This window comes from Ruminococcus flavefaciens ATCC 19208, assembly GCF_000518765.1.
Lineage (GTDB): Bacteria > Bacillota > Clostridia > Oscillospirales > Ruminococcaceae > Ruminococcus > Ruminococcus flavefaciens.
This window is the reverse complement of the sequence record NZ_JAEF01000006.1, coordinates 1-57,671: the sequence shown is the minus strand read 5'-3', so window position 1 is coordinate 57,671 and position 57,671 is coordinate 1. Positions and strand designations below refer to the sequence as shown.

Sequence of the window (57,671 nt, the reverse complement as noted above, 5' to 3'; positions counted from 1 at the left end):
ATGGATACACTCTCAGTGAGAATACCATCACCATTGAATTTACAAAGGTAATGGATATTGCAACTTTAAACAAAGACTCTGTTGCCGTAAGCGGTATCAGCGGCGATATAACAATCGAACCGCAGTTATATTCTGACGGAGACAAGTTTACTGACAAGTTCATTATCAGCGGTGATTTCAGCAAGGCAACTAAGCTGAAGCTTTCCGTAAACAGCAAGGCTTCTGATTATACAGGTGCTGCAGTTGCTGAATATTCAGCGGATATTGATAATATCTATGCAGACCTTATACTTGAGAAGGAAAATATAAAGCTTGTTGCTGAGGATACATATCAGATCAAAGCAAACAAGGAGATCGCATCATTTACTTCTTCCGATCCAAAGATCGCAGCAGTTGACAATAAGGGCATTGTTACAGCCGGTTCCGCAGGTTCCACAAAAATAACAGCTGTTGACAGTAATGGAAAGGAAGCTGTACTGACAGTTGCTGTGGAGAAAAAGGTAGTTGTGGATGAGGCAACATCTGAAAAGCTGAAACAGCGCTCACTGAAGGACTACAGCAGCAAAACAGGTATAACTGCTGACAGTGCTGAGTGCAAGGTAGTGGATAATAAGTGCGTAGTTGAACTCAAAGATAAGGACGGCAATGTAATTGAAGTCTACACGATTGATCCGGAAACAGGCATCGGTACTGATTCCAACGGTAAGGTAGTTAATCTTCCTCAGACAGGAAATAACTCTATGATTAACTGGCTGTGGGTAATTACAGCTATAGCTTTGATCTGCAACGGTCTTTTCTTTGTAAGAAGATCCGGCGCGATCTCACGCAAGAGAAGCTGATTTAGTATGACTTCTGAACTACAACAGTTAAACAATAGTCCGACTCTGCTGTGGTTGCAGAAGACGAACAGTGAAGGACAATGCAGTAGTGTTGACGAATGATCATCATAATCTGTAAAGCGAACGGCAGGTTGCTTCAGCTAACCTGCCGTTTTTTTATACTGATTAGTGTTCTGTTTTGTTTATAAGCTTAGAAATCAGCAGCACCAGAAGTTGTACATTTCAAAGAATATCATTGCTGATACGGTTATAAGGTTTCCAGTAAAGCATGACAAACTGCGTATTTTCCCGTAGGGGAGTTTCTTTTTGGCTATGAAGGAGTAAGCAGAGGCAAGTAGTGCAAGTACGCATAGTACCATACATACGATCTGCGTAATGCCTATGACCATACCTTCGGTCTTGGTGAGACCGTCGTTGTCTCCTTTTATGCGAATGACCACAATGGATATTATTGCGGCAAGTGATACTATCTTTGCAAACTGTCCTGCGGTGATTATATGTGCAAAGGAAAGGGGAGTCGCCTTGCCTGCTTTATTGAGCTTTCGCTTTGCAAGGAGTATGAACAGCGAAGCAATTCCGCAGATCATGAAGCCTGCAAGGAGACAGAGCTTAGGTATGTAATACTTTATTTCAAGGTATTCCGAGCAGCTGTTTACAATACCTCGTCTGCCGTCCGAGTGTTCAACTATGCCAAATATAGTATCATCGTAATAATCTTCTGAATGATATTCAAGAAATACTTTATCAGCGACCTTTACAGCGTTTATATTATCAATTGAGAATGCGTCCATATATAGAATGAATTTTCCCAGACCTGCTGCATGGGTACGAGTGTCAGAATAGTATCCACTGTAGGGTGTCAGATCAAATTTTTCATAGTTTTTACCGATATATTTTTTTGCCTTCAATCTGCCGAAAACATAAGAGCATAATGAGCTTGGAAAATCATCGCGGCAGTTTGAAAGACCTACGACTCCGAACTTTGATACAGGATCAAATTCCATATTAGCAACACAGCCAAAGGTAGCACCTGTATGTCCGAATGTACGGGTATAGTTGTATTCCTTGACGTCAAAACCGTAGCTGAAGCTGGGGATATCAGTGTTTCCGTAGAATGATGAGCCTGAAAGGAGTTTCTCTTGTGTTTCGGCATTCTTGAACAGTGGGTGATCGTCGTTGACGAAAGCCTGTGCGTAGGTGGCAAGGTCACCGAGAGTACCTGTTATGGAGCCGCAGGGGTAGATCTGATCGTTGAAGAGACAGTTGCCCTTGGACTTGTATTCTTCAATTATCTCCTCCGTTATCAATCCGTCGTCACTTTCTACATATTTGTTATTCAGTTCTATTTCGTAGCAGATCGTTTTTATGCGCTGCTCTCTTACCCACGGATTATCAGTGAAGTCGGGACCTGCTGAGGTATGCTCCATACCGAGGGGCTCAAAGATATTCTTGTGTACGTAGTCAACGTAGTCCATGCCGCTGACGCGCTGAACGATAAGTCCTGCAAGAGCAGCTGCCCAGTTTGAGTAGGAAGACACCTCTCCCGGACGGTAGGTCTGAGCGGGCTCCACATTTTTGAGAGCTTCTTCAAGAGACAGCATTTCAGCCATATCCTCTGATGTGGAGTCATAGAACTTCTCGCACCAGCCGCCCTTGTGGTTCATTATATCCATAAGGGTAATAGGATCATCGTATTTAAGGTGCTCGAAAAAGTTATCGTGGAGATATGTGCGGATATCTGTTTCAAGGTCGACCTTTCCCTGTTCCCAGAGCTGCATGATGCTTACCCATACAAAGGTCTTTGATATGCTGCCCCACTCGAATACGCTGTTCTCGTCAGCGAGGGTGTGCTCCTCTATATTTGTGCAGCCGTAGTAACGTGTGTAAAGTATTTCGTCCCCGTGGAAGATAAGTTGCACATTAGCGCTGGATTTGTTGCTTCTTTCGATATTGTCGGGATATGCGTCAAATTTTTTCAGAAGGCTTATAACAGAGCTGACTGTAGCACTTGACGGACATTTAAGATCATCTTCATCGTCTGCAAAGGCTGTAAATGGCTGAGTGCAGACTGTAAGCACTGCCGCAGCAAAAAAAGCGGCGGTTTTTCGCAGTATTCTTTTCATGTATATCCACCTCCTCAAAGCTCACGGGCTTCATAGTCCACTACCGAGCATACAAGCTGATAGAGGGTGAAGCCGAAGCCGATAAATATAAGTGTGATACTTAGCAGCAGACCGTTCATGGGAGCTGCCAGTGCAAATATCATATTTACAAGTACGATAAGTGCAGGCTTCAGTATATCTATATTGAATATAAAAATAATGACAGCTGCTACGGCGTAGACCAGTGCGATTCCACCTAAGATTTTAAGAAAACTCCTAAGCAGGGAGTTTTTCTTGCTTGAAATACCGTTTTTGAAGTATCTCCTGTGCTGACCTGCCATGATCATGAGGGTAACAGCAAAAATAAACCAGAATATGGAGTTCTCCAGAGCCTTGATCTGTATACCTGTACCGAAACCATTTTTTGTTTCATAGAGATTTCTTACGTCCTTTGAGATAGCATTATTGTGGAAATCACTGAATTTTTCCATAATATGGAAAATGATAAAAATAATCACAGAAAAAACTGTATATATTACCGTAGTCAGAGTAAAGCGAGAGATGACAATGCTTTTTCTGTCAGTTGGGATAACTGTGAATATTTTTCCTGCATTATGAGTCTTTTCTGCCATTGTGATAAATGGCACGAGCAAAACTCCAAGTACAACGATGCTTAATGCCATGAAAAGTGCTTCCGAAAGCATTCCAATGACTACAAATATAGCAGTAAACGCGAGTATAAGGAAGAATATGCCTTTATTTCCGCCCTTTACCGATATGAGGTCCACTCGCATAAGGTCGATTATCTTTTTCATGTTTACCTCCTTATAGCTCTTTGTTTGATGCCTTTTTAACGGTGACTGTGCAGAAAATGTAAGCTGCTGCTAAAGTGACTGCATTTAGTATGGCAATGGACAGCCATTTTCCTGCCGTAGTAGGCGGCAGCAGTATATCCTTTAAAGCGCGAAGTTTTTCGTTGTATATCATAACAGATATGAATGTAGTTACTGCAGCAAATACAGTCACAATTATAAGGAATTCACGTATGGCAGCCTCCATATTTATTATCTCTGAGCGCATCTGCGCAAAACAGAGGACAATAGTTAAGAAAGCAAATGCCGCTGCGGCAAACAGATACATTTTCATATATTTGCTCTCAGGCAGCTCGGAATAATTGCTTGCTATACGCGAAAGGTTTTCCGGGAGCATCTTGTAAAGCGAAGAACTCCTGCCTATGAACAGGCACAGAAAAGAGAGCAGTTCACCTATAAACATAGTAACGAATATTTCCGTGAAAAGCGCTTTTATGACAGCGCTCCTGCGGACCGGCAGCATACCGTAGAGCCTTTTGCAGCTTGAATTGTTGATTCCCTGTATTGGCGCTATGATCATTACAAAGTTTACTACACAAAGAATACCAAAGGTGAGGCCGAACAGTGAGGCTATAATGCTCACTGCGACAAATATAGCTACATAAGGTACAGTGAGCCTGCTGACGGTGATAAGGTCAAACCTTATCATTTTCATCATTTCGTTCATGTCTGTCCTCCTTTGCAACATAGACCAGTATCTCGTCGATATTAGCCTTTTCGGTCTCAAGCTTGTCGGTGACTTCGCTGAGATACTCAGTGCTGAGAAGTGCGTCAAAGCCGTTTCTGTAGCCGTGGAAGCCTATGCACTTTTCACGGAGAGCAGAGGAGATGTCCTCCTCAGCACCTCTGAGGATAACGTATTTTTCATTGAGCTCGTCCTTAGTTCCCGTGAACCAAACTCTGCCATTGTGAAGTATGGTAACGTAGTCGGCGATACGCTCCACATCAGATGTGATATGTGTGGAGAAGAGGACACTTCTGTTTTCGTTCTCTATGTACTCCGCGAGTATATCAAGAAGCTCATCACGGGCAACGGGGTCAAGTCCGCTTGTAGGCTCATCGAGTATCATAAAGTCAGCTTTGTGTGACAGTGCAATTGCTATCATAAGCTTCATTTTCATGCCCTTTGAAAATTCGCCGACACGTTTGTTGTCGGGAAGCCCGAAGGATTTGAGACGGCCTGAGAATTCCTTGCTGTCCCAGTCTTTATAAAATGGCTTCAGCTGTTTTTCTATCTGTTTTGCGGTGAGATGGTCTGCAAGATACAGACTGTCAAAGACCACGCCGAGCCTTTCTTTTATGGCGATAGTGTCTGTAACGCTGTCAAGCCCGAAAACGCTGATCTTTCCGCTGTCTATATTAGCCATATTGAGTATGGAGCGGATAGTAGTGGTCTTACCAGAGCCGTTTTCACCAACAAATCCCATTATATAGCCCTTGGGCAGGGAAAAGCTGACGTCCTTGAGGGCAAAGCTGTCGTATGCCTTGTTGAGTTCTTTTATTTCCAGAATGTTCTCCATAAATCATTCCTCCATGAATTTTTTTAGTGCGGCGATGATCTCGTCATCAGAAAGTCCCGCATTTCTGCCGTTCAGGACGGCTTTCTCGAAGCCTTCTTCCATTTCGCAGAGCATACGCTCGCGGAGAAGCTCATTATTGCTTGGTGCAACGAAATATCCCTTGCCTGTGACAGAGATTATAAAGCCCTCCTCGGCAAGATCGTTGTATACTCTTGTGGTGGTGATAACGCTTATCTTCAGATCTCTTGCAAGTTGGCGGATAGACGGCAGCTGCTCGTCCTCTGCGACCTTGCCCTCGAGTATCTGAGCCTTTATCTGCTGCTCTATCTGTTCGTAGATAGGCAGTTCAGATTTGTTTTTTATAACTATCTTCATGGTGCACTCCTGTGTTATACTGTATATATCATTGTATATACAGTATAACACAACTTTATTCGATTGTCAATACTTCTGATAAAAAAATCGGAAATTTTAATGTCTTTTATTGCATTTGTATTATTGGGAAACGTGATCAGCTCTTGACACGGTAATTTTTTTATGCTATACTAATCTCAATAAATGATATTAGTGGAGGAGTTATGGAGAAACTGATAAAAATACTTACAGATCCCATATCAAACAGGATCATTCAGCTTATTCGTATAAACAAGCGTTTGACTGTCTCTGAAATACTGATCCGTATGCCTGATATACCGAGAGCAACGGTTTACCGTAAGACAGAGCGAATGTTAAAAGCCGATGTTATTGAAGTGATCGACACACATAGAATACGCGGTCAGATAGAAAATGTATACGCATTGAAGAATTATTTCATATCACCGTCACAGAACGGAACTGACGGCATGAAGATAATGACATCCACTCTTATACAGATATTTGAGCTTTGCAGCAGCTATTTCAAGCGTGATGATGCAGATGTAAACAGAGACAAGTTGTTTGTATTGAACTATGCACTTTCACTTTCAGACATTGATTTCGCTTCAATGCTCAACGAAATGTACGCTGTGGTAGATAAATATCAGGGCAGACAAATAACGGAAAAATCTCATATCCGCAATCTTTACCTTATGTCCATGCCCTCAGGAGGAGAACAAAATGAGCAGGAAAAATGAGATTCTGAATTGTTATCGTGAAAACGGAATATGCTTGTATGAGTATCCAATGATAAACGGTTTGAAGCAATATATACAGATCAGAGGTGCTGATCGTACCGCCCCTCTGATGTTGTTTATACACGGCGGTCCCGGAGGTTCTATGGCAGGACTTTGTCATGTTATGCAGACAGAATGGGAAAAGCATTTTACAGTAGTAAACTGGGATCAGCGAAACACCTGCAAAACACTTTTGGCAAACAAGGATAAAGCCGCTGAAATTGCTGAAACGGGAAGCATTTCAGACTATGTTTCAGATATTGATGCTGTGATAAAGTATCTTCATACGGTATATGAATTTGAAAAAATAATAATCACAGGTTTTTCGTGGGGAAGTATTATAGGTGCAGAATACGTTAAGCTTCGTTCTGAGAATGTTTCATGCTATATTGGTATCGGTCAACTGGTAAACTATATCGACGGATTAAAGTATTCATGTAATTGGATAAAGGAACTTGCAAAAGATGTGCCATCTGATATTTCTAAAACGGACGCCTTAATGAAGCGTATCGAAAGCGGATTTGAATTTAACAGTGATACTATGAAAGCTTTGCGAGCATTTTCAGTGCTGGGTTCAAAGTACATAGCCAAAGACAGTAAGGCATTTCCGATAAAAGCATTGCTTTGTTCGCCTTTCCTGAGTTTTCGAGAGAAATTATCTATGCTTAATTCGGATTTCAGGAATTTCAAGGGAACATACAAAACTCTTATGACATATGATTTCAGACATGATCTGAAATTTGACGTGCCTGTGCTTTTTGTAAGCGGTGATGAGGATTTTATATGCCCGAATCAGCTGTTTATGCAGTGTTTTGAGAATATTGAAGCACCTGTCAAGAAAAATGCAGTGATACAAAAAGCGTCACACACTTGCTTCTATGATCAGCCTGATAATTTTGTCAGAGCGATAACTGATTTTATTCGTAATTGAATCACATAAAAATTCTCAGGAAAGAAATTGTTTTTTTAGCTTATGAGTTTTCCGCTCATATCCACTATAAATAATTATTTTGAATTACGCCAAATTTCTTACAGCCTGATTTAAACAAAAAATATGCACCACTAAAAGCGTTAGCTTGGGTGGTGCATATTAATTTTATGATCGGATTATTTTTTAGGTATGTTTAAGGCTTGATTTTCAATTAAGAAAATTTTATATTCAGGCTCTTACTTATATTATAAATAATATTGGACATATCCGCAGAGGTTTGTTTCTCAGAACCGTTTTCATAATTTAAAACAGTGTTATAAATAAATCCATCCATTACAACTTCATGCTGACTGCTATTGTATTTTTTAATAATTGTGTCATAGTCCTGAGACATTATTTCCCGATAATCATGTTCTGATATCTCAATGACTGATGGTTCTGTATCACTATTTTCATTTTTATAATATACAAAGAATTTATCATTTTCCTGATAAACCTTCCAGATTCTGTGCACACCTGCATATCCGCCTGTTTCTGTAATACTGATTGATATAGGTATGTCTATTGAGTTGATAAGTGCCTTTCTCATATGGCAAAGATCAAATACATCTACCTTGTTATCCTCGTTGAAATCAGCCAATGACCAATCAGTGATCTTAATATCAGATGCACCTAAAAGCCACCTTTGCAGTAAAACAAGATCAGATATGCTGAATATCTTGTCATTGTTCAGATCTCCGAGAGGCGGTTTTGAGGTTTTGAAGATCATGTCCATTGCGTCGTTGTCGTAATATATTATCTCTGGCGGTTCTTCCGTAGTGATCTTAAAAAGGTCTGCCTTTTTATATGCCGCAGCAAGTGATGAAAGGTTGGGACAAAGATAGCCTTCCTGTAAAATGTTCTTATTCTTTGTCACAGTATAATTTGCAACATCTCCACTTAGACTCGAAAACAGTTCAGCCTTATAGATAATATCCGCATGGAACTTAAACGGATACGATTCAAGATATTTATCCGACATCAATTCACCTGTATCTTCATCAGTTACAGCAACTCTTGTCTGACCGTTAAGAAGGACAGCCTGTGCATCATCAAGTATAACGCAGTCTGCTGTCAGCGTATCTTTCAGGTCATCTTCAGAGAAAGGTGGTTCTAACTCCCATGTTTGATTTGGAATATACCCCCACTCTATCTTTGCATAACCGTCCTTGACAGCCTGATATACAGCAACACGATGAAGCTTGCCACCCTCAACAGGTTCTGCTGTTTCGTTGTTGCAGAATAATGATGCTTTTAGTTTGAAATTATCGGAATAGTTGTTTGACTTTTCCTGCCATGTAAAAGGAGTACCTGCATTTGAATCCATGCAGAACACAACAAAGTTATCTCTGACAGAGACCACCCCGTATTTTTCAACGTAGTCCTTGTACTCGGGCTCACAGTCGGGAAGCCAGCCGTAAATATCTGTTTCTATGGTAGTATATTTAGCTATTCCTTTGAAAGAATAATGTCCGACAGAATGTGGATGAGCGGTATCTATGCTTGAGTTTATTGCTTTGTCGATAAATTCCACTTCAAATTCAGCTGCGGGTATTGATGTAATTGCCGCAACGACATACACTGTATTATCTTCAAGATCATTCTCATTAAAGTAGTAATTTAATTTCGCTGATCCTCTGACTCCATTTGTTGCATTGAATAAAAATCTGTTTTCAAAATAATTGACATCAGGGTCAGGTGCGTCATACTCAATTTCAAAAACGACACATACAGCTCCGTCCACAATATGTGTAGCTCCGTAGTTGTTACGGAATTCACGTGCAGACTCAAAATCACTCGGTATCCAAGCCGTTTGAGACGGCTGTACACTTTGAACTTCCGCATATGCGACCGAAGTATTAAAAAAAAGTCATTCCATTCAAGGATACGGGAAAAATTGTCGTTGAAGCTGCCATAACAGCAGCTGCGAGTTTCTTTAACATTATAATATCACCTGCCATTTCTGAAATTTGCAGCATATAACTGCTTGCTTTAATTATACAACAATATATCTATAAAATCAATAGAAATATATATTATTTTGTCAAATGTGCTTTTCTCTTTAACATATACTACTTCTGAAATCAGAAAAAATGAACGTGTATTAGAATTGATTTCTGATATGTAAATCAAAAACCACCCTCTAACGGGTGGTTTTTATCAGTTTAATTGTAACATGCATAGCCGATGGTAAAGAATTAGAACAAAGCGCTTGCAATGATAACGATTTAAAAGCTTGGAGCTTACTTTAGTAGTGTTTTGATTTATGAACCTGTCCCGTTATATTTAAGTGCACCGTGCATCCATATCTTATAACTTACCCAGAAGAAGAAAGCTCCGATAAAAGGCGAGAGCCATGACAGCAGAGGGACTTCATCAGGCCGCAGTATCACAAGGCTTGGGTAGTAGGCTATAAAAGCTATCGGCATCAGGAATGTGAATATAAACTTGAAAACAGGACTGAATATCGTCACAGGATATTTAGCATAATCCTTGAAACGTGTCACAAGGTCGAGGACATAGAATGAATTCATTATCCAGAAGCAGGTAGCTGCTGCAGCGTTCTGCATCGCTATCATAACAAGTGAAGCTGTCAGCAGGAATACTGTCATTTTCAGAAGTATTAGCGGAGTAAAGCCGAGACCTATCTTTACCCATGAATATATAAGAGTACCTATTCCGAAAGCAAGCTGTCCCAGTCCCTTGATGTCAAATACTTCCGACTGATAATAGAAGAATATGTTTATTGGACGGAAGCAGTATTTTATGAAATCGCCTGAATATACAGCCATTCTGAGACTCCAGTTGTTATCAAACAGACACTGTACAGGTGTTATTGCCACAAGGGAGAAGCCGTAAAGGAACAGCATCTCATAGTAGCCCCAGCCGTTTATTGACGGAAAGCTGCGGAACAGTATCCAGAAGCTTACAAAGCCTGCGATATTTGTGAATATCATTCCGATGGTTGAAATGATGAAATCGGCACGGTAGCTCATTTTACTTTTCAGATCCTGAGCCAGTATCTTGAAGTATATTCTGAGATAAAATTTTAAACCTCTTTTTTCCATATGGTCAGCCTCCGTTCACCGTGATCTGCCGCAGTGATACCTTCCAGAACAGCTTGCTGATGATCAGCATTGCAATACACCATATCAGCTGAGTGCCAATGGTAGTTATGATCTCCTTCGGTTCGGGAGAAGCGTTCAGCAGTATGGAAAGAGGAGCGTTATATATCGACTGGAACGGCAGATAGTATGTTATCCTGCGTAGTGTTTCGGGGAAGAACGCAAGGGGGATAGTTGCTCCCGAAAGAAGCAGGACTATGACCTGTTTCATTATGTTTATTCCCCATATTGACTCTGTATAGACACAAATTGTGCCGACAATGAAGTTAATGCTATAGTTGAGTGATATGGCTATTATTACGGATATTACGAAAAACAGCAGGTTAAGTCCGAGGTGTATAGCTCCGTGAGTAACAACTGCAACAACTATGAATGTGGGCAGGAACGTAAAGAAGAAATTGGTAACAAATTGTCCTGAATACGTCCAGAACAGGTAGTTCCTGTACTCCATAGGCTTGAGAAGCTCAAGAACTATTTTTCCTGACTGTATGCCGCGTCCCATTTCCCATACTGTGTACATCTCCATAAAGTTAAAAAGCGCAGTTGCAAGCACAAGATATATGAGTGTATCCGAAAAAGTCATACCGTTGACGGTCTCGCTTCCCGAAGAAGCGTATATTGCTTTCCATAGGTAGTACACGACTATAAGATACAGAAGATTGCCGACAGCCATAACGAATGTGCCAAGTCTGAATTGCAGGGACTCCATTATTCCTGCCTTTGTAAGGGTGAGATATTTTTTCAGCTTCATACAACACCCTCCTCGTATATCTTTTTTATGACCTCCTCCGTGGATATTTCTTCCAGCTGCATATCCTTTATCTTATACGACCTCTGAAGCTGTCCGAGAACGTCTATGACCTTGGACTTTTCCTCGTCCACAAGAACTGATATCCACTCTTCATCGGCAGTTACGGAAAAGTAGGGAAGCTCCTCTTTAATGCTGTCAGCTTGAGCCGAAAGATCTCCGTCTGTACGTATTTTCAGTGTACGGTATGAGCCGAAGAAGCTTTTCAGATGCTCAATATCATTATCGTACAGCATCTTGCCCTTGTCGATAATGACTATACGCTGACACAGCGCGTCAACGTCACCCATATCGTGAGTGGTAAGTATTACGGTAGTATTTTTTTCCTTATTGAGAGCGTGGATAAGCTTTCGTATCTTTGATTTCATGGATACATCAAGACCGATTGTCGGCTCGTCGAGAAATACTATTTTAGGGTCGTGCAGGAATGCGGCAAGTATATCGCTGAGGGTTCGCTGTCCGAGAGACATCTGACGGACTGGCTTGTGCAGCAGAGGCTCTATATCCACAAGAGACTTGTAAAGCTTGATCATTCCGTTATATTTTTCGTTGCTTATCTGGTATATATCTTTCAGTATCTTGAATGACTCCACAAGAGGCAGTGCCCACCAAAGCTGAGAACGCTGTCCGAATACAACGCCTATTTCCTGTGCGTTTTTTGCACGGTTTGTATACGGGACTATCCCATTTGTAAGAATTTCGCCAGAAGTAGGCTCAAGAACTCCTGTCATCATTTTTATAGTTGTTGATTTCCCCGCACCGTTAGGACCGAGATATCCGACTATCTCTCCCTGTCCGATCGCCATTGTTATATTGTCTACAGCACGGACGGTCTTGTAATTCCTTGAAAACAGATCCTTTATACTGCCTTTAAGACCTTCGCGGCGGTTAAGTACCTTGAATTCCTTTGTTACATTTTTGATCTCTATTATATTTCCCATCTTGTTTCACCTCTGTAATGTTGACGTATGTTCTTTTGTGTGATATTATTATATTACGGTCAGTAATACCGTGTCAATCGTAATCTTGCAGATTAGTATAACAAAAAGGAAAAACAGCAGTATGAGAATAAGAAACTGGTATGATTTGGAAGTTAACAGCGACAGAAGCGAAAAGGTAAGGTACAGCTGTGCTGATGTGCCATATGGATTCTTTAAAGGACGGCACAGTGCGTATGCAAACAATTCTATGCCTGCTCACTGGCATGAGGATATAGAAATACTTGTCCCTGCTATGGGGGAAATAGTCTATAACATAAACGGAAGGCTTGTGAAGGTGGGCACAGGTGAGGGGATAATCATAAATTCACGCAGGATACATTCTTCACAGACTGAAGATTTGCGCGAATGTTATTATTACGTGCTTATATTTCACCCGATGCTGCTGTGTATTTCAAAAGAAGTGGAGCATCAGCTGGTACAGCCCTTTCTGACTTCGTCATTTGATTATATACTTTTGCAGAAGGGGATACAATGGCACGAGAATATACTTAACTGGTTCTCGATGATCGAGAGAAAACGTAATGATAGATCATCTAAATCGGCTATAGCAGGGCTTATCAATCTGATCTGGAGCGAGGTCGCGGAGAATGTTACTCCCGACGAAAAAGCACAGACCGAACGTTCTCAGCTGACAGCTATGAAAGCCATGATAGCCTATATCGACTCACACTATGCTGAAAAAATAACTCTTGAGGATATAGCAGCGGCAGGCTTTGTATCAAAACGAACCTGCGGAAATATGTTTGAGCGATTCCTGTTTACACCGCCCATGAAGTATCTCAATGAATACCGCCTGAAAAGAAGCATAGAGCTTCTTCGCGGCACAAATATGACTATCACTGATATCGGTCTTGTATGCGGCTTTTCGGGAGCAAGTTATTATGCGGAATCCTTCCGCAGAGAGCTTGGTATAAGTCCAAGCGAGTACCGCAGGAGTCTCGGCGATAAGTGCTGCGAGCAGGCTGTGCTGAAGCTTTCGGATACGCTTACTCTTCCATAAGATAAAGTAAATACGGCAGAAAAAAGAAAATTACTGCAATTAGGAATTTATGATAGTGATTCAATTAATTTTGCCGTTTTTTTGCAATATAAATAGTTGTCTTAACATACAAATAAAAGGTTTATGCTTTGTATGAAATGCCAATTATTTACCGAAATTTGTAAATTTTTATAGTTTTTTATTGAAGAAATTGTGTAAAAGTGGTAAAATTTATATAAGTTTAATGAAGTTTATTCTGAATGCGTAGTTTTTACAAACAAGGGGGGGAAGCTATGGATTTCCAGACAATTGTTGATGGCATATGCAAAGCTGCCTGTATTGTATCTGTTGAAAAGATTGATGATGACAGTTACGGAAAAATACGTATAGTAACGGGAAACCGCGCTTATATAGATACTATTGAAAAGCCTGTGGGTATGGAAATGATGACGAATAAATTCATACCTGACCGTGAATATACCAACTACGTACCGAAAGATCTGAATTTTGAGGAAGCCTGTTATGAGGCTGCTGTAAAAAAGAAGTGCGTTAATTCTTATGCGCGACCTGCAAGGTATGAAGTTTGGTTCAATATGTCGTTTATACCGTTGTCACAGGATAAAGGCAATATATGTTATTGTCTCTATATCGTTGAGGTAAACCTGAAACCCGATGCCAAAAGGATGTCCACAGTTTCGGCGGATATAGCGTCTTATGTCCTTGAGACCTGTATCAAGCTTCAGAATCCCGACGACTTCAAGGAAGTCATGAAAGAAATTTGTGCAGACGTTCGTGATCTTTGCGATTCCGAGCACTGCTGTATCCTGCTTATGGATACCGAAAAACGTAAATGCTCTGTGCTTTGTGAAGCTTTTTCAAAGGATACGGATCTTCTTCCTATGGATAAATATGTAGATGACGCCTTTTATGATATTGCTTATTCATGGCTGGACACTATCGGCGGAAGCAACTGCCTTATCGTAAAAAACGATCATGATATGGATCTGATAAAGGAACGCAATCCTATATGGCATAATTCTATTACAAGTGCAGGCGGCAGAACTATCGTATTATTTCCGCTGATGTTCAAAGATGAATTGTTAGGCTTTATGTGGGCGATTAATTTCAGCGATGATAAGGCACTTATGATAAAAGAGACCCTTGAGCTTACATCGTTTATCCTTGCGTCTGAGCTATACAGCTACAGAATGGTCGAACATCTCAAATATATGAGCTATACTGATGCATTGACCAAGCTGCCTAACCGTTTCGCAAGTTCGGATTACGTTGCAGACCTTATCAAACGTAATGAAAAGTTTACTGTAGTATCTATCGACCTTAATAATTTTAAAAGCGTAAATGATACTTTGGGTTTTAAGGCTGGAAATAAGGTGCTGATCGAAATTTCCAAGCGCTGGAAATCGGTTTCGGAAAGAGAATGTTCTGAGTGCAGGGAATATATCACCCGTATTAACGGTGACGAGTTTTTGCTTATTATTTCCGGATACAGCAATGATAACGAGCAGCGAAGTGCTGTTTCACGGTACGCAGATGTGCTCACTGATCATCTTACTGTAGACGGATGTGACCTGTACATAACTGCAAGCTTTGGATATGCAGAGTATCCCACAGATGCAGATACAGCCGACTCACTTATATCTCACGCTAATCTGGCTATGAATGAGATAAAAAAAGCAAAAAGCAGCGATCATATCATGAAGTATACTCATGATATCCGCAAGAATGAACGTACACTTGAATTAGAGAATATAATAAGAAAAGCTCTGAAAAAGGAGACGATATACTACAATTTACAGCCGCAGTATGATATGGAGCATAAACTCCGCGGCTTTGAAGCTCTTGCCCGTATGAAGGATTCAGATGGGAATTTTGTTTCTCCGGGCGAGTTTATTCCCGTAGCCGAAAAGGTGGGGCTTATTGACAAGGTTGACAGCATGGTCTTTAAAAAAGCAACAGTTTTCTTCAGCGGTCTTATCAAAAAAACTGGACTTGATCTGACTCTTAGCCTTAATGCTTCGGCAAGACATCTGATGAAAAACGGCTTTGTCGAAGAGATACATGATCTTATCGAAAACAGCGATATAACTCCTGATCAGCTGGAGATCGAAATAACAGAGTCAATACTGATCGACTCTGCGGACAAGGCGCTGCAGTGTATAAATGCGCTCAGAGATATGGGCGTAAAACTTGCTATAGATGATTTCGGTACAGGGTATTCATCACTCAGCTATCTTAATAAGATACCTGCCAATCTTCTGAAAATAGACAAGTCGTTTATAGACAAGATCAATGCGAACGAATCATCAAAGCAGTATGTTGCCGCTATTATTTCAATGGGACATATCATGGGACTTGATGTTATTTCAGAAGGTGTTGAGGAAGAGGAGCAGCTTGAAGCTCTGCGAAGTATAGGCTGCGACTATGTTCAGGGTTATATCTGGGGACGTCCGATGTCGTCAGAGGACGCAGAGAAATTGGTTACTGGAATTATATAATATGAAAAATCTTTAATGATACAAATATCTTAATAAAATTATCCCCCTTACCAGTTAATTATACTTGGTGAGGGGGACTTGTTATTCAAAGCGTGAATCAGTGATCGGCAGATTCTGCTAAACAGTTGAATTTTCACTGATATTGTGATAAAATTAATATAAATGCAGTATACAAAAAATGTCGGAATAAACGAAATACTAAGATATATTACAGCACGTTGTACAAAAATCAATGTTTTGAAATTTTTTTCAGAAAAAAGCGCGTAGTTTTTCTTTCTGATAACGTCTAATAAATGAAGGCACAGGAAATGCTTTCAGAAAGGAGTTTGTCAATGGATAACGGTGCAAGTAGCTACCGCCGTTTTCGTGACAATGGTGATGTACAAGGATTAGATGAGATAATAATAGAATACAGCGATGGTCTGATACTTTACCTGACAAGCATAGTCGGGAATGTTCAGAAAGCCGAAGAGATCACCGAAGATACTTTTGTTCTGCTTGGTACAAAAAAGCCGAAATTCAAGGGGAAAAGTTCGTTCAAGACATGGCTCTATGCTATCGGCAGAAATCTTGCGGTAGATCATATTCGCAAGGATTCAAGGAAGAACTGTATTTCTATTGAAGATACACCTGAAATGATAGATGATGAAACTGCTGTTGAAGAGGCTTATATCAAGAAAGAACAGCAGATAATGATTCATAAGGCAATGCGAAAACTCCAACCGAAATATCAGCAGGTGTTATGGCTCATTTATTTTGAGGGATTTAGTAATAAAGAAGCGGCAAAGATAATGAAAAAGAGTCTTCGCAGCTTGGAATCCATGCTATATCGTGCTCGAAAGTCACTCAGATCACAGCTTGAAACGGAGGGTTTTGAATATGTTGAAACATGAAGAGATGATCGAGAATGTACACCGCCGCATAGCTCAATATGAGGAGGAGAAAAAAATGAAACATTCTAAATTTAAAAATATTTTTTCTGCTAAAGAATCAACAGATAAAAATAATGAAGAATATACAGAGGTCGTAAGCGGTATAGAAACTGTAAACTCCTCAAATCGAATGGTTCGCATTGTAAGTACTATGGCAGCAAGTGCCATACTTATTACAGGCTTGGGTGCTACAGGCTATCTTATACACAAGAATAAGTCAAATACTTCAGGACTTCCCGAAGATATGGTTGCCGTAACTCAATCTAATGAAGCATCAGAGATAGCTGATTCCGGTGCAGTATCACCATTTGTAGATTTCAAGCAGGTATATTTCTATATATACGTTATAAACGACTATGATTTTGTTGAGTATTCAGATGCGACCTTTGACAAGCTTGCAGTATTTCTGAATAACTTTAACTGGGGCGAGGGCAGAGAAATTGCTGAGGAAGATATTCCTGATTTCGATAATTATGAAGGCAATGGTTATGATATCGTTTGGCGAAAAGGTGATCTATGGTTTTATGTTTATGTTACAGAGGAAGGAAAAGCATATTATTTAACGGAAAAATGCACTCCTGACGGAAACTGTTATGAATATCCTATCATCGCAAGTTCAGTCTTTAATATTGATTATGCGACCTTTGATAAGGGCATACAGGATATCTGGAGCAGTGATGTACCCGATACAGGTGAATATCTCTCTAAAAGAGATAAAATGTATCTCTCTCAGGGAGATTTCGAGAATGGTATGGTTGAATACCATGAGGGCTTCGATTCCGAAGAGGTAATTCCTGTGGACCACAAGTCATTCAAGGCGCTTCAGGGCTTCCTCAGAGATGATTTCCTTGATATGCTGCAAAATGAAAAGGCTATGGACTATGACAGTGATAATCTTCTCTATACTGTTGCCTGCTATTATAAGACAAGCAGCACAACTACCCGAAGACTAACATACTATATCAGCAGCAACGGTGTTGCAAACCTCTGTGAATATGAATTGACCGACTATGATGATATTCCTACAGGCTGTGAAAACTACTATATCGACATAGAAGAATTTGAGTCTGTTCTCAGCGACATTTTAAGCGGTAAGTACGATGATAAGTATTCATTCGAGGTCAAGACAACGACAACAGCTGTAACTACATCTTCAACTACGACTGAAACTCCTACAGTTACCACGACTGAACAGGAGAACGCTCCTGAGGAAGAACCGGAAGATGAACCTGTAGAAAAAGAGCCGACTGAAGAAGATATCTTCAGAGAGTATTATTATGCAGGTGTTGACGGTTGGGAAGACACCGATCGTTCTTGGAGCGCATTGGATGAAAATGGAAATATGGTCGATTACAAGGACGTAGTCAGCTTTATGTTCCATAGAGCTGATGTGTATTTTCCATCTGACAGGGTACTTGGTCCGATTGCCGACGAAGAGGATGCCATCGCAAAAGGCAGAGAGATACTTCTCAGGCTCAATGGACAGGAATACGTCGATAGCCATGATAAAGAATATACTGTATGGCATGATGGCACAAAGATAATCAGAGACAACCCTTGTTATTTAGCAACCTATAATGAGGAATATGACATTTGGGATTTCCGTCCTACGTTATTCTCAGGCACATCAGAAGATGGAAAATATCATACAGCAACGCCCGGCAGTGTCCCGCACTTCTATTTTCGCGGCAGTGACGGTAAGGTATTAGCTTGTTATCACTGAGTTACTTTGAATGATTATGTGTATGCAGAAAGTTAAGAAATAAATAATCCCCCTCATCATCAGAAGTAATACTTCGTTTGGTGAGGGGGATATTTTTGCATATGAAAGGATTTGAAAACAGATCAGATTTGTTTTAATGCTATCTTGTACCTGTATTAATGTTTTTCCTGAAATTTATATAGACAGCAAAACACAAAATGATTTGCAAGATCGTTGAACACGGAGTTGCAAGTCCAATCTTGAATAATGAACCTCCGCCGAAATGCTGCATAAGGAATGCAACAGGAATTCTGACAAGAAAAGCTCCGCATATACCCTGTATCATTACGAACTTGGTTTTCTCTATACCGTTATAGAAGCCAACGAAGCAGAAAAGGAAGCAGGTGAAAAGGCAGTCTATAGCATAGGCTTTCAGGTAATCCCACGCAGCTGCAACTGTATCAGGCTTATTAGAGAATATTCCCGAAAGCATATCTCCGTGGAAGAAAGCAATAATGAACATAACAATGCCGAATAAGAGCGATACTCCAATACCGCTTTTAAGTGCTTTTACGGCGCGGTCTTTATGACCTGCACCATAGTTCTGAGCTACAAAGGCAGCCATTGACTGCATGAATGCCGCAGGCACAAGCATGATGAAAGCGCATACCTTATTGGCAACGCCAACTCCTGCTGAGGCAGTAACACCGATCTGATTTACAATTGCAAGTATTACAAGGAATGATATGCCCACAAGAAAATCCTGCAATGCGATAGGTGTTCCGATCCTGAGGATATTTTTAGCGTAACTTTTTTCAAGTTTCAGATTGGACTTGTGAAGCTCAAATGGAAGCTTTGTTTTTCTGATAATGAATAAAGATATGATAACACTTACAAGCTGTGCTATTACAGTGGCAAGAGCAGCACCGGTTGCTCCGAGGTGAAATACTGCAACAAAAAGAAGATCACCGACAATATTAAGTATGCAGGCAATGCCGACTGCAATCAGCGGTGTTTTTGAATCGCCTAGTCCTCGGAAAATACTTCCAAGCAGATTGTAGGCGGTAATAACAAGAAAACCTCCTCCGCAGACGCGGATATAGTTTTGCGTAAGGTTAAAGGCTTCTTCCGGAGCGTGCATAATTGCTGCCAGTACGCCCGAGCCGAAAAAACATATCACAGTAAATATTATACCTGTAATGGCAAATATAATAAGACCTGTTCCTATTGTCTGAGCTGCTTCTTCGGGACGTTTCTGTCCGATACGCTGCGCAACTGCTACGGTTATGCCCATTGAAAAGCTGACTATAAGGTTAGTGAGCGTATGTAGTATCTGTGAGCCTGTAGAAACGGCAGATACATCAGCATCTTTTCCGAACTGACCTACCACAAGCAGATCAACAGCGCCGTACATAGCCTGCAAGAACATAGCAAACAGTACGGGGAGCATAAATTTAAGAAGCTTTGGAAGAATAGCTCCTTCGGTAAAGTTGTTGTTTTTCATCTGTATACCTCCACAAAAAAGCCGGATAAAACAACAGGCATTTCAGCTTGCGGTCTTATCCGGCATTACATTTCTATAAAATGTTTTGCCTTGCTTAACAGTTTCGAATTATATCATAATTCAGAAAAAATGTCAAGTTATATATGGTGAAATTCTCAAATGTGCAGGTATTGAATGTATGTATTGTATAGAGAGCGGCGTTAAATACATTGTATTTCCTCTATTATGAATTGCAGATACTAACAATTTGTAATATTATGCAAAAAAATTCACATGAAATTACAATCGTTACGGATTATGATGTAAAGCACATACATATTTAAAGAATATTATGTGCAATTAAAGTATTTTATTATTGTTATAATATTTTATTATGTTAAATGTATCGTTTTGTCCACCTTTTATTAATTTTTTGCGTTGACGAATTATTAAAAAAGCAATAAAATATAAATAGCTCCAAAATTTGGGATATTAAAATGGAGCAATTCGATTTTCAGGAGGATGTTTAATGAATCTGACAAAAAAAATCAAGACTGTTCTATCAACAGTTCTGGCGGGAGCGGTACTGGCAAGTACTTCATCAGTATTCCCGTCTTCAGCACCACTTGTAGCAGACGCAGCAAGTGCGTGTAACATCAACACCAACAAGGAATACCAGACTATCCGCGGTTTTGGTGGCATGAACCACCCGGAGTGGCAGAGCTACAACGCTCAGAACGGCGCTCCCGGAGACATGACAGAAGCACAGGTGCAGACAGCTTTCGGCAACGGTGAAAATGAGCTTGGACTTACTATCCTGCGTATCTTTGTAAGTGACGATAAGAACGCATGGAAGAATGCCATTCCGACAGCTCAGAGAGCTCAGAAGCTTGGCGCAACTGTATTTGCTACACCGTGGAATCCGCCTTCCTCAATGAGACAAAACGGAAGCGGCGGTCCGACAGGCGGACAGTACGTTCTTAAACAGGGCATGGAAGCACAGTATGCTCAGCATCTTAATGACTTCATCAAATACTGTGACAGCCAGGGCGTACACCTTAACTCTATCTCAGTTCAGAACGAGCCTGACTACTCATCAGAGTGGACATACTGGTCACCAGATCGCTGTGCTACTTTCCTTGCTAACTATGGTAAGGCAGTAACAGCAGGTACAACCACAAAGATGATGTCACCTGAAACATTCCAGTACGGAAAGAGCTATTATAATGCTATCCTTAACAATGCAAAGGCAATGGCTAACTGTGATATGTTCGGTACACATTTCTACGGTACTCAGCGCAGCCAGATGGATTTCCCCGCACTTGAAACCTGCGGAAAAGAGATCTGGATGACAGAGGTATACGTTCCGAACAGCGATAACAATTCCGCTGACCGCTGGCCTGAGGGCGTAAAGGTCGCAGAGAATATCCATAACGCTCTTGTTGTCGGAAACATGAACGCTTACGTATGGTGGTATATCCGCCGTCAGTACAGCCCTATGTGGGATACAGGCAAGATCTCAAAGAGAGGTTATGCTATGGCTCAGTTCTCAAAGTGGGTACGTCCGGGCGATGTCCGTATCGATGCTACAGAGCAGCCTGACAGCAATATCCTCGTATCAGCTTACAAGCACAGTGATACACAGATTTCTATCGTTGCTATAAATAAGGGCAGTAACGAGATCAACCAGTCTTTCAATATCAGCGGCAGAACTATCACAAATGTTGACCGCTACAGAACATCTGGAAGTGAAAATATTGCAAAGACACTTAATATGAATGCAAGCGGCTCTTCATTCAATGCTCAGCTCCCTGCAAACAGCGTTTCAACATTCGTTGTAAGCCTTGTAAGCGACGGCAAGGGCTTTGAGGGCGGCAAGGATCCTGTACCTCCTGAGCCAATTGAGCCTGATGCAAACGGTTACTACTATCATGATACATTCGAGGACGACAGCAACGGCTGGGAAGGCAGAGGCGGTGCAGCTGTTACTACAGGCGGTACAGCTTATGCAGGCAGCAAGGCTCTCACAGTATCAGGCAGAACCAGTGCATGGCACGGTGCTATGAAGTCTCTTGATTCATTGACATTCAAGGGCGGTCAGGAGTACAGCTTCAGCGTAGCAGCTTCAGGTTCGGGAAAGCTTATGCTGTCACTCCAGTATACAGACTCTTCAAACGAGACAAAGTATGATCATATCGCTGACGGTGAGTCCTCAGGCGGATATGTACAGCTCTCAAATACAAACTACAAGCTCCCTGAGGGTTCAGGATATATCCTCTATGTTGAAACAGAGGAAGGCACAGACGATTTCAGCATCGACGAAGCTATCGTTGCAAAAGCAGGCGTTCAGATAGACGGTCCTAAGCCTGTTGTTACAACTACGACTACAACTACTGTAACAACAACCACTACTACGACTACAACAGCTGCTCCTGTTGTTACACAGGATCCTAAGGCAGCACTTGAAGCAAAGGTTTCAAAGTGGGGCGACGCAAACTGTGACGGAACAATTGATATGAGCGACGTAGTTCTTATCATGCAGTCACTTGCAAATCCGGATAAATATGCACTTTCAGAAAAGGCAGCTGCAAACGCTGACGTAAACCAGGCAGGCGGCGGTATTACAACAAACGACGCTCTGACACTCCAGAAATATCTCTTAGGTCTTGTTAATACATTGCCTGAGAGCTGGGCCAGTAGTGTGACGAATTCTTCTGTAGTAACAACTACAACAAAACAGCAGACAGCAGCTGCTACCACAACGACTAACGCTCCTGCTGCAGAAAAGGTATACTTCAAGAGCGCATTCGATTCAAGCACAGACAGCTGGACTGCAAGAGGAAACGCTTCAATTGCTGCAAGCAGTGACAGCTATTACTCAGGTAAGGCACTTTACATTTCAGGCAGAACAGCTGCATGGAACGGTGCAGCTTATACTCTCGGTTCTGACTTCAAGGTCGGCGAGAAATACAGCTTCAGTGCTGCTGTACTCCAGCAGTCGGGCAAGGACGTAAAGTTCCAGCTCTCACTCCAGCAGGGTGAAGGCGACTCTGCAACTTATACTGCAATCGCATCGGAAACCTGTAAGAACGGCGAGTGGACAAAGCTCGAAAATACTGAATTTACTATCCCGAATAATTCAGGCGATATGATCCTCTATGTAGAAACTATGGATGGCTCAGGCGATACTATGGACTTCTATCTTGACGAGGTACTTGCTGCAACAGCTGGAACAAAGTCTACAGTTGTAACAGGTCAGGGGCATGTCGGTGAAGTAAAGACTCCCGAACCGGGTAAAGTAGATACTTCAAAGAAGCTCTGCGCTATCTCATTCGATGACGGTGCAGTCGGCAATGCATCAACAGATACCTCAATGAGGATACTTAACGCACTCATTAAGAACAATATGACAGCTACATTCTTCTATGTTGGCGACTGGACAACAACAAACGGCGACAACGAAGAAGTCAAGTACGCTTACAAGAACGGCATGGAAGTGGCTAATCACTCCAAGTCGCATCCTTCACTGGGCTCCCTCAGTTCATCTGAGGTACGCAGCCAGTGGGAGCAGTGCAACAGCAAGCTCAAGAGCATCATCGGCACTGAGCCCTCACATCTTATGAGACTTCCTTACCTTGACGGCGGCGGACAGGTCAAGTCTGCACTTTATGATATACCGCTTATCAGCTGTGCTATTGATACAGGCGACTGGAACAATGCTTCGAAGGATCAGATCGTAAACAAGATCAAGCAGGCTGCTCAGGACGGTTCACTTGAAGGTGCTATTGTACTTTGTCACGAGACTTATGCTACAACAGCAGCAGCTATGGAAGAGGTTCTTCCTTGGCTTGCACAGAATGGTTATCAGAATGTAAATATTTCAGATATGGCAAAGGCACACGGCAAGACACTTGCTGGCGGTCAGATCCATACACGCGCTTAAAAATTGCCAGAGGCTCCGACAGTATTGTCGGAGCTTTTCTGCATATGTAAGGCATGCTTTTGTTATCTTTTTATCAATTTCTATATTTTATCCACTTAATCCTAAAAATTGTGGGTTGAAATTGGTGAAATTACATGTTAATATAATGTTGTATATGTATCGTAACTGATTACAGATATGATCTGTAGTCACAACAAAAAAAGGGATATTAAAAAAAGGAGAATTGGAATGAGGAAGATTTTTTCAGCAATTACTGCGGCTGCATTGACAGCCGTAACTCTCTGCGCATCAGTACCTGCTGTTACGCAGGCAGAAAATCCTATCGTACAGACATCATTCACACCTGACCCTGCTCCCGTGGTATTCGGCGATGAGTTGTATGTATTTACAGGCTGTGACCGTGAGGGCAACAACGACTTCTACTACATGACAGGCTGGCAGTGCTTCTCAACAAAGGATATGAAGAACTGGACAGACCACGGCAGAATACTTGAGGATACGTCATTCTCATGGTGTAACGCAAATGACGCATGGGCTTCACAGTGTATCGAGCGCAACGGCAAGTATTATTTCTATTTCACCACCACCAATAAGGGCGGCGGCGGAAGAGCTATCGGTGTTGCAGTGGCAGATTCACCCGAAGGACCATACAGTGACCCCAACGGCAAGCCGCTTTGCGGTCCTAACTGGGATTACATCGACCCGACTGTTATAATAGATGATGACGGTCAGGCTTGGCTCATGTTCGGAAACCCGAAATGCTATTATGTAAAACTGAAAGAAGATATGGTAACTCTGGACGGTCCGATCCAGCAGTTTGACATGAACGCACAGCAGTTCGGCTCCAGCAACAAGGGCACTACCTACGGGGAAGGTCCGTGGATATACAAGCACAATAACCTTTACTATCTTGTTTGGGCATCGTTTGTTGACGGCTTCGGCGGTGAAAGCCAGTGCTATGCAACAGGTCCCTCTGTCACAGGCCCGTGGACATACCGCGGAGTTTTACAGCAGGGTTCAAACTGCTTCACCACACACGGCGGTATAATTGATTATAAAGACCACTCTTACTTCTTCTATCACAAGAGCGGAATTCCCGGCGGCGGCTCATATAACCGAAGCGCTTCCTGTGAGGAGTTTACATACAACGCAGACGGCACTATCCCCGTTATGAAGCTTACCACCACCGGTCCCGACCAGCTTGAGCCTCTTAATCCGTTTGAGAGAGTAGAGGCTGAAACTATCTGCTGGAGTGAAGGTATCAAGACCGAAAAAGACTCTTCCAACTCTGTTAATATAGGAAGCATCAAAAAAGGTGCTTATATCAAGGTCGCAGGAGTTGACTTCGGTGAAGGTGCAGATAAATTCACGGCTTGTGTTGCTTCTGCTGAAAACGGCGGAAACATCGAGCTTCACCTTGACAGCAAGACAGGTCCTATTGTGGGTAACCTTAAGGTCGGCGGTACAGGAGGCTGGCAGAACTGGGAAGAGGTGTCCTGCGATGTAGCAGGTGCTGACGGTGAGCACGACCTCTACCTTGTATTCAACGGCGGGGACGGATATCTTATGAACGTTGACTGGTGGAAGTTTGACGGAGCAGGTTCAAGCTCTACAGATACAGACCAGACATATATATTCAAGAACACCTTCGAGGGCAAGCTTGACGGATGCTCAGACAGAGGCGGTGCAACAGTTGCTTTAAGCACTGATGAAGCATATGAGGGCGATAGCTCTGTATACTGCTCAGACCGTTCAGCTTCATGGAAGGGCGTCGGAAAGAACCTTAATTACAAGTTCAAAGCAGGTGAGAACTACAGCTTCTCTGCTATTGTAAAGTATAAAGAAGGCGCTCCTACAACCAAATTCCACCTTACTCTCCAGTATACAGGCTCAGACGGTGAGACTCACTACGATAAGATTGACACTAAGGACGTTGCAAAGGGTGAGTGGGCACAGCTTGCAAATACAAGCTACAAGATACCAGAGGGTGCCAAGAGCCTTCTCATATATGTGGAGACTGAGGGCGACTCTGACGATGATACACCTGCTACAAACTTCTATGTTGATAATTTCTTTGCAGCTGTAGACGGTACAGTTATAGCTGGACCGGAGACTGTAGTCACACCTCCGACCACCGAACCTCCTGTACAGGACCTGAAGGAGATACTTAATTCAAAGGTAACAATATGGGGCGATGCTAACGCTGACGGCGATGTGGATATGGGCGACGTAGTTCTTATAATGCAGTCACTTGCTAACCCTGATAAGTACAAGCTTACAGAGCCCGGAATTTACAATGCAGACGTAAGCGAAGCAGGCGGCGGTATCACAGCAAACGATGCTCTTTCTATTCAGAAGTACCTCCTGACAATGCTTACACAGCTCCCCGAGAGCTATTCAGATAATATTAAGACAGTTACTGCACCTGCAACAACTACCACAACAAAGGTCACTACAACAACTACTACTTCAACAACGACCACAACTACTGCTTCAATAGCTTCACACCTTTCAATGAAGGATTTCACAGCTAAGGTGCAGGCAAATATAGTTGAAAAAGAGCCTGATTCGGCAAATCAGTCCAAGAATGGCGTAACCTACGGTGAGATACAGAAGAAGACGTATTATTCAAATACCTGTAAGAGAAACAAGAAGTACAATGTACTTCTGCCTCCAAACTACGATCCAAACAAGAAATACCCTGTAATGTATATACTTCACGGCTACTATGAGAATCCTGACAGAATGCTCACAACAGGCAACGCTGAGATGCATACCCGCGAGATGCTGGGCAATGCTATTGCTGAGGGTGCGGCAAAGGAAATGATCTGCGTATTCCCTGATGTATACTCAAGCGCTACTCAGGATGCAGTTACAGGTATGGATGACAATAACAACAGAGCTTACGATAACTTCATCAATCAGCTCAAGAACGATCTTATGCCTGAGATTGAGAAGAACTACAGCGTTCTGACGGGCAAGGATAATACCGCTATCACAGGCTTCTCAATGGGCGGACGCGAGTCACTCCTCATCGGAATGCAGATGTCTGATAAGATCGGCTATATCGGTGCTATATGCCCCGCTCCCGGAGTTACAGGTTCATTCAAGTGGGACAGCAGCAATGAGCCTTACTTCCTGATGATAACTGCAGGAAGCAATGACCAGACTGTTGGCGACAATCCCAGAAGCTATCACAATAGCTTTGAGAAGAACGGCGTTCCTCATATCTGGCATTATGTAAATGGCGGTTATCACGGTGATAACTGTATCAGAGCTCATCTCTACAACTTCTTCCGCATAGCTTTCCAGAACTAAATTTAAACATTAACAAATATAATATAAAGATCAACACGGCTTCTGAGTTTTGCTCAGCAGCCGTGTTATTTTTAACAATATGTAAAATAATCGTTTCAAAATATAGTAAACTAATTGTAATGATTGACACGCAGAAAAATATGTGATATAATTATATTAGTTTAAAGATGTCGATAATTTTAAGACGATTTAGACAAATGCCAATAGGGGGATGACGTAATATGCAGACAATAAATGATTTTACATTTGATCAGGCGTTAGAATACTATGGAAATTCTGTCAGCGCACTGGTCATTGCCGATGAGAAAGCCGATACATACCGTGCACTGGTTAGAAGAGGAGTCTTTCAGGACGTTCTTTCAGAAAGTGGCACTTACACAGAAATGGTGCACAGGCTATGGTTCCATCGTTATGATGACGGCAGAAAGATAACAGATACCTATAATGTGTTTATTCCGAATATGAGTAAATTCAACGGTAAATACAGCAAGCGCATAAAGCTGCTGGTGGACGATATACCTCATTCTGTTCAGATGTCTATCCTGCCTGTCGATGACAGCGGACGTTATCTTTTCCTTCTTGATGAGCTTGATGCAAGTCTGCATGAAGAGGAAGCAGAGACCGAAAATAAGGTAAGTTCTATACAGAATAATATCTATGTATTTACAATGGCTTTCGATCTGACCAGTGATACTACGAGCAGTGTAGCTTTGACCGAGATATCTGATGAACCGCTTAATTATCAGCTGAAGTATTCGGAATGGCGAAATACTATTGTTAATATGATCCCAGAGGACGAACAGAAGCTGTTCCTGAAGCGCTCCGATCCTGACTATCTGCGTTCACATTTCAAACCGGGAGATGTTGACTCGTTTGATATACAGATGGTCAATCTTGATGGTATCTATCAGTGGGTAAAGCTTATTTTCAGCCGTATGGATACTACAAACGAAAACGATTACCGTTTCGTTTACATGGTACAGAATATTCACGAAGCTACTATCAGCATGAAGGCAACGCTGAAGCATTACGAGGAGCTTGCTTCTACAGATACTCTGACGGCGGTATTCAACCACGGTCGTATCGAGACTGAGCTGCGTAATGCAATAGAGCAGCATAAGAAGGATAATTTGCCGGCAGGTCTGATGATACTCGATATAGATCATTTTAAGACTGTCAACGATCGTTACGGTCATGCTGTTGGCGATAAGACATTGTCTCATCTGGCAGAGGTCGTTAAAAATGCGCTTGCAGGCAAAAATGCTGCTGTCGGACGCTGGGGCGGCGAGGAGTTTGCGGTTGTCATCTACAGCGAGGATAAAGATTCGCTTATGAATACTGCTGAAATGCTTCGCAGCAGTATAGAAGCTGCATCATTTGATGTGGTTGGTTCTATCACATGCAGTATCGGTGCAGCTGAGCTTTGTACAGACGATCTGCCCGAGCCGTGGTTCGCACGTGCTGATAAGGCTTTGTATACTGCGAAATCCACAGGCAGAAACAAGGTATGCTACGAATAATATAAATGAAAAGCGGCGAATTTTTTCGCTGCTTTTTCTATTTCACAAATTTATCACATAAATTAACTTCAATTCCACATTTTGTGCCGGAGATTCCACTTTTACTCCATTTATCTTACAAAATACTCCTGTATAATACAGACATAGAAACAAAAATCACCCACAATCGTATTAAAAGGAGAGTTATTATGAAAAAGATATATATGTATTCATTTATGGCAGCAATGCTTGCAGCAGCAGTAACAGGCTGCGGAAGCAACAACGATACAGAGAGCAGTGTTTCGGCTGATAAAAAGGTCAGGACATCTGTTGTATCAGAAGAAAAGGATACAGCTACTGTGGAGCAGCTTTCAAACATTGAAGAGGTAACTTATACCAAGCGTGAGCTCGAACAGACAGCAGATACAAGTGAAGCCGAGAATATCAGTGTATCAGATGGCAAGACAATCGACATCACTGAAGAAGGTATATATACTATAAGCGGAACTGCCGAGAACTGCACCATAAGAGTTGAAGCAGATGAAAATGCAAAGGTTCAGCTGGTCCTTGACGGAGTGAGCATCACAAACAGCGATTTTTCTGCAATATATGTTGTCTCAGCAGACAAGGTATTCATTACAACTACAGACAGTGAGAACACACTTACAGTCAGCGGACAGTTCACATCAGACGGCGATGCAAACACAGATGCGGTGATCTACTCAAAGGACGATCTTGTACTTAACGGCACAGGTATACTCAATGTTACTTCATATTACGGCAACGGCATCACTTCAAAGGACGATATGAAGATAACAGGCGGTACATACAATGTGAAATCCGCACTGGACGCATTTGAAGCAAATGATTCTATCTCTGTAAGTGACGGAACATTCAATATTACAACCAATAAGGACGGTTTCCACTGCGAGAACGACGAAACTGAGGGGACTATCACAATATCAGGCGGCACATTCAGCATAAACGGCAAGAGTGACGGCATTCAGGCTTGCGCACTGCTCCAGATAGATGGCGGTACATTCGATATCACAGCATCTGAAGGAATTGAGGCTACATACGTTCTTATCAATGACGGTGATATCAGCATTTATGCGACTGATGATGGAATAAACGCTTCCGCAAATACAAATGCATACGAAACAGCTATCGAGATAAATGGCGGAAACATCAATGTCGAGGTAGGTCAGGGCGACACAGACGGTATTGATTCTAACGGTTCTATATACGTAAACGGCGGCACTATCAATGTTACAGCTCAGATGTCATCATTCGATTATGACAGAACAGCTGAATTCAACGGTGGTACTATAATCGTCAACGGTGAAGAAGTTTCCGAGATACCTCAGAGCATGATGGGCGGCGGTATGCACGGCGAAATGAATGGCGGCATGGGCGGCGAAATGAACGGAGGAGAAAGAGGCTTCGGCGGCGGACGCGGCGGCAGATTCTGACAGCAGCATGAACACAGGCAGTCTTACAGCAAATGAACTATAGACTAAGCATCGTTAAGGGGTGAGCGCTATGAAAAAGAAACTATCACCGATACAGATAGTAAGGGCGGTCATACAGCTTATTGCATTCGTTACTGTACCTGCTCTGTTTATAACAGTTTTCTCAGCCACAGGCAGTATAATAATTTCCATAATAGGCAGTACTTTCGTATTAACCGATTATCTCGGCAGTTTGTTACTCGTGCTCGGAGTATTTCTCGTCACCATTATATTCGGACGCTATTTCTGCGGTTTTATCTGTTCATTCGGTGCGATGCAGGACTTGCTGTATGCTTTCGGTAAATTGATACCATTCAAGGTAAAGATACCCGAAAAAGCAGATAAATACATAAAATTCCTGAAATATGCAGTGCTTGCATTTGTTGCAGTAGGCGTGTGGGGCTTCTCGGTCACTGGCAGCGTTGTCTGGAGTCCGTGGACGGTATTCGGCATATATACGTCACTAGACGCATGGAGCAGTCTTGAATATTTTCTCACTCTCGGCGGAGTGCTTCTGTTGCTCATAATCATAGGCTCACTTTTCATAGAGAGATTTTTCTGCAAATACCTTTGTCCACTTGGTGCTATCTTCTCACTTTTGTCAAGGACAAGGCTTTATCCGATAAAGCGCAGGTCAGAGGAATGCGGAAACTGCAAGCTCTGTACTTCAAAATGTTCGATGTCCATACCGCTTTACAAGTATGATGAGGTTTCATCGGGAGAATGTATCAACTGCATGAAGTGTACAGAGATTTGTCAGAAGGAAAGGATATCGGCATATACTCTTCCTGCTATATCGGGTACGCTTGCAGTTACTATAATCGCAGGTCTGTACTATGCGGGAATGTTTACCAATACCCAGTCCGATGCTGAGAGCAGCAATAAAAATGCAGCTTCGGTCACTCAGTCCGAAGAATCAGGAATTTACAAGGACGGTACTTATTCGGGAACAGGAAAAGGCTTTCGAGGCAGTACAAAGGTGACAGTCACTGTTGAAAATGGAAATATCTCGGATATTACAGTTGATTCGTTCAAGGACGATGATGAGTTTTTCAGCCGTGCCGAAAACGGTGTTATCCCGGCAGTTATCAGTTCTCAGAGTACAGATGTTGACGCTGTAAGCGGCGCAACGTTCAGCAGCAATGGCATAAAGGAAGCTGTTGCTGACGCTCTCGGTATAGAGTTTACAAATCCTAATGATACAGCAGAACAAGGTCATGGCGGAAGACACTCCCGCTGATAAAACGAAAATGCTCCTTTTTCCTTTACAAAGGAGCATTTTTAGTGTATAATATTTACAATAACAATTAGGAGGTGCTGTATGTCTAAAATACTGATAGCAGATGATGAACCTAATATAGTTACACTTATAAGCCGTTATGCTGAGCGAGAGGGATATGATGTCACAGCTGTTTCCGACGGAAGGCAGGCGATAGATGCCTGTACAAGAGATGATTTCGATATTATAGTCATGGACGTTATGATGCCTGACACGGACGGATTTACTGCCTGTAAGAAGATAAAGGAATTCAAGGATATTCCTGTGATAATGCTCTCGGCAAGAGGCACGGAGTTCGATAAACTGTTTGGTTTTGAGGTCGGTGTTGACGACTATGTTACAAAGCCGTTTTCTCCTATGGAGCTTATGGCACGTATTAAGGTCATACTGAGCCACAAAAAAACATCAATACCGTCTGACGATAAGCTCATCAGTATTGACGGCATAGTAATAGACACCCTCGGAATGACAGTTACGATTAACGGAGAAAAAGCTGATCTGACCGCAAAGGAATATTCGCTTCTGCTGCTTTTTGTAGAGAATAAAGGTGTAGTTCTCTCACGTGACAGGATACTGAATGAAGTCTGGGGATACGACAGCTTTGGAGTTGACAGGACAGTTGACTGGCAGATAAAGCTTCTTCGCAGCAAATTAGGCGAATACCGTGATTGTATCCGTACCATACGAGGGGTGGGATATAAATTTGAAACGTAAAAAAAGAACTTTTCAGCGTAAACTGCTTGGCTATTTTATGTTTTTTACTGCTGTTGTTTTCGCAGTGCTGTGGTTGTTGCAGACAGTGTTTTTGCAGCGTTTCTATAACGGTATGATAATAAAAAATACAGTTGCTGCTGCCGATAAAATAGCTTTAAAGAGCAATTCATGTGATATAACAGAGTATATAGATGATCTTTCACGGGATAATTCAGTTCTTGTTTTTATTACAAATACCGATGGAAATATTCTGTACAGCTCCGATGAGTACAAGAAGGGACATAAAAATCGTAATATTGAGACTGATATGCTCAAAGAAGAGTTTAAGGGCGGGCGCGGACATTACAGAGAGCTTCCCGAAAACTACGATGAATTTCTGAATAAGCTCACTGCCTCGGACGTCAATGAAGCTGAATTGCAGACTGATGATCTGTATGTTTACGGAAGATATATAGATTTTTACGGCAGTGATGACAAAGTTGTGCTTTATATCGGTACAACACTTAACGCGGTTGGTTCTGCTGCCAGAATAATAAGAGTGCAGCTTTTGTGGGTAACTCTTTTGTCTGTTGTCATTAGCCTTGTGCTTGCATGGTTCATGTCAAGAAACTTCTCACGGCCCGTTGCTCAGCTTACCGAAAAAGCTCACAAGCTCACAGAAATAGACAGTGATATCATTTTCCATGAAGGTTTTTGTTCAGAGCTTGATGAGCTGAACACAACTCTTGATAATACGGCGGAAAAGCTGAAAAAGTCGCAGGAGTTTCAGAACGAGCTTCTGGCGAATGTCTCACACGATCTGCGTACTCCGCTTACAATGATAAAAGGCTATGCAGAAATGATAAGGGATATTTCCCGTGAGGATGAAAAGCAGTGTGCAGAAGATGTTGCTGTCATCGTTGAGGAGTCTGACAGACTCACTGCACTTGTCAATGAGATACTTGAATATTCCGAACTTCAAATGACAAACAGCGAGCTTGAACTGAGTGATTTTGACATCAGTGAAACTGTAAATTCTGTTGTTGACAGTTTTGAGAAGCTGTATTCTAAGGAGGGCTTTTCTTTTGAACGTGATATAGCAGAGAATACATATATCAGAGGGAATGCTTCAAGACTGCAAAGGGCAGTTTATAATCTACTGGACAATGCTGTACGTCATGCAGGTGAAGATAAGTGGATAGGCATAAAGCTTAAAGCTGAGAACGGAAAGGCAGTGATCGAAATATCTGATCATGGTGAAGGAATTGCAGCCGAAGAACTTAATCGTATATGGGATAAATACTACACCAAGCGTCAGCGTCAGGGAAATGGGATTTCGGGTCTTGGACTGGCTATAGTTAAGCAGACAGTGTCAATGCACAAAGGTAAATGCGAGGCCAGATCCGAGATAGGCAAGGGCAGTGTATTCAGCATCATACTTGACGTTAAAGAGTAATATAAAAAGATGTAAGAGGTTCTGCTCTTACATCTTTTTTGTTTATAACATTGTATATCCGCTTTTTTATCTAATTGAATCATGCGGCATCTGCTCCATATCTCATTCCTGCGAACCAGTCCACTTGATCGTTGTGGATATAATTGTGTATATCAGTCAGGTGCAATATCTTGAAATTATCTGTAGACTTAGTTATGGTGTAAGTCGGCATCGCATCGTTATACTCTATCTTATGCGTGGAGGCGTGATGTACACTCTTATACGCTGCTTAATTATTTCTTTTTTCAGCGGACGGATATCGAATGCCTCGCTCTGCTTGCACCACTTATCCGCACTTTATTTTTATCAATAAGGGTATTCCTTTATCTTTTATATAATAATATATACATTGTGTCAAGCAATCAGGAATAATACAGTAAAAATCATAAATTTGCAAATTTCTAAGGACTCGATCATTTAAAAAATGAAGTTTTACAGACTATAATAGGCCATTTTTGTACATTAGAACTATATACATTTGAACTTTTGATACTGTGAGAGAAAAATTTTTTCAGAAAATGTGTTACATTTTCTGATCTTAATACGATTATTATTTATGTACGATCGATCTTATACATAACAATTATTTCAGAATTATCAGAAGGAGAATATCAAATATGAAAATGAAGAAAACTATTGCGCTTTTGTCCGGTCTTGTAATGGCGCTGCCATGCACACCATGCGCTGCTTTTGCCGCTGAAGAGAATATTGAGACAGAAACAGCCGACACAGTTGAAATAATAGATGAAGTCAACGAAGATACAGAGGTGCAGCATCTGTATCCCGCACCTGCTGCATCACAGGCTGATACCGCTGCAGCGGAGGAAAATGACGATTATGAGCTTCCGTCAAAATTTGATCTGCGCACCAATGGTCTGGTGTCATCTATAAAAAATCAGGGTGAATACGGGACCTGCTGGGCACACGCTGTGCTCGGCAGCCTCGAAACTGACAGAATGGCTGAAGACCCGCATATTGATCTTTCGGAACGTTATCTCGGTACATATATAGTATCCGAGGAGTACGGCGACGGTACGATCGAATTCGGTTCGGGAGCAAATGCAGGCGACGCACTGGGGCTGCTTACCAACTGGATAGGTGCAGTTTCCGAATCCGTTGCACCTTACGATGTGGAATATACATCTGATCTTTCAAGGAAGGAATTGCAGAAGCAATCCGAGCTTCATGTTACAGGCGCACACTGCTTTGACTTCTTTGACTATACTACTTATGAGAGAATACCCGAGAATGACCTTTTCTTTTCAAATATCAAAGAAGTAAAAAAGGCTATATGCAATGGACACGCTATTTATCTTACAATGCGTTTTGACGAGGACGATTCTTATAATTACTTCACAAACGCAATGTATAATCCGCCTTCTTCTTCCTTATCTATTAATCACGCCGTTGCGATAGTAGGATATGATGACGATTATTCGGCGGATAACTTCAACACATCTCCCGGCAAGAACGGCGCATGGCTCATAAAAAACAGCTGGGGCGCAGAAAAAGGTAATAACGGATATTACTGGGTATCATATTATGACTATTCTATCAGAGAAATGCAGTATTTTGATGAAGCTCCCATAGAAATGCACGATCATCTGTATTCATACGATGACTGCGGTGTAAGCGGTCAGTTCGGCATATCCGAGGAGGGCGATACCTGTACATATATCTCAAATGAGTATACAGCGGAAGAAAACGGATTTATCACCGACATCATGCTCAACTGCTGTGTTCCCAATGATGAATACGAGATCACTGTTTATACCGATGTTGCAGATGCCGATGTTCCCACATCAGGCGAGGCTCACAGTACAACTGTCGGTACAATGGAGCATATGGGCTATCAGACTGTAACTCTTACAGAACCCGTTCATATCAGCGAAGGCGAAACTTTTGCTGTAGTTGCAAAGATCAACGGCGAACAGGGCTACCATATAGCCTGCGAATATGCCTTCAACAATCACGGAGAACCTGTTGGCTACACCGATCATACCAATAACCTTACCGCTTCTCAGGCGCTTATCAGTGAAGCAAAGATCATGAAAACATTTGCTGAAAATCAGAGCTTCTTCAGTTCTGACGGACAGAACTGGACAGATCTTTACGAAAGCTATGATTATGACAATCTATTCATTACAGGCAATCTTTGCCTCAGAGCTATGACCTGCTATGAGGGAGCTGTACATTTCTCATCATACAGCGACGCTCTTGCTCCCGGAACCGAGATATCTCTCAGCTGTGCAGACGGAAAGGATATCTATTACTCTGTAGACAACGGCGAATACCAACTCTACACCGTACCTGTTACCTTCACAAAGGATATGACCATTTCAGCATATGCAGAAGGTGACGAGGATAAAGTCTTTTCAAAGCACTATTCAGAAAAACACGCAGAGATCGCCAATATGCTTGTGACAGCAGGATATAAAAAGTTCTATGTTGATGCTGAAGAAAATACAGATATAATCTTACCTGTCGAAGCCGATCAGGTCACACTGCTGCCTATTCTGAACGGCGTTCTTAACGACGGCGAAACTGTTACAAGCTCCTATGAAGAACGCACCTATCAGTGCGGTATGGACCCGTTCACTGTCAAACTGACAGCTGAAAAGGAAGGACTTCAGCCAACAGAGTACACATTCAGATTCAAGAAAGAATGTGCTGAATCATTCACAAACGGTATATGGGTACCAAGAAATGCAAAATCATGGTACTATTTCAGTGAGGACGGCAAGACAGGCTATCATATCGACAGAGTTACAGGCGTTAAAACCGAATTCACATACACCATTGCAGATAATAAGCTCACAATAACAAGCAAGGACTCAGTCCGCAAGGGAGCGATCTCATCAAATTATCATACTGCACAGGTACAGTGGGATAACGGAGATACAGACTTCATCGACTTATGGTATAACGATGAAGAAAGAGCTCCTTTTTATACCAACCCACAGCTTTGCGAATATGCAAAGAAGTATATGACCGAATTGACAGGCGAAGAACCTGTATCCGTCAAAGCTGATTTTAATGGCAATAATACTATTGCCATTACCGTAAAGCTCGCATCAGGTCAGGAAAGAACTTTTTACTCCAGCGGCGACAGTCTGATCTGCACAGACCAGAACGATTATATCATTGACCTTGAAAACGTTCCGCTGGACACAGGCGTCACCGCTTTCAAGCAGGGTATATGGAGCGTAAACGCAGGCGAAACCTTCTTATATTACATATATTTTGACGCAAACGGAAAAGACTGCACTATTTTCACTCCATATGACGGAAGAGTTTCAAATGTAGGATTCAGCCTTGAAAACGGTCAGTTAAAAATTGATCACGGTTACGGTGAGATCGAAAGGGCAGCCGCTACAGTCTGGGAAGACAAAGCTTCTCTGAAGTATATTTACGGGGCAACCGTTGAAATGAAATACATTTCAGATGCAACTCCCGAGAATTTCCATTACCTCAGCAATAACGAAATATCAGAGCTTATTTCCAATTATTATGAAGCTTCCTTCTGTAAGGAAAATCCATATATCGACCTTAGAACAGAAGATGACAGATATGTGACCGTATATTATGTCGACAAGCCTTATTACCTCGATCAGATGTCAGTAATTCCATTTTATCATATTGATCGTCTGACAGGTGAATGCACTAATGAAAACGGTGAAATAATAGATCTGTATCATCCTTCCGAAACTCAGCAGACTTATTTTAAGAGAGGTCTCTGGAGATGCGATGACTTCAGCGGCTGGGGCAATGACGGCTATTTCTGGTGCAGCGGCAACGACGGAACAGTAACTTATTTTGAGTCAAGAGAGGGTGCACAGACAGAATTCAAGTACAGATTTTCTGAAGATCACGGTATTGCTTATATAGGTGAAAATAAAATATATTTCAGCCTTCAGGAAATAGAAAACGATACCCTCTTGTCGTGGACAGATCAGGAAGGTATGTGGCATGAATTAAGGATCACCTACGTAAAACCAATCGAAAAGAACGAAGTAAAGTTTTATACATTCAGTCAGCTCGAAGAAATGGTTTTAAATGATTTCATTGCTAAAAACGGCGAGGGCAACTACATAGCCTTATCAGCACTCACCGATAACGGATACGTAAGGATCGGTATAAGAGATGAAGATTTACATGATTTTATAGAACTATATACTATTGATCCTTTTGACGGAACAGGCTGCACCGAAAGCGGCGATTACGTTTGTTTGGTTGAGAACAATAAAAAGACCGACTCTGTTTGTGATCTGATATTGACACTGCTCGTCAATAAACTGAAATTCTGGCTTGATTTATTTTGTAAATTTTTCTGAGCTAATATAATTATTTAAAATCAGTGACTTTGTTTTCCTGAACAAATCAAATTACAGAATACTAAATGAAAAGTGCCGTCAGTTAAAACGGCACTTTTTATATTCATTTTGTTCAGCGGTGAACACATCTTATTTGTTTATAAGTTTTCTTTTCATAATACAAAGATCGAATACATCAAGTATGTTGTCTTTATACAAATCTGCTGCTTTCCAGTATTCAAGGGGTTCGTCTGAAGGATTTATCAGCCATTTCTGAAAAGCAACAATATCTGCAATATTAAATGAATTGTCTCCGTTTACATCTCCCTCGGCAATGTTTTTGACTTTGATTGTAATGTCGGCTGAATTGTTTATGGAAGTATGATTGATTTTGAAGTCTGTCATATATCTTTCGGGGAGATATTCGTCATTGATCCATAGTCCCGGCCAGCGAATATACTCATCTATAATGGAGTAGTCATCACAAACGTAATAAGGATTATTTCCTTCGCTTTTGGTGCTTATTGTTTTTCTTTCTTGTTGGACGAGATCGGAATAGGCTACATTGGATAAATCAATAAGCTTTCCTGTGTCTTCATCGACTATGCTCACACGTACTGTTTCAGGACAAAGCTCTTCCTCGTTTTTCCATTCTTCACCTGTATTCCTGAACTCTGTTTTAGGAAGCGCTATCTGAATTATGTCCAGTCCGTATGTATTCTTTATATGTGGACCGATAACGGAAGTGAATAATATATACAGCTTATCGTCTTTATAATATATCTTATTCAGTAAAAACTCAGTAATTCTTCCCTTATATGGGTCGACATATGTGTTCAGCAGAAGAACGTTATTTTCAAAGAAGCTGTCACTGTATTTTTCTGTGAATTTATTCACAGCATTTTCAGTAAGAAAATCGGATAGAAATTTTTTTAATTCATCACATGAGCTTACAGCTGCCGAGTTTGGTGTAAATGTAACACTGCTGATGACCGAGTCTTTAAGGTTGCCGGAATCCTTGCTGAAGTTATCATACGAGAATTCGGCTTTATCGGATAGGTTATATATGCTTCGTTCTATCTGAGAAGGCTCAGGAAGTTTGATCTCCTCACCGATATCAAGATAATTTACATACAGTTCACTGTTACTTCGATAGGAATCAATACAAAGAGATACGTAATCAATGTTACCAATGTTAAAGCCTGCTTCCTCCCATGCTTTGATGTGATCCTTTATGTTTACTGTACTATTAAGATGTGTGCCTTTTCTGTCTGATATCTGATCGTCTTTGCGCAGGCTTATTATATCATGATATGCTGTGGATTCGATGATGCTGCCGCCAATGTCATAATCTGCGTGGAATACGTCGTATAATTCATAGGTACAGCCGCCTATTTCTGCTGTTGCAGCAGGCTGTTTATTACCCGACGGTTTATATCCGCTCCATGCATCAATTATGTGGAATCGAATTTTATTCTCAGTATCTTCACCGAAAACGGATAAAATGCAGTTGCCGTCAAAATATGCATCAGCGTCATAGTTTACATAATAATCGGGAATATCTGAGGCAGCTGGTTTATCTTCAAATTTTCTTCCTTTAAGGCAAAGTGCATCAGTAGTTTCATGCATTGTTGAATGAAAGCCGTTATTTTCAGTATTTTCAAATTCGAAGCTGCCGTAATCATCTTGTTTCCATGTGTCATATATATATCCGTCGATCTCTGAATAATTGGCAGCCGCTGCTGTAAGGCGGATTTTGTCGCTTAAAGTGTATGGGAATGTTCCTAAAAGACTGACGCCAACAGTAAGTGCAGCTATCAGTTTTGTAATTCGATTTTTCATATTGAACGCTCCTTTGCAATATATTTTATAGCAGTTGCTAATATACTAATATTATAAGAAAGAGAGCTGAAATACAAGTAGATTATTGCTGATTTTTGTCAGTTTACAGCTAATTATGTTATAAGTGTTGACAATGAGAAAAATACGGTGTATAATACATTTTAGGACATAAATATATAAACGTGATGATCCTTTTTTCGGGGGGAATAAGTATTAAGAAAATACTGTTGATTTTATTAAGGCTTCTGTCAATACCCTATGTGTATATGGTATTGATGATAACTCTGGTGCTTAGAAAGCCGACTTATTCTCATAACGTCAAACCGCCGTTCTGGGAAATAACGGAGCTTATAAACGGCAATGGGAAGCTTCTTTTTGATATCATAGGAAATATATTGATGCTTTTGCCTTTAGGTATCCTATTGCCTCTTTGTTTCAGAAAGGCAGATACTCCGAAGAAAATCGCTTTGATTGGCTTTATTGTTTCTTTACTGATTGAGGTAACTCAGCTTATTACTACGCGCGGCTATTTTGAAATAGACGATTTGTTCCATAATACGCTCGGAGCATTAATAGGTGCATTTATTGGCTGTTCTGCTGCAAAATGGATATACTCAGATGATAATGGGCATCAGAAACAATAAAACAGCTCCCTTTTACAAATACTCATAAAAGGAAGCTGTAATTTTTATCCTGCATTGACGCGGTTATAGTTTACATTGTAAACCATGCTTTCGTCAGGTTTTTCCATTTCTTCAAAGATATCCTTCAGCATCTCATCAATTCTTGCAAAATACTGCTCCATGAAGAAATTGATTATATTCTGCGGATCCTCAAAGCCGTTATCCTTTATAAATTCCTGTATCTCATCATCGCTTTTCAAACACGGGATTGTTATATAATCCTGATTATCAAAAATATCCTCGGGAAGAGAGGAAAGAGACAAGTAGATGGTCTTTTCCGGAAGAAATTTGCGTAGTTGAGAAATGAAGAATTTTACTTTACTGTTATCATTCATAAATATCACCTCAGAAATAAAATTGATAACCTCTGTTTGCATTAAAAAAATATAATAGAATAAGGTGTAAAAAAACGATAAGAAATTACAGTTTGGAATAATCAATGCATTGAGTAATGCTTAAAATTTATATTGATATTATACCACGGCGGTTCAGAAAAATCAATAAAAACTATTGTATTTTAATAAAAAACAGTTGATTTCACAAGAAAAGTATACGCTGATTGTCGAAATTGAATAATGAGACGAAACAAATAAATTTACAGACTGTAAATTTTTGAGCGAGCATAATTTTTTGTATTTTTTGAGTTTTGTGCGGATCAAAAAATATTTGTCAGACAACAGTGCTGAAAGAAAAACAAAAATGCATATAATTATATATATAAAAAATATATATCTTTTGGAAAAATATTTAAAGTAATAATATGGCGGACATAGAAATGACAAAATTACATGATGGATAATTTCAGAAGGAGATAAAAATATCCTGTCGAAATATGACGTAACAATTCTTGGCACTTAAACGATGTAATAGCAATATTTGGTCATCTGACCACATGATGTTTTTAACAATTTGAATACTGGAAACTTTACCTTGAGTGTAAGAATTGGATAATATTACAAATAGTGTTTTTTGCTATTGACATAGTCATATAATTATGATATAATAACACGAAAAATTACGAACAGTAACCAATCACTTTTAATGTACTATATGTTATAAAAATGCGCTTTGGCAAAAAAATCAACTAAATATGAAAGGTTCAAATATTTTTTGGGAGGAAAAAACATGAAAATTTCATTTTCTCCACCTGATATTTCATTTCTTGAGATTCATGAGGTTTGTGAAGCACTGAAATCAGGTTGGATAACAACGGGACCGATGACAAAGCGTTTTGAAGCTAACATTGCAGATATGCTCGGGGTAAACAAGGCTTGCTGCCTTAATTCCCAGACTGCCTGTGCTGAAATGGCATTAAGACTGCTCGGAGTAGGCGAAGGTGATGAGGTCATCACAACTGCTTACACATACACTGCAACTGCTGCTGTTGTATGTCATGTGGGCGCAAAGCTTGTTCTGGTCGATACAATGCCTAATAGCTTTGAGATCAATTATGATGAGGTCGAGAAAGCAATAACCGACAAAACTAAGGTGATCATTCCTGTTGATCTTGGCGGTGTACCTTGTAACTACGCAAGACTTTTCCAGATCGTTGAAAGCAAAAAGTCTTTGTTCAAGCCAAAGAATAAGATACAGGAAGCTATCGGACGTGTTGTCATAAGTGCCGATACAGCTCACGCTTTCGGTGCTAAATGGCGTAATATGTACGTCGGAAATATAGCCGATTTTTCAAGCTTCAGTTTCCATGCAGTTAAAAATCTGACTACTGCTGAGGGCGGTGCACTTACATGGCGCCCTATCGACGGTATATCTGATGAGGAGATATATCATCAGCTCCAGCTTTTCAGTCTTCACGGTCAGAGCAAAGATGCATTGGCTAAGACTCAGCTCGGTGCATGGGAATATGATGTTGTCGGAACATGGTACAAGTGTAATATGACGGATGTTGTTGCAGCTATCGGACTCAAGCAGCTCGAAAGATATCCTCGTATGCTTGAATTGAGGCATCAGATAATCAATTACTATGATGAGGCTCTCAATGAGATCGGTATCGAGACTCTTCAGCACTATACTAATGAGTACACATCTTCCGGTCACCTCTACATAACAAGAGTACCTAATATCACTTTAGAGGAAAGAAACGAGATCATTCAGCGTATGGCTGAAGAGGGTATAGCAACCAATGTTCACTATAAGCCTCTTCCAATGCATACAGCATATAAAAATCTTGGATTTGATATAAATGATTATCCAAATGCGTATAATCACTTCCAGAATGAGATAACTCTTCCGCTTCACACTTGTCTTACCGGTGAAATGGAAAACTATGTTATCAGTAATTATGTAAACATAGTAAAGGATTACCTTTGATACTGCGCCGCTGGGAAGATCTCCCTTCTTTTATGAGAACGGAAGAGGTAAGACCGTATTGGGAGATTTTATGGAAAAAGCGCAGACATCTTGCTGTTAAAAGAGCATTCGATATCATCACGGCACTTTTTCTGCTGCTTATCGCCGCAGTTCCTATGGTCGTGATCGCCGTGATGATAAAGCTTGATTCAAAGGGACCTGTACTGTATCGTCAGGAGAGAATAACTACATACGGAAAGCGCTTCCGTATACATAAATTCCGCACAATGATCGCAAATGCCGAAAAGGTGGGTACTGCTGTTACAGTAAGTAATGACAACAGGATCACCCGTGTCGGATCTTTGCTGCGCGGATTGCGTCTTGATGAGCTTCCTCAGCTTATAGATGTCCTTCAGGGAACTATGAGTTTTGTCGGTACACGTCCGGAAGCATCTAAGTATGTAAAAATGTATCGTCCCGAATTTTTTGCTACGCTGCTTATGCCTGCGGGAATAACAAGTGAAGCTTCTATCAGATATAAGGACGAATACAAGCTTTTAAGTGTTTCCGAAGATGTTGATAAAACCTATATAGAGCAGGTCCTTCCAGGGAAAATGATCTGGAATCTTAATTCTATTGAACGTTTTTCATTTTTCCGTGAGTTGCTGACTATGCTCAGAACAGTCATGGCTGTTTTAGGAAAAGAATACGATTGAGGAGTTTGTCAGACATGGTCACCATCAGAAAAATGTCGGCGTCGGAACAGGGAAAAATCAGGAAACTGTCAAGGCTTCATACTCGTGCTTTTCCTGATTTTTTCCTCACACAGCTTGGTGTGGGATTTCTTGATGCTTTGTATAAAGGATACCTGAATGATGAAAGATCGGGTATAATAGTTGCCGAGGATAACGGCAGACTTGCAGGATTTATTGCTTATTCCTATGATTACCCGAATTTCTACAAGGGACTTATAAAAAATCATCTGTTCAGATTTGCGTTCTGTTCGATGGGAGCTGCTATAAAGCATCCTTCGTTCATTAAAAGACTTCTGGGCGCTTTCAAAAAAAGCGATTCGGTCGTCAAAAGTGAAAAATATGTTGAGCTTGCATCTATTTGCGTTGACCCGAAAATGGGTAAGCAGGGTATAGGTTCAAAGCTTATAGATCACCTTAAGGGTATGGTGGATTTTAATAAATACGCATATATCAACCTTGAAACAGACGCAGTAAACAATGATGATGTAAACAGATTTTATGTAAAGAACGGTTTCAAGCTGGCAAGAAGTTATTTCTCCTCTGAGGGAAGAAAAATGAACGAGTACAGATTCGGAGGATGATATGTCAGTGAAAATGCTTTATATACTTAATCTTGCGGAAAAAGTGAATAATTTTTCATATTCCGCAATGGTTGCTGCACAGAAGCTGGGCATCGAGTTTTCAATTGCTGGAAACTGGAATTATCCCGATGATGCAGCAAGAAAAGCTGATGAAAAAAAATACGGTATAAAGATCTATCAGGTCGATTTTATTCGTGCTCCATATGATCCTCGGAACTATAAGGCTTATCGTCAGATCAAAGCCATAATGGAGCGGGAAAAATTCGACCTGATACACTGTAATACACCTATCGGCGGTATTACAGGAAGAATTGCTGCCAAGAAAACAGGGGTAAACAAGGTCATCTATCAGGCGCACGGCTTCCATTTTTATAATGGAGCACCATTTGTAAACCGAACACTTTTCTATAACATAGAAAAGCATTTTGCAAAGTGTACCGATGTTCTTGTTACCATAAATCATGAGGACTTTGAAGCTGCAAAGGCTTTCAAGCTGAAAAAAGGCGGTAAGCTTCGCTATGTTCACGGAGTTGGTATTGACCTTTCGGTATATGATCGTATAGGAGAGTACAGAGAAAAAAAGCGTGAGGAGCTTGGTCTTGCGCAAGATGATATCGCTGTTATTTCGGTTGGCGAGCTCAACAGGAATAAGAACAATATCACGATAGTACAGGCTATGGCGGATATCAAAAATATGCACCTGCACTATTATCTTTGCGGCGTAGGTCCCGAGGAAGCTGCGATAAGAAGTTATGCTTCCGAACACGGATTGACTGACAATATTCATTTTCTCGGATACAGAAACGATATCAAGGAGCTTTTATCAGCCTGTGACATCTTTGTAATGCCTTCTTTCAGAGAGGGGCTGTCTCGCTCCCTTATGGAAGCTATGGCTTGCGGACTGCCATGCGTTGTCTCTAAAATAAGAGGCAACACCGACCTTATACAAAAAGGCGGCGGACATCTTTGTTCACCTGATTCCTCAGCAGAATTTGCGGAAGGGATAAGGAATTGCCTGACATCAGACAGAAAAAAAATGGGTGCAGTAAATATGCAGTCAGTAAAGAAGTATGACCTCAGCATTGTAATAGCTGAGTGGGAAAAGATCTATAAAGATGTATTATAAGGAATTGTTGTTATGACCAGAGCGGAAAAAGATGTATCATTCAGCATATCATCGGTTTGCTTTCTGATATATTTTCTATTAAAGCCGTTTTATCTTTTTGACAGCGGTACACTTCAGCCGGGAGATTTTTTCCTGCTGGTGTCATTTGCTTTTCTTATATATGAGAGAAAAAACGGTCTGAAAAATGATGATTACATATTCGGTGCATTTCTGATATGTATTATAACTATAAATTTTATATATTTTCTGATATTTCAAGCCACTGATTTTATAAAATCCTGTCTTTACTACATATTCAATTATATTGTTATACTGTGTTTCCGGCATTTTATGTATAGTAGAAAATGGCTGAATGCACTTGGGATAGTATGTAAACTCAATCTTTTGATACAGCTTGCTATATTCCTGCTTCACAAGGGAAAATACTGGGAAGGCACTTTCAGATATATGGGAACATATACCGATCCTAACCAGCTGGGATTTGCTATAATTTCCACATTGTCAATACTCTTCCTTCTGAAGGATAAATGGAAATACCTGTTTGTTCTTGTTGCAGGATTGCTTATTGTCCAGACTTCATCAAGCGGTATGCTTATAGCACTTCTGATACTTGTATCACTTGATGGAATGATAATGCTGAAAAGATCAATGGATAACGGCGGCATAACATACACCGTATTATTCCTTATCATACTTGGAATAGGCGGAGTTATCGCTCTTATCCTTTTAGACGTTATCCATATAGACTGGGATCATTTCCGTGTTTCTGACAAGCTGAACAGCAATAAGTCAGTATTGCAGAGCTTTATAAATGACCGAGCACTCAACGTAGCTCAGGAGCATCCCGAATACTTCCTGTTCGGATACGGAGAGGGCTTCCAGTTCCCTAGATACGGACACAGTGAGGAAATGCATTCAACATGGATCTCTTTATGCTATTATTACGGAGTTCTGCCGTTCTGTGTGCTTCTTGCATGGATATACTCGAATATAAGACATATCAAGCTTGAGGTCGTTCCGATATATTGTGCGATATTCCTTGAGGCATTTACTCTTGTAAATCATCGACAGGCTTCGTTCTGGATGATAATCCTGCTTGCAAATGTCTGCTGTCAGAGTGACAGTGTTAACGAATATAATGATGAATTAGAAATTGAGGAGAAGAAAAGTGCGTGATTGTTTAGTGACGGTATTTTGTCTCGCTTATAACCATGAGAAATATATCAGAACTACTTTTGAGGGGTTTATTAAGCAAAAAACTTCGTTTAAATTCAAGGTACTTGTACATGATGATGTTTCAACAGACAGTACCAGAGATATAATCAGAGAATATGTTGAAAAATATCCTGATATTTTTGAAACTATACTTCAGGAAGAAAATCAGTACCAGAAGGGTATTGATATTGAAGATGAGTTTATTTTACCATTGATAGACAGCAAATATGTTGCCGTATGTGAGGGCGATGATTACTGGACTGATCCGAATAAGCTTCAGTTACAGGTAGATTACATGGAAAAGCACCCTAAATGTACTTTGTGTGTTCATAATACTGAAAAAATATTTGAAAACGGCAATTCTACAGGTACGGTATTCAATCCTTCCCGAAAGGAAAAGAATTATAACTTTGATGATATTATTCTTTCCGAACCTGCTGCATATTTTCATCTCAGTTCATTTTTGTGGAGAAATGATACTTTGAGGAGAAAAAATCCTGCCTTTTCAATGGACGGTATCGGTGATTATCCTATGGCACTTTATTTTGCTTCCATCGGATATGTCCACTATATACCAAAAGTCATGTCAAGCTACCGGCTAAATGCTGTTGGTTCATGGTCGTCTATGATGGATTCCGATATCAAGAAAAAGATAGGTCAGCATAAAAACATTATCGAAGGCTTTAGATCAATAGATGAATATACAAAGCATAAGAATTCTGCTTCTATCCAAAAAGCTATAAACCGTGAGAATGCAAAGATCATGGTTTTTGAGAAAAAGTATTCTTCTCTTGTGAAATCACCGAAATGTATTGCCGCACTATTCAGAACAATGACTCATAAAACAGTCAGAAGGATATATGAAAAAGTTCAGGCGGTGCATGGCAGATGAGCAGAGATACAGTAGTAAAAAATCTTTTCTGGAGACTTGGAGAGCGTTTCGGCGCAAAGATGGTACAATTCATAGTACAGATCGTCCTTGCAAAGATGCTTGCTCCAAAGCTCATGGGTACAATAGGCCTTATTCTTGTCTTTATTGAGATATTACAGATATTTATCGAAAGCGGACTCGGAAATGCTCTCATACAAAAGAAAGATGCGGACGATCTTGATTTTTCGAGCGTTTTCTACTTCAATTGTCTGATATGCGGTGTTGCGTATCTGCTGATGTTTTTTGGAGCACCTTTCATAGCGGACTTTTATGAAAAGCCCGAGCTGACACCGATAATAAGAGTAATGAGTCTTGTACTTATTGTTTCGGGCATGAAAAATGTTCAGCAGGCTTATGTCAGCAGGAACATGTTGTTCAAACGTTTTTTCTTTGCAACACTGATCGGTACTGTCGTTGCTGCTATTGTGGGGATCACAATGGCATATACAGGCTTTGGATTATGGGCTATCGTAGCACAGAACCTTGTCAACATAACGGTAGATACCATGATACTCTGGCTCACCGTAAAATGGCGTCCGAAAAAATGTTTTTCTTTTCAGCGTCTGAAGTATCTGTATTCCTACGGCTGGAAGCTCTTTGCTTCGTCACTCATGGAGGTAATTTACCTCAAGCTCAGAAACCTTATAATCGGAAAAAAATATTCTGATGAAAGTCTTGCTTTTTATACCTATGGTGAGTATTTCCCACAGTTCATAACGAGTATACTCAATTCTTCATTGGACAGTGTACTGCTGCCGTCTATGGCGAAGGTACAGGACTCCCGTGAGAATGTAAAGAGCATGACAAGACGTTCCATAAAGATAGGCACATTTTTGATGATGCCTTTCATGGCTGGCATCATGGTATGTGCAGCACCTCTTGTCAGGATCGTTCTTACAGAAGACTGGCTGCCTGTAATTCCTTACCTCAGGATACTTTGCATCTCATATGCCTTTATGCCGATACATACAGCAAATCTTAACGCTATAAAGGCTATCGGCAGAAGTGATACATATCTTAAGCTTGAGATAATAAAGAAGATAGTTGATTTTATTGCAATAATCGCAACTATGTTCATATCTGTAAAGGCTATGGTCTACGGAATGCTCGTATCTTCGGTTATAAGTCAGGTAATCAACGCATGGCCGAATAAAAAGCTGCTGAATTACAGCTATCTGGAGCAGGTTGCTGATATGATACCTCAGATAATCGCATCAGCAATCATGGGAGCTATTATATATCTTGTTAACCTTTTAGATATCTATTATATACTGATGTTGGCTATTCAGGTTCCACTGGGCGTAATAGTATATATTATCTGCTCAAAGCTTATGCATATCGACAGCTATGAATATCTGATTGATACTTTAAAAAGTCTGTTAAAGCGAAGGAAGGATAAAAAAATATGAAAAAACTTATGATACTCGGCGGATCGTCGTTTATAATCCCTGTTATAAAAAAAGCACAGGAGCTTGGCTGCTATGTTATTACCTGTGATTATCTTCCCGATAATGCAGCGCACAAGTATTCCGATGAATACTGCAATGTAAGCGTTATTGACAAGGACGCTGTACTTGAAGCAGCAAAAAAGCTTGAAATAGATGGTATAATCTCATTCGCCTGCGATCCGGGAGTTGTGTCAGCTGCTTATACAGCTGAAAAAATGGGACTTCCATTTCAGGGACCATATGAGTCGGTAAGGATACTTCAGGATAAGGGACTTTTCCGTAAATTCCTCACAGATAATGGATTCAATTGTCCTCATTCGAAGAGCTATACCGATAAAAAAGCTCCGTTCAGCGATATCGACTTTTTTGACTGGCCTGTTATCGTAAAGCCTGTTGACTCCGCCGGAAGCAAGGGCGTTACAAGAGTAGACGATCCCGAAAAGCTTTCGGAGGCGATTGAGATAGCGCTGGAGGCAGGACATAACGGTCGCTTTATTATTGAGGATTTCATTACCTTCAAGGGCTTCCACAGCGACGGAGATTTCTTTACAGTCGACGGAAAAATAGTGTTCGGACCTTTGGCAGATCAGCTTTTCGACAAGGATGCTGTTAATCCTTATACTCCTTCGATGCTGATATGGCCATGCTCTATGACAGACATCGAAAATAAGACACTCCATGATGATCTTCAGAGACTTATGGATTTACTGAATATGAAAACAGGCATATACAATATAGAAGCTTGTATCGGTTCAAACGGAAAAGCATACATAATGGAGGTTTCTCCGCGCGGCGGCGGATGCAGAATAGCTGAAATACAGAATATGGCATACGGAGAGAATTCTGATCTTATTGAAAATGAGATCAGAAAGGCTGTCGGACTCCCGCTTACAAAGATTGTGGAAGATAAGTGCGACGGTCATTGGGTACAGATAGATATACATTCAACAAGTGATCGTGAGGGGATCCTGAAGTCGCTTACCATCGATCCCGAAATAGAGAAGAAATACGTAAAATACTCTATGATAACCGCAAAGCCCGGCGATGTTGTAAAGCCTTTTACGGGTGCAAATATGACATTGGGTGATCTGTTCATGAGATTTGACAGCCGTGAAGAACTTGATGAAGTAATGTCTCATTCGGAAGAGTGGGTTAATATCGAACTTGAGGACTAAACTGTTTTTTTATTTATAAAAACAGGCGGATACATTAAATTTGAGACCTTTAATGTCAGATGTTCTGTAGCAGACGAAAATGATGTATTATATGGTATTATAAGTCTGATAAATATAGATTGGCTTAATCGGAAGTATTGAACAGCGCGGCAAAGGTAGACTTTAAGAAGAAAACAGGGAGTTAAAAGAAAATGAATGATAATATTTTAGTTACCAGATCTTCTATGCCCGATTTTGAAGAATACTGTAACGAAATAAAAGGTATGTGGGACAGTCACTGGCTCACAAATATGGGCGAAAAACATATGCAGCTGCAAAGTGAGCTTGAGGAGAAATTTGACGTTCCTCACGTTACACTTTACACCAATGGTCATCTTGCTCTTGAAAATGTGCTTGCTGCAATGAATCTTCCAAAGCACGGTGAGGTTATAACATCTCCCTTTACTTTTGCTTCAACTACTCATGCTATTGTCAGAAACGGACTTAATCCTGTTTTCTGCGATATCAATGATACTGATTATACCATAAATACTGATTTGATCGAAAGGCTCATCACAGATAATACCTGTGCGATCGTGCCTGTTCATGTGTACGGAAATATCTGCGATGTTGAGAAGATACAGAAAATAGCTGATAAATATGATCTGAAGGTCATATATGATGCAGCTCATGCCTTTGGCGTAACATACAAGGGCATAAGTGCTGTGAATTTCGGTGATGCTTCTATGCTCAGCTTCCACGCAACAAAGGTATTCAACACCATAGAGGGCGGCGCAGTATGCTTCAGTGATGACAGTCTCGTTCAGAAGCTGAACGATATGAAGAACTTTGGTATTCACGGTCCAGAAGATGTTGCGTATATCGGCGGAAATGCCAAGATGAACGAATTCCAGGCTGCTATGGGTATATGCAATCTCAGACATATTGATGACGAGATCGAAAAGAGAAGAAAAGTTGCAGAGCGTTACAGAAGTCATCTTGAAGGTATAAGCGGTATAATCCTCTGTAAGCCACAGAAGGACGTAACTCCTAATTACGGTTATTTCCCTGTTGTATTCGATGAAAAACAGTTCGGTGCAACAAGAAACGAAGTATTTAAAGCACTTGCAGATAACGGCATAAATGCAAGAAAGTACTTCTATCCTATATCAAATACCTTTGAATGCTTCCACGGTAAGTATGATGTTAATGAAACCCCTGTTGCTTTACATATAAGCAAGCGTGTGCTTACACTTCCTATGTATGCTGATCTCAGTGAAGAGATCGTTGACAGAATATGCGATATAATACTCAGCCTCAGAAAAGCTGACTGAATACCATAAAAGTAAAACCCTATTATTAGAAAGGCTTAAATCATGAAGAATGATGAAAGAAATTTGATTAATTTTAAAGAGATTTTTTCGCTGATATTCAGAAAATTATGGCTGATAGTCTTATTTGCCGTATGCGGAGGTATAATCGCTTTCTGTATATCCAAGTATCTTATATCACCTAAGTATGAATCACATATCAAGCTGTATGTTCAGGCGGACACTCCTGTTGTTACCAACGGAAACTCTAATGAGAACAGAAATGATGTAGATAACCTGAAACAGCTTACCAATACATATATAGAGGTACTCAAGGACGATCTTGTTATGCAGGAAATAGGAACAAACCTTATGACAAGATTCGGATATGATATAATAAGCAAGGTTTTCACTGTTAATGACGATAATACAATACCAGCAAGCCAGCTTCGTGATACGATAGATATTGAAAGTGTTCCGGATACACTCGTTCTCAATATGCAGGTCACGACCAAGGACCCTGAAGTTTCTGTAGCAATATGTAATTACTTTGCTTTATATTCCGATCTTTACCTTAAAAAAGCTATCGGCAACGGCTGTAAAGCACAGTATATGTCGTGGGCACAGTATAACGGTGTTCCTGTATCGCCGAATATGATGAAGAATACTGCTCTCGGTGTTGTTTCAGCAGTGCTTTTAGCTCTGCTCATTATATTCCTGATGGACTTCTTTGATGATTCTGTAAGAGATGTTAACACTCTTGCCAGCAGATATGATAAGGCAGTTATAGGTGAAGTCGGACACTTCAAGAGCAAGAAAAAAGGCGGACTGGTCAGCTTGTTTGATAAAGCCGTTCCGTTTACAGTTGTCGAAAACTATAAAGCTATTCGTACAAGTATTATTTATTCACTTTCATCTTATGAAAATAAGGTCATCTCTGTTTCGTCAGCAGAACCATTTGAAGGAAAATCCATTAATGCTGCCAATATTGCGATTACTCTCGCACAGGGCGGTAATAAGGTGCTCCTTATAGATGCAGATCTCAGAAACCCTGTTCAGCATGAGATTTTCCGTACAAGCGAAAAAAGAGGTCTTGCAAATGCCCTTTTGAATATTTCGGATCTTGATAAATATATAAAGAAGACATTTATGGATAAGCTTGATCTCCTTACAGCAGGTGATGCGGTATCTAATCCGTCTGAGCTTGTTGCGTCAGAGAATATGGATAAGGTGCTTGAAAAGCTCCATGATAAATACAATTATATTATAATTGATACGCCTGCTGTTAACTATTTCACTGACTCTGTCGAGATAGCGAAAAAAGTTTCGGGAATGATAATGGTTGTAAGAAATCATGAAACTTCAGCTGCTGATATTGATGCAGCAATAAGCAGAATAGAGTTCTTTGAAGCTAATATGTTAGGCTTTGTCCTTAATGATAAGACAAAAAATAAGAAATATAATAAGTTTATCGTGCCATCAAGAAATGTTTCGGCACAGAATAAGATGACAGATGCTCAGCTTAAAAGCCAGAACAATGTTTCATCAGAAAGAACAAGCAGCAGTAATAAAAACAGAAGTGCAAGCGCCAGCAGAGCAAGAAGATAAATACTGAGCTGTAAAGATTAATAACAGGTATTTATTTTTTCAAAGGAATATTTATCGAAAACAGTGATATACGCTTTTGAGCAAGCGGTATATCGCTGTTTTTTTATAAAAGAAAAGTATAATACATTATTGAAATAAAAGGCTTTCCATGATATAATATGCTTGACAGGCAAAAAATCAAAAAGGAGTGAAAATATGAAAAATGTGTTCAAACTAAAACAATGCTTTAAACGTACTGCTGCTGCAATATGCAGTGCAGCTATGCTTATGACCATAGTCAGCTTCGGAAAAAGCGGAACTGCTTATGCTGCTAAGGTTTCTGAATCAGTATCAGATGAAATAGGACTTGTTGGAAATCTGTTCTGCATTTCTGACGAGAACAGTGCAGACCATGCCGAGCTTCAATGGGCGACTACGTTGTCAGCTGACAGCTTTACGCTGTATCGTTCAACAGATCCCGAAAATGATTTTGTCTCTGTCTATGAGGGCAGTGGAACCTCATATGAGGACGATGATATGGTGATGGGAATGACGTATTATTATCAGCTGAAAGTCACATCAAAGGGCAAGGAGATGTATTCATCTGTTAAGTCACTTACGCCTTGTATTCTTCCGTCAGGACTTAGTACATACGATAACCAGAAGGGAAGTAATCTCGTCTATGATACAAATGGCTATAAGGTAGGGAATACCTACTATAGCTACGTGCTTAAAAAGCATAATGGCAAGGACGATATCTATCTTGCTGAAACAACGTCCAGTGACGGCAAACACTTCGGAAATGAGCGCAATGTTGCAGGCAGCTCTCAGAACTCTGCACTTGAAAGCTGCAAGATCGAGTCAGTACATATAGATTATATCCCTGAGAAGAATAAAGTGGTAGTATGGGCACACTGGGAAAAACCAAGCGGCTACAGTGACGGTAAAGCACTGGTCATCACAGGTACTCCGGGCGGACAGTTCACAGTGCACCATGTATATAATCCTCTCGGAATACAGGTGCGGGATATGGCTATATTCTTTGATGATGACGGAGCAGGATATCTTATAGCTGCCGCCAATAAAGAGGGGCAGGGCGCTAATGCGACTATGTATATATTCCGTATGAATGATGATTACAGCGATGTTACGGAAGTCGTTACAACCCTTTTTGAGGATCAGTACAGAGAATTCCCTAATCTTATTAAAAAGGACGGATACTATTTCCTGTTTACTTCTCAGGCAGCAGGCTGGTATCCCAGCAGCGGAGCTTACAGCGTGACAAAAGACCTTAAAGGCAAGTGGAGCGAGCTTCGCAGCATCGGCAATACCTCAACTTTTTCATCACAGTCTGGCTGGATAGTGAATATGCAGGACAAAAATTATCTCATGCACGCATACCGCTGGCTGAGAGCTTCATCTACAAGCGGCACTACGCTGTGTCCGCTGTATTTTGATAATGGATTTGCATTCTATGATTATTGTCCGTATTTTAAGTACAATACGTCAACAGGTGACCTTTATCCTGTACAGCAGGGCGAGCTTCTCTCTCAGGACAGACCTGCTTCATCATCTCTTGCTGCAAAAAGTGAAAATTCTCCTGCGAAAGCCTTTGACGGCTCATATCAGAGTTCGTTTACAGCTATCGGCGATTATAAGAAGTGGCCATTTTATTTGCAGGTCGATCTTGAAAGAGTATGTGAGCTGTCTAATATACAGACTTCGTGGTATATCTGCAAGGGCTCTGAGGGATATTACACTTACACTGTTGAGGGGAGTCTTGACGGTGTGAACTGGACAAAGCTTCTGGATCATACCGACAAAAACAGCGAGGTCGTAAGCAAGACATACGGCTTCAACAGTGATATGCTGTCGGGCAAGGCACGGTATGTACGTCTTAACGTACAGAATGCAACACTCCAGAATAATCCCAACAATAACTGGTATACTCCTACGGTGTATGAGGTCAAGGTATTCGGAAATCCAATAGGCTCTGCTGAAAAGCCTAAGCCATATGTGGATATTGATTTCGAGAACGGAACAGGAAATCTTTCGCTTAACGGAGGCGCTGCGGTAAAGCAGGACGCTCAGAAAGGCAATATTCTTTACTTGGACGGCAGCGATGATACATACGGCGAATTTCCAACAGGTATGCTTGACGGCTTGCGTGATTATACTGTCAGTATGGACATAAAATCTGAATCCGAAGGGAATTTCTTTACCTTTGCCGCAGGAAAAAACGATGAGAAGTATGTATTTTTCAGAGTGGCAAAGAAACTATTCCGCTTTGCAGCGACCACTGATTCATGGCGTGATGAAACAGAGCTGATTTACGATCTTAACGGTACAGAATGGCATAACTATACGCTTGTTGTAAATGGTGCAGATACTAAACTGTATCTGGACGGTAAGGAAGTTCTCCATACCACAGAAACTCATGGTCAGATAGCAGATATGGATTCAGGAACGAGCTGTTATATCGGAAAGTCGTACTATTCAGATGACAGCTGTTTCAGGGGCAGTATCGACAATATAAAAATATATAAATGCGCGCTCAGTGAGAATGAGATCAGCGGAAACGATGATGCCAGAGGAGATGTAAATGATGACGGGACTTTTTCTGTTGCCGATCTTGTGACTATGCAGCAATTCCTACTTGGAAGCGGCATACTGAAAAAATGGGAAAACGGAGATCTTTGTAAGGATAACGTAATAGATGTATTTGATCTCTGCATTATGCGTAAACTAATAATCAGCTGATTAATTGAAACCACTCGTTTTACGGGTGGTTTTTCTTTATAGAAAATAGAGAACATTTGAGCTTCTTTTCTGATTTCAGGCAAGATACAGCCAATTAAAAGCAAAAACTGAATAGAAATCCATATTTTTGCGTGATATAATAAAATAGATTTAAAAGTTTTGCTAAAACAGCCTTATTGATACTTTCAACAAAAAGTTGAATACTTAGTTGATAAAATTCAGATGTATATTTTGAACGCACTAATTCATATGGAAAAGCTCGATTTTAGGTATTTTTTTTATCAAAGCAGTGTATATATAAATGTTACCAAAATGTAAATTTCATCTGTTAGATATTGCATTTAGAGTAAAATACATATATAATACACTATAAGCCTTAACGGCTAATGATATTTAAAGGAGTAAAAAGTATGAAAATCAAAAGAATCATTGCTGCAGTAATGGCTCTCGTGCTCGTTGGGGGAGCATATCCATTTAATACAGCAAACAACACAAACATCGTCATAGCAGAAGCTGCTGATTCAACAGCATCGCAAAGCAATGTAATTGTAAGTAATGGTATCAAGTATACCATTAAAGGTGACACAGCGTCTGTTACAGGATTTACAACAGGATTTGACCAGAATGCTGTTATACCGGCTGAAGTAGACGGCTGTCCTGTAACCAAAATAAGCAGCAAGGCTTTTATCAATTCAGGTATTGAAACACTTGTATTGGGAGAAAATATTGAAAGCATAGAAAGTAATGCTTTTCAGAATTGCCCATTACTTACTGAAGTAACTCTTAATGATAACTTGAAAAGAATTGAAGGCTATGCATTTCAGGATTGCGTAACCCTTTCTAAAGTTAGTGGCGGCAGCAATATTGAATATTTTGGTTTTATGGCTTTTGAAAGCTGTGTAAAGCTGTCAGATTTTGAGCTTGGTGAGAAAGTCAGATATATCGGTGATTCAGCATTTGCAAGAACAAATATCAAAGAGCTTGTTATTCCTGAGAGCGTTAATACGCTTTATGACTGTCCTGTAGGTATCAGTCCTGCATCATCGGATCCTATGTACAATGCTAATGCAACTGTTATTATCAAGAATCCTGAATGCAAGTTGGAGATAAACAGCGTCAGCAAAAAAAGCAATTGGGATAAGTGTATGATCGTATGCGATGATGAGTCAAAGGCTCATACATTTGCTGATGAGTACAGTGTAAACTTTTGTACACCCGAGCAGTACGAGAACGGCGATTATGATAAATTTGAACTTTCAGAGCTTGATGAATTGGAATGCCTCAGAAAGTATGGAATGTCATTTGAAAAGTGCGATGGTGGTCTTGCAGTTTATTACATTACTGTTCAGAATGGCAATACAATTACTATACCTGATGAAGTTGGCGGTTTACCTGTTGTAAAGTGCGAGTTAAACACTCCTTCTGCAAAACCTCATGCAGTAACGCCTATGGCTGTTTATAGTGGAATTGAGAAAGTAGTGATCGGCAAGAATGTAAAGTTTATCGGTGATTTGTCGTTCAATTCTTATATTAATTTAAAAACTGTTGAAGGTGGAGAAGGCTTGGAGCGTATTGGCTACGGTGCATTCTGTAGCTTACAAAAGCTTGAAAGCTTTATTTTTGGCAGCGATCTTAAAACAATTGATAATATTGCCTTTGCAGGCTGTGTAAAATTAGGTTCTCTTGAATTCCCTGACAGTCTTGAATCAATTGGCGATAGTGCATTTTCAAGCTGTATAAGTGTTAATAGTGTAAAATTCGGTAAGGGTCTGAAGAATGTTGGAAGTTCAGCTTTCAGCGGATGCAATTCTGTTAAAGAAGTTAAGCTATATGAAGGTCAGAAAGAAATTGTGAGCGATGCTTTCAGCAGTGCTGTATCGTTTATAACAGAAGAAACTTCAAGTAAAAATGAGTCCAAGAT

40 protein-coding genes (1 of these 40 running past the window's edge) are annotated in these 57,671 nt (G+C 40.7%); 28 read left to right on the top strand and 12 right to left on the bottom strand.

The features are described 5' to 3' along the window. Positions 1 to 839: the 3' end of a leucine-rich repeat protein gene (locus L870_RS0100205; protein ID WP_028516390.1), read on the top strand. The gene continues 4,246 nt to the left of window position 1, outside the view; the window shows 839 of its 5,085 coding nt (coding positions 4,247-5,085); its start codon lies beyond the left edge, outside the window; the stop codon is at positions 837 to 839. 197 nt (positions 840 to 1,036) lie between these two features. Here the strand turns inward: L870_RS0100205 and L870_RS18160 are convergent, their stop codons facing one another. The 5 genes from L870_RS18160 to L870_RS0100180 are packed head-to-tail and all read right to left on the bottom strand — an operon-like array spanning position 1,037 to position 5,708. Beyond that, complete coding sequence (locus L870_RS18160; RefSeq protein ID WP_051411273.1) at positions 1,037 to 2,962, bottom strand: serine hydrolase domain-containing protein; 1,926 nt, start codon at positions 2,960 to 2,962, stop codon at positions 1,037 to 1,039. Positions 2,963 to 2,976: 14 nt separating this feature from the next. Next, complete coding sequence (locus L870_RS0100195) at positions 2,977 to 3,756, bottom strand: ABC-2 transporter permease (RefSeq protein ID WP_028516389.1); 780 nt, start codon at positions 3,754 to 3,756, stop codon at positions 2,977 to 2,979. A 10-nt stretch (positions 3,757 to 3,766) separates the two neighbouring features. Further along, positions 3,767 to 4,480, bottom strand: a complete 714-nt coding sequence (locus tag L870_RS0100190) for a hypothetical protein (RefSeq protein WP_028516388.1) — start codon at positions 4,478 to 4,480, stop codon at positions 3,767 to 3,769. Then, positions 4,449 to 5,333, bottom strand: coding sequence for an ABC transporter ATP-binding protein (locus tag L870_RS0100185; protein ID WP_028516387.1), 885 nt, complete (start codon positions 5,331 to 5,333; stop codon positions 4,449 to 4,451). Before L870_RS0100185 ends, L870_RS0100190 begins: the two co-directional genes overlap by 32 nt. A 3-nt stretch (positions 5,334 to 5,336) precedes the next feature. After that, complete coding sequence (locus L870_RS0100180; RefSeq protein ID WP_028516386.1) at positions 5,337 to 5,708, bottom strand: GntR family transcriptional regulator; 372 nt, start codon at positions 5,706 to 5,708, stop codon at positions 5,337 to 5,339. Between the two features lie 203 nt (positions 5,709 to 5,911). Between L870_RS0100180 and L870_RS0100175 the strand changes: the two genes are divergently transcribed. Both L870_RS0100175 and L870_RS18155 read left to right on the top strand, forming a co-directional pair. After that, positions 5,912 to 6,445 (top strand): helix-turn-helix domain-containing protein, encoded by a 534-nt coding sequence (locus L870_RS0100175; protein ID WP_028516385.1) that lies wholly within the window; start codon positions 5,912 to 5,914, stop codon positions 6,443 to 6,445. Next, positions 6,429 to 7,415: an alpha/beta fold hydrolase gene (locus L870_RS18155; protein WP_051411271.1), complete on the top strand. Its 987-nt coding sequence runs from the start codon at positions 6,429 to 6,431 to the stop codon at positions 7,413 to 7,415. Before L870_RS0100175 ends, L870_RS18155 begins: the two co-directional genes overlap by 17 nt. Positions 7,416 to 7,626: 211 nt before the next feature. Here the strand turns inward: L870_RS18155 and L870_RS0100165 are convergent, their stop codons facing one another. The 4 genes from L870_RS0100165 to L870_RS0100145 form a co-directional block, all read right to left on the bottom strand. Next, positions 7,627 to 9,198, bottom strand: coding sequence for a dockerin type I repeat-containing protein (locus L870_RS0100165; protein WP_028516384.1), 1,572 nt, complete (start codon positions 9,196 to 9,198; stop codon positions 7,627 to 7,629). Between the two features lie 520 nt (positions 9,199 to 9,718). Beyond that, positions 9,719 to 10,522 (bottom strand): ABC transporter permease, encoded by an 804-nt coding sequence (locus L870_RS0100155; RefSeq protein ID WP_028516383.1) that lies wholly within the window; start codon positions 10,520 to 10,522, stop codon positions 9,719 to 9,721. 4 nt (positions 10,523 to 10,526) lie between these two features. Continuing rightward, positions 10,527 to 11,330, bottom strand: a complete 804-nt coding sequence (locus L870_RS0100150) for an ABC transporter permease (protein WP_028516382.1) — start codon at positions 11,328 to 11,330, stop codon at positions 10,527 to 10,529. Beyond that, the gene (locus L870_RS0100145) at positions 11,327 to 12,328 is read right to left on the bottom strand and encodes an ABC transporter ATP-binding protein (protein ID WP_028516381.1); all 1,002 of its coding nucleotides are present in this window, start codon (positions 12,326 to 12,328) and stop codon (positions 11,327 to 11,329) included. Before L870_RS0100145 ends, L870_RS0100150 begins: the two co-directional genes overlap by 4 nt. Before the next feature lie 121 nt (positions 12,329 to 12,449). Here L870_RS0100145 and L870_RS18150 point away from each other — a divergent pair, with 121 nt between their 5' ends. The 4 genes from L870_RS18150 to L870_RS0100125 all read left to right on the top strand — a co-directional run bounded on the left by L870_RS18150 (position 12,450) and on the right by L870_RS0100125 (position 18,538). Then, positions 12,450 to 13,388, top strand: coding sequence for a helix-turn-helix transcriptional regulator (locus tag L870_RS18150; RefSeq protein WP_028516380.1), 939 nt, complete (start codon positions 12,450 to 12,452; stop codon positions 13,386 to 13,388). Positions 13,389 to 13,660: 272 nt separating this feature from the next. After that, positions 13,661 to 15,883, top strand: coding sequence for a putative bifunctional diguanylate cyclase/phosphodiesterase (locus tag L870_RS18145; protein WP_051411269.1), 2,223 nt, complete (start codon positions 13,661 to 13,663; stop codon positions 15,881 to 15,883). Positions 15,884 to 16,215: 332 nt separating this feature from the next. Next, positions 16,216 to 16,776 (top strand): RNA polymerase sigma factor, encoded by a 561-nt coding sequence (locus L870_RS0100130; RefSeq protein WP_028516379.1) that lies wholly within the window; start codon positions 16,216 to 16,218, stop codon positions 16,774 to 16,776. Between the two features lie 55 nt (positions 16,777 to 16,831). Beyond that, a complete protein-coding gene (locus L870_RS0100125) occupies positions 16,832 to 18,538 on the top strand; it encodes a hypothetical protein (protein ID WP_155250119.1) in 1,707 nt (568 codons plus the stop codon). A gap of 139 nt (positions 18,539 to 18,677) precedes the next feature. Here L870_RS0100125 and L870_RS0100120 read toward each other — a convergent pair whose 3' ends face one another. Continuing rightward, the gene (locus L870_RS0100120; protein WP_028516377.1) at positions 18,678 to 20,021 is read right to left on the bottom strand and encodes an MATE family efflux transporter; all 1,344 of its coding nucleotides are present in this window, start codon (positions 20,019 to 20,021) and stop codon (positions 18,678 to 18,680) included. A 508-nt stretch (positions 20,022 to 20,529) separates the two neighbouring features. Between L870_RS0100120 and L870_RS18825 the strand changes: the two genes are divergently transcribed. From L870_RS18825 to L870_RS0100080, 8 genes are all read left to right on the top strand, one after another. After that, positions 20,530 to 23,943, top strand: a complete 3,414-nt coding sequence (locus tag L870_RS18825; protein WP_080676298.1) for a carbohydrate binding domain-containing protein — start codon at positions 20,530 to 20,532, stop codon at positions 23,941 to 23,943. 228 nt (positions 23,944 to 24,171) lie between these two features. Next, entirely contained in the window at positions 24,172 to 27,261 is a 3,090-nt protein-coding gene (locus tag L870_RS18820) for a family 43 glycosylhydrolase (RefSeq protein ID WP_080676297.1), read from the top strand. Between the two features lie 221 nt (positions 27,262 to 27,482). Further along, entirely contained in the window at positions 27,483 to 28,781 is a 1,299-nt protein-coding gene (locus tag L870_RS0100105; RefSeq protein WP_028516376.1) for a GGDEF domain-containing protein, read from the top strand. Positions 28,782 to 28,969: 188 nt separating this feature from the next. After that, entirely contained in the window at positions 28,970 to 30,232 is a 1,263-nt protein-coding gene (locus tag L870_RS0100100; RefSeq protein ID WP_028516375.1) for a carbohydrate-binding domain-containing protein, read from the top strand. A gap of 70 nt (positions 30,233 to 30,302) precedes the next feature. Continuing rightward, positions 30,303 to 31,511, top strand: a complete 1,209-nt coding sequence (locus tag L870_RS16135; protein ID WP_051411267.1) for a 4Fe-4S binding protein — start codon at positions 30,303 to 30,305, stop codon at positions 31,509 to 31,511. Between the two features lie 81 nt (positions 31,512 to 31,592). Next, complete coding sequence (locus L870_RS0100090; protein ID WP_028516374.1) at positions 31,593 to 32,264, top strand: response regulator transcription factor; 672 nt, start codon at positions 31,593 to 31,595, stop codon at positions 32,262 to 32,264. Beyond that, on the top strand, positions 32,254 to 33,699 hold the full coding sequence (locus tag L870_RS0100085; protein ID WP_028516373.1) for a sensor histidine kinase: 1,446 nt from the start codon (positions 32,254 to 32,256) through the stop codon (positions 33,697 to 33,699). The genes L870_RS0100090 and L870_RS0100085 overlap by 11 nt, the downstream gene beginning before the upstream one ends. A 656-nt stretch (positions 33,700 to 34,355) precedes the next feature. Further along, the gene (locus tag L870_RS0100080) at positions 34,356 to 38,072 is read left to right on the top strand and encodes a lectin like domain-containing protein (RefSeq protein ID WP_028516372.1); all 3,717 of its coding nucleotides are present in this window, start codon (positions 34,356 to 34,358) and stop codon (positions 38,070 to 38,072) included. 129 nt (positions 38,073 to 38,201) lie between these two features. Here the strand turns inward: L870_RS0100080 and L870_RS0100075 are convergent, their stop codons facing one another. Next, a complete protein-coding gene (locus tag L870_RS0100075) occupies positions 38,202 to 39,893 on the bottom strand; it encodes a dockerin type I repeat-containing protein (RefSeq protein ID WP_028516371.1) in 1,692 nt (563 codons plus the stop codon). Between the two features lie 185 nt (positions 39,894 to 40,078). Between L870_RS0100075 and L870_RS18140 the strand changes: the two genes are divergently transcribed. After that, positions 40,079 to 40,537: a VanZ family protein gene (locus L870_RS18140; protein WP_051411265.1), complete on the top strand. Its 459-nt coding sequence runs from the start codon at positions 40,079 to 40,081 to the stop codon at positions 40,535 to 40,537. 44 nt (positions 40,538 to 40,581) lie between these two features. Here L870_RS18140 and L870_RS0100065 read toward each other — a convergent pair whose 3' ends face one another. After that, a complete protein-coding gene (locus tag L870_RS0100065; RefSeq protein ID WP_028516370.1) occupies positions 40,582 to 40,911 on the bottom strand; it encodes a hypothetical protein in 330 nt (109 codons plus the stop codon). 790 nt (positions 40,912 to 41,701) lie between these two features. On the opposite strand from L870_RS0100065, the gene L870_RS0100060 reads away from it, so the two are divergent. The 12 genes from L870_RS0100060 to L870_RS0100005 form a co-directional block, all read left to right on the top strand. Continuing rightward, entirely contained in the window at positions 41,702 to 42,904 is a 1,203-nt protein-coding gene (locus L870_RS0100060) for a DegT/DnrJ/EryC1/StrS family aminotransferase (RefSeq protein WP_028516369.1), read from the top strand. A gap of 32 nt (positions 42,905 to 42,936) precedes the next feature. Next, positions 42,937 to 43,599: a sugar transferase gene (locus tag L870_RS0100055; protein WP_207637701.1), complete on the top strand. Its 663-nt coding sequence runs from the start codon at positions 42,937 to 42,939 to the stop codon at positions 43,597 to 43,599. Positions 43,600 to 43,613: 14 nt separating this feature from the next. Next, complete coding sequence (locus L870_RS0100050; RefSeq protein WP_028516367.1) at positions 43,614 to 44,219, top strand: GNAT family N-acetyltransferase; 606 nt, start codon at positions 43,614 to 43,616, stop codon at positions 44,217 to 44,219. Between the two features lies 1 nt (position 44,220). Continuing rightward, on the top strand, positions 44,221 to 45,345 hold the full coding sequence (locus L870_RS16125) for a glycosyltransferase family 4 protein (protein WP_037270683.1): 1,125 nt from the start codon (positions 44,221 to 44,223) through the stop codon (positions 45,343 to 45,345). Positions 45,346 to 45,675: 330 nt separating this feature from the next. Next, on the top strand, positions 45,676 to 46,521 hold the full coding sequence (locus L870_RS0100040) for a hypothetical protein (RefSeq protein WP_155250117.1): 846 nt from the start codon (positions 45,676 to 45,678) through the stop codon (positions 46,519 to 46,521). Further along, positions 46,514 to 47,452: a glycosyltransferase gene (locus tag L870_RS16120; RefSeq protein ID WP_051411263.1), complete on the top strand. Its 939-nt coding sequence runs from the start codon at positions 46,514 to 46,516 to the stop codon at positions 47,450 to 47,452. The genes L870_RS0100040 and L870_RS16120 overlap by 8 nt, the downstream gene beginning before the upstream one ends. Next, a complete protein-coding gene (locus tag L870_RS0100030) occupies positions 47,449 to 48,900 on the top strand; it encodes a lipopolysaccharide biosynthesis protein (RefSeq protein ID WP_028516365.1) in 1,452 nt (483 codons plus the stop codon). Before L870_RS16120 ends, L870_RS0100030 begins: the two co-directional genes overlap by 4 nt. Further along, positions 48,897 to 50,114, top strand: coding sequence for an ATP-grasp domain-containing protein (locus tag L870_RS0100025; RefSeq protein WP_028516364.1), 1,218 nt, complete (start codon positions 48,897 to 48,899; stop codon positions 50,112 to 50,114). The genes L870_RS0100030 and L870_RS0100025 overlap by 4 nt, the downstream gene beginning before the upstream one ends. Positions 50,115 to 50,305: 191 nt before the next feature. Then, entirely contained in the window at positions 50,306 to 51,427 is a 1,122-nt protein-coding gene (locus L870_RS0100020) for a DegT/DnrJ/EryC1/StrS family aminotransferase (protein WP_028516363.1), read from the top strand. Positions 51,428 to 51,469: 42 nt separating this feature from the next. Then, positions 51,470 to 53,011: a tyrosine-protein kinase domain-containing protein gene (locus L870_RS16115; protein WP_051411261.1), complete on the top strand. Its 1,542-nt coding sequence runs from the start codon at positions 51,470 to 51,472 to the stop codon at positions 53,009 to 53,011. Positions 53,012 to 53,206: 195 nt separating this feature from the next. Next, entirely contained in the window at positions 53,207 to 55,750 is a 2,544-nt protein-coding gene (locus tag L870_RS0100010; RefSeq protein WP_028516362.1) for a LamG-like jellyroll fold domain-containing protein, read from the top strand. Between the two features lie 410 nt (positions 55,751 to 56,160). Further along, positions 56,161 to 57,671: leucine-rich repeat domain-containing protein (locus L870_RS0100005; protein WP_028516361.1), on the top strand; the 1,511-nt coding region annotated here is incomplete at its 3' end.

What these genes read in the sequence shown, in the direction of transcription:
- L870_RS18160 (WP_051411273.1), bottom strand. Translation starts at nt 2,962, where the DNA reads ATGAAAAGAATACTGCGAAAAACCGCCGCTTTTTTTGCTGCGGCAGTG.
- L870_RS0100195 (WP_028516389.1), bottom strand. Translation starts at nt 3,756, where the DNA reads ATGAAAAAGATAATCGACCTTATGCGAGTGGACCTCATATCGGTAAAG.
- L870_RS0100190 (WP_028516388.1), bottom strand. Translation starts at nt 4,480, where the DNA reads ATGAACGAAATGATGAAAATGATAAGGTTTGACCTTATCACCGTCAGC.
- L870_RS0100185 (WP_028516387.1), bottom strand. Translation starts at nt 5,333, where the DNA reads ATGGAGAACATTCTGGAAATAAAAGAACTCAACAAGGCATACGACAGC.
- L870_RS0100180 (WP_028516386.1), bottom strand. Translation starts at nt 5,708, where the DNA reads ATGAAGATAGTTATAAAAAACAAATCTGAACTGCCTATCTACGAACAG.
- L870_RS0100175 (WP_028516385.1), top strand. Translation starts at nt 5,912, where the DNA reads ATGGAGAAACTGATAAAAATACTTACAGATCCCATATCAAACAGGATC.
- L870_RS18155 (WP_051411271.1), top strand. Translation starts at nt 6,429, where the DNA reads ATGAGCAGGAAAAATGAGATTCTGAATTGTTATCGTGAAAACGGAATA.
- L870_RS0100155 (WP_028516383.1), bottom strand. Translation starts at nt 10,522, where the DNA reads ATGGAAAAAAGAGGTTTAAAATTTTATCTCAGAATATACTTCAAGATA.
- L870_RS0100150 (WP_028516382.1), bottom strand. Translation starts at nt 11,330, where the DNA reads ATGAAGCTGAAAAAATATCTCACCCTTACAAAGGCAGGAATAATGGAG.
- L870_RS0100145 (WP_028516381.1), bottom strand. Translation starts at nt 12,328, where the DNA reads ATGGGAAATATAATAGAGATCAAAAATGTAACAAAGGAATTCAAGGTA.
- L870_RS18150 (WP_028516380.1), top strand. Translation starts at nt 12,450, where the DNA reads ATGAGAATAAGAAACTGGTATGATTTGGAAGTTAACAGCGACAGAAGC.
- L870_RS18145 (WP_051411269.1), top strand. Translation starts at nt 13,661, where the DNA reads ATGGATTTCCAGACAATTGTTGATGGCATATGCAAAGCTGCCTGTATT.
- L870_RS0100130 (WP_028516379.1), top strand. Translation starts at nt 16,216, where the DNA reads ATGGATAACGGTGCAAGTAGCTACCGCCGTTTTCGTGACAATGGTGAT.
- L870_RS0100125 (WP_155250119.1), top strand. Translation starts at nt 16,832, where the DNA reads ATGAAACATTCTAAATTTAAAAATATTTTTTCTGCTAAAGAATCAACA.
- L870_RS0100120 (WP_028516377.1), bottom strand. Translation starts at nt 20,021, where the DNA reads ATGAAAAACAACAACTTTACCGAAGGAGCTATTCTTCCAAAGCTTCTT.
- L870_RS18825 (WP_080676298.1), top strand. Translation starts at nt 20,530, where the DNA reads ATGAATCTGACAAAAAAAATCAAGACTGTTCTATCAACAGTTCTGGCG.
- L870_RS18820 (WP_080676297.1), top strand. Translation starts at nt 24,172, where the DNA reads ATGAGGAAGATTTTTTCAGCAATTACTGCGGCTGCATTGACAGCCGTA.
- L870_RS0100105 (WP_028516376.1), top strand. Translation starts at nt 27,483, where the DNA reads ATGCAGACAATAAATGATTTTACATTTGATCAGGCGTTAGAATACTAT.
- L870_RS0100100 (WP_028516375.1), top strand. Translation starts at nt 28,970, where the DNA reads ATGAAAAAGATATATATGTATTCATTTATGGCAGCAATGCTTGCAGCA.
- L870_RS16135 (WP_051411267.1), top strand. Translation starts at nt 30,303, where the DNA reads ATGAAAAAGAAACTATCACCGATACAGATAGTAAGGGCGGTCATACAG.
- L870_RS0100090 (WP_028516374.1), top strand. Translation starts at nt 31,593, where the DNA reads ATGTCTAAAATACTGATAGCAGATGATGAACCTAATATAGTTACACTT.
- L870_RS0100080 (WP_028516372.1), top strand. Translation starts at nt 34,356, where the DNA reads ATGAAAATGAAGAAAACTATTGCGCTTTTGTCCGGTCTTGTAATGGCG.
- L870_RS0100075 (WP_028516371.1), bottom strand. Translation starts at nt 39,893, where the DNA reads ATGAAAAATCGAATTACAAAACTGATAGCTGCACTTACTGTTGGCGTC.
- L870_RS18140 (WP_051411265.1), top strand. Translation starts at nt 40,079, where the DNA reads ATGATCCTTTTTTCGGGGGGAATAAGTATTAAGAAAATACTGTTGATT.
- L870_RS0100065 (WP_028516370.1), bottom strand. Translation starts at nt 40,911, where the DNA reads ATGAATGATAACAGTAAAGTAAAATTCTTCATTTCTCAACTACGCAAA.
- L870_RS0100060 (WP_028516369.1), top strand. Translation starts at nt 41,702, where the DNA reads ATGAAAATTTCATTTTCTCCACCTGATATTTCATTTCTTGAGATTCAT.
- L870_RS0100055 (WP_207637701.1), top strand. Translation starts at nt 42,937, where the DNA reads ATGAGAACGGAAGAGGTAAGACCGTATTGGGAGATTTTATGGAAAAAG.
- L870_RS0100050 (WP_028516367.1), top strand. Translation starts at nt 43,614, where the DNA reads ATGGTCACCATCAGAAAAATGTCGGCGTCGGAACAGGGAAAAATCAGG.
- L870_RS16125 (WP_037270683.1), top strand. Translation starts at nt 44,221, where the DNA reads ATGTCAGTGAAAATGCTTTATATACTTAATCTTGCGGAAAAAGTGAAT.
- L870_RS0100040 (WP_155250117.1), top strand. Translation starts at nt 45,676, where the DNA reads ATGTATAGTAGAAAATGGCTGAATGCACTTGGGATAGTATGTAAACTC.
- L870_RS0100030 (WP_028516365.1), top strand. Translation starts at nt 47,449, where the DNA reads ATGAGCAGAGATACAGTAGTAAAAAATCTTTTCTGGAGACTTGGAGAG.
- L870_RS0100025 (WP_028516364.1), top strand. Translation starts at nt 48,897, where the DNA reads ATGAAAAAACTTATGATACTCGGCGGATCGTCGTTTATAATCCCTGTT.
- L870_RS0100020 (WP_028516363.1), top strand. Translation starts at nt 50,306, where the DNA reads ATGAATGATAATATTTTAGTTACCAGATCTTCTATGCCCGATTTTGAA.
- L870_RS16115 (WP_051411261.1), top strand. Translation starts at nt 51,470, where the DNA reads ATGAAGAATGATGAAAGAAATTTGATTAATTTTAAAGAGATTTTTTCG.
- L870_RS0100010 (WP_028516362.1), top strand. Translation starts at nt 53,207, where the DNA reads ATGAAAAATGTGTTCAAACTAAAACAATGCTTTAAACGTACTGCTGCT.